General features: G+C 62.2%; 53 protein-coding genes and 4 pseudogenes (2 of these 57 running past the window's edge). 39 read left to right on the top strand and 18 right to left on the bottom strand.

The genetic code is table 11. From position 1 onward, the window contains the following. Together AB3X96_RS26150 and AB3X96_RS26145 are read right to left on the bottom strand one after the other, a co-directional pair. A protein-coding gene (locus tag AB3X96_RS26150) for an ABC transporter substrate-binding protein (RefSeq protein ID WP_368591988.1) crosses the window boundary here: on the bottom strand, positions 1 to 659 show its 5' portion. Its footprint begins 556 nt before the window's first position; only the first 659 of its 1,215 coding nucleotides appear in the window; its start codon is at positions 657 to 659; its stop codon lies off the left edge, out of view. A 365-nt stretch (positions 660 to 1,024) separates the two neighbouring features. Beyond that, positions 1,025 to 3,802 carry a glucosidase gene (locus tag AB3X96_RS26145; protein WP_368591987.1) on the bottom strand — a complete coding sequence of 926 codons (2,778 nt, stop codon included), beginning with the start codon at positions 3,800 to 3,802 and terminating at the stop codon, positions 1,025 to 1,027. 360 nt (positions 3,803 to 4,162) lie between these two features. Between AB3X96_RS26145 and AB3X96_RS26140 the strand changes: the two are divergent. Further along, positions 4,163 to 4,609 (top strand): annotated as a pseudogene (locus AB3X96_RS26140) (2Fe-2S iron-sulfur cluster-binding protein); the annotation flags it as partial. Beyond that, entirely contained in the window at positions 4,595 to 5,005 is a 411-nt protein-coding gene (locus AB3X96_RS26135; RefSeq protein WP_368592053.1) for a cytochrome P450, read from the top strand. The pseudogene AB3X96_RS26140 and the gene AB3X96_RS26135, both read left to right, overlap by 15 nt. On the opposite strand, the gene AB3X96_RS26130 is transcribed toward AB3X96_RS26135, so the two are convergent. Next, on the bottom strand, positions 4,888 to 5,820 hold the full coding sequence (locus AB3X96_RS26130) for a helix-turn-helix domain-containing protein (RefSeq protein ID WP_368591986.1): 933 nt from the start codon (positions 5,818 to 5,820) through the stop codon (positions 4,888 to 4,890). The genes AB3X96_RS26135 and AB3X96_RS26130 overlap by 118 nt on opposite strands. A gap of 122 nt (positions 5,821 to 5,942) precedes the next feature. Here AB3X96_RS26130 and AB3X96_RS26125 point away from each other — a divergent pair, with 122 nt between their 5' ends. From AB3X96_RS26125 to AB3X96_RS26100, 6 genes are all read left to right on the top strand, one after another. Continuing rightward, complete coding sequence (locus AB3X96_RS26125) at positions 5,943 to 6,788, top strand: SDR family NAD(P)-dependent oxidoreductase (protein WP_368591985.1); 846 nt, start codon at positions 5,943 to 5,945, stop codon at positions 6,786 to 6,788. Between the two features lie 34 nt (positions 6,789 to 6,822). Beyond that, positions 6,823 to 8,544, top strand: coding sequence for an FAD-dependent oxidoreductase (locus AB3X96_RS26120; RefSeq protein WP_368591984.1), 1,722 nt, complete (start codon positions 6,823 to 6,825; stop codon positions 8,542 to 8,544). After that, positions 8,541 to 8,888, top strand: a complete 348-nt coding sequence (locus tag AB3X96_RS26115) for an NIPSNAP family protein (protein ID WP_368591983.1) — start codon at positions 8,541 to 8,543, stop codon at positions 8,886 to 8,888. Before AB3X96_RS26120 ends, AB3X96_RS26115 begins: the two co-directional genes overlap by 4 nt. A gap of 424 nt (positions 8,889 to 9,312) precedes the next feature. Further along, complete coding sequence (gene pdhA, locus AB3X96_RS26110; protein WP_368591982.1) at positions 9,313 to 10,428, top strand: pyruvate dehydrogenase (acetyl-transferring) E1 component subunit alpha; 1,116 nt, start codon at positions 9,313 to 9,315, stop codon at positions 10,426 to 10,428. After that, positions 10,421 to 11,401 (top strand): alpha-ketoacid dehydrogenase subunit beta, encoded by a 981-nt coding sequence (locus AB3X96_RS26105; protein WP_368591981.1) that lies wholly within the window; start codon positions 10,421 to 10,423, stop codon positions 11,399 to 11,401. Before pdhA ends, AB3X96_RS26105 begins: the two co-directional genes overlap by 8 nt. Positions 11,402 to 11,405: 4 nt before the next feature. Then, complete coding sequence (locus tag AB3X96_RS26100; RefSeq protein WP_368591980.1) at positions 11,406 to 12,524, top strand: dihydrolipoamide acetyltransferase family protein; 1,119 nt, start codon at positions 11,406 to 11,408, stop codon at positions 12,522 to 12,524. Positions 12,525 to 12,809: 285 nt separating this feature from the next. Here AB3X96_RS26100 and AB3X96_RS26095 read toward each other — a convergent pair whose 3' ends face one another. Continuing rightward, the gene (locus tag AB3X96_RS26095) at positions 12,810 to 13,055 is read right to left on the bottom strand and encodes a hypothetical protein (protein ID WP_176111163.1); all 246 of its coding nucleotides are present in this window, start codon (positions 13,053 to 13,055) and stop codon (positions 12,810 to 12,812) included. 145 nt (positions 13,056 to 13,200) lie between these two features. Then, the gene (locus AB3X96_RS26090) at positions 13,201 to 14,169 is read right to left on the bottom strand and encodes a 2Fe-2S iron-sulfur cluster-binding protein (RefSeq protein WP_368591979.1); all 969 of its coding nucleotides are present in this window, start codon (positions 14,167 to 14,169) and stop codon (positions 13,201 to 13,203) included. 238 nt (positions 14,170 to 14,407) lie between these two features. On the opposite strand from AB3X96_RS26090, the gene AB3X96_RS26085 reads away from it, so the two are divergent. The 5 genes from AB3X96_RS26085 to nadC all read left to right on the top strand — a co-directional run bounded on the left by AB3X96_RS26085 (position 14,408) and on the right by nadC (position 19,656). Next, positions 14,408 to 15,754, top strand: coding sequence for an MFS transporter (locus tag AB3X96_RS26085; RefSeq protein ID WP_368591978.1), 1,347 nt, complete (start codon positions 14,408 to 14,410; stop codon positions 15,752 to 15,754). Positions 15,755 to 15,800: 46 nt separating this feature from the next. After that, positions 15,801 to 16,793: an ABC transporter substrate-binding protein gene (locus tag AB3X96_RS26080; RefSeq protein ID WP_368591977.1), complete on the top strand. Its 993-nt coding sequence runs from the start codon at positions 15,801 to 15,803 to the stop codon at positions 16,791 to 16,793. A 109-nt stretch (positions 16,794 to 16,902) separates the two neighbouring features. Continuing rightward, positions 16,903 to 17,973 (top strand): porin, encoded by a 1,071-nt coding sequence (locus AB3X96_RS26075; protein WP_368591976.1) that lies wholly within the window; start codon positions 16,903 to 16,905, stop codon positions 17,971 to 17,973. A gap of 89 nt (positions 17,974 to 18,062) precedes the next feature. Next, positions 18,063 to 18,665, top strand: coding sequence for a MarR family winged helix-turn-helix transcriptional regulator (locus AB3X96_RS26070; protein WP_368591975.1), 603 nt, complete (start codon positions 18,063 to 18,065; stop codon positions 18,663 to 18,665). A 145-nt stretch (positions 18,666 to 18,810) separates the two neighbouring features. Next, positions 18,811 to 19,656, top strand: coding sequence for a carboxylating nicotinate-nucleotide diphosphorylase (nadC, locus tag AB3X96_RS26065; protein WP_368591974.1), 846 nt, complete (start codon positions 18,811 to 18,813; stop codon positions 19,654 to 19,656). Positions 19,657 to 19,770: 114 nt separating this feature from the next. Here the strand turns inward: nadC and AB3X96_RS26060 are convergent, their stop codons facing one another. Continuing rightward, entirely contained in the window at positions 19,771 to 20,949 is a 1,179-nt protein-coding gene (locus AB3X96_RS26060) for a Gfo/Idh/MocA family protein (RefSeq protein WP_368591973.1), read from the bottom strand. 16 nt (positions 20,950 to 20,965) lie between these two features. Further along, on the bottom strand, positions 20,966 to 22,297 hold the full coding sequence (locus AB3X96_RS26055; RefSeq protein ID WP_176111155.1) for a Rieske 2Fe-2S domain-containing protein: 1,332 nt from the start codon (positions 22,295 to 22,297) through the stop codon (positions 20,966 to 20,968). 328 nt (positions 22,298 to 22,625) lie between these two features. Between AB3X96_RS26055 and AB3X96_RS26050 the strand changes: the two genes are divergently transcribed. After that, positions 22,626 to 23,102, top strand: a complete 477-nt coding sequence (locus tag AB3X96_RS26050) for a bacteriohemerythrin (RefSeq protein WP_368591972.1) — start codon at positions 22,626 to 22,628, stop codon at positions 23,100 to 23,102. Between the two features lie 224 nt (positions 23,103 to 23,326). On the opposite strand, the gene AB3X96_RS26045 is transcribed toward AB3X96_RS26050, so the two are convergent. Beyond that, complete coding sequence (locus AB3X96_RS26045) at positions 23,327 to 24,046, bottom strand: IclR family transcriptional regulator (RefSeq protein ID WP_368591971.1); 720 nt, start codon at positions 24,044 to 24,046, stop codon at positions 23,327 to 23,329. 235 nt (positions 24,047 to 24,281) lie between these two features. On the opposite strand from AB3X96_RS26045, the gene AB3X96_RS26040 reads away from it, so the two are divergent. From AB3X96_RS26040 to AB3X96_RS26000, 9 genes and pseudogenes are all read left to right on the top strand, one after another. After that, positions 24,282 to 25,565, top strand: a complete 1,284-nt coding sequence (locus AB3X96_RS26040; protein ID WP_368591970.1) for an ABC transporter substrate-binding protein — start codon at positions 24,282 to 24,284, stop codon at positions 25,563 to 25,565. A 61-nt stretch (positions 25,566 to 25,626) separates the two neighbouring features. Continuing rightward, the gene (locus AB3X96_RS26035; protein ID WP_368591969.1) at positions 25,627 to 26,508 is read left to right on the top strand and encodes a carbohydrate ABC transporter permease; all 882 of its coding nucleotides are present in this window, start codon (positions 25,627 to 25,629) and stop codon (positions 26,506 to 26,508) included. After that, complete coding sequence (locus tag AB3X96_RS26030) at positions 26,501 to 27,346, top strand: carbohydrate ABC transporter permease (RefSeq protein ID WP_368591968.1); 846 nt, start codon at positions 26,501 to 26,503, stop codon at positions 27,344 to 27,346. Before AB3X96_RS26035 ends, AB3X96_RS26030 begins: the two co-directional genes overlap by 8 nt. Positions 27,347 to 27,350: 4 nt before the next feature. Further along, complete coding sequence (locus tag AB3X96_RS26025; RefSeq protein ID WP_368591967.1) at positions 27,351 to 28,466, top strand: ABC transporter ATP-binding protein; 1,116 nt, start codon at positions 27,351 to 27,353, stop codon at positions 28,464 to 28,466. After that, positions 28,463 to 29,533, top strand: coding sequence for a Gfo/Idh/MocA family protein (locus tag AB3X96_RS26020; RefSeq protein WP_368591966.1), 1,071 nt, complete (start codon positions 28,463 to 28,465; stop codon positions 29,531 to 29,533). The genes AB3X96_RS26025 and AB3X96_RS26020 overlap by 4 nt, the downstream gene beginning before the upstream one ends. Before the next feature lie 17 nt (positions 29,534 to 29,550). Beyond that, the gene (locus AB3X96_RS26015; protein WP_368591965.1) at positions 29,551 to 31,443 is read left to right on the top strand and encodes a thiamine pyrophosphate-dependent enzyme; all 1,893 of its coding nucleotides are present in this window, start codon (positions 29,551 to 29,553) and stop codon (positions 31,441 to 31,443) included. 10 nt (positions 31,444 to 31,453) lie between these two features. Next, on the top strand, positions 31,454 to 31,603 hold the full coding sequence (locus AB3X96_RS26010) for a hypothetical protein (RefSeq protein WP_368591964.1): 150 nt from the start codon (positions 31,454 to 31,456) through the stop codon (positions 31,601 to 31,603). After that, positions 31,597 to 31,758: pseudogene (locus tag AB3X96_RS26005) on the top strand (aldehyde dehydrogenase family protein); the annotation flags it as partial. The gene AB3X96_RS26010 and the pseudogene AB3X96_RS26005, both read left to right, overlap by 7 nt. 108 nt (positions 31,759 to 31,866) lie before the next feature. Then, positions 31,867 to 33,588: an IlvD/Edd family dehydratase gene (locus AB3X96_RS26000; protein ID WP_368592052.1), complete on the top strand. Its 1,722-nt coding sequence runs from the start codon at positions 31,867 to 31,869 to the stop codon at positions 33,586 to 33,588. Here AB3X96_RS26000 and AB3X96_RS25995 read toward each other — a convergent pair. Further along, positions 33,581 to 33,961, bottom strand: coding sequence for a hypothetical protein (locus AB3X96_RS25995; protein ID WP_176122055.1), 381 nt, complete (start codon positions 33,959 to 33,961; stop codon positions 33,581 to 33,583). The two genes, AB3X96_RS26000 and AB3X96_RS25995, sit on opposite strands and share 8 nt — an antisense overlap. 302 nt (positions 33,962 to 34,263) lie before the next feature. Between AB3X96_RS25995 and trpS the strand changes: the two genes are divergently transcribed. Together trpS and AB3X96_RS25985 are read left to right on the top strand one after the other, a co-directional pair. Next, entirely contained in the window at positions 34,264 to 35,280 is a 1,017-nt protein-coding gene (trpS, locus tag AB3X96_RS25990; protein ID WP_176378171.1) for a tryptophan--tRNA ligase, read from the top strand. Between the two features lie 372 nt (positions 35,281 to 35,652). Continuing rightward, positions 35,653 to 36,069, top strand: coding sequence for a hypothetical protein (locus AB3X96_RS25985; RefSeq protein WP_368592058.1), 417 nt, complete (start codon positions 35,653 to 35,655; stop codon positions 36,067 to 36,069). A gap of 66 nt (positions 36,070 to 36,135) precedes the next feature. Here AB3X96_RS25985 and AB3X96_RS25980 read toward each other — a convergent pair whose 3' ends face one another. Both AB3X96_RS25980 and AB3X96_RS25975 read right to left on the bottom strand, forming a co-directional pair. Beyond that, entirely contained in the window at positions 36,136 to 36,447 is a 312-nt protein-coding gene (locus tag AB3X96_RS25980) for a high-potential iron-sulfur protein (RefSeq protein ID WP_368591963.1), read from the bottom strand. 229 nt (positions 36,448 to 36,676) lie between these two features. Further along, complete coding sequence (locus tag AB3X96_RS25975) at positions 36,677 to 37,027, bottom strand: BON domain-containing protein (RefSeq protein WP_368591962.1); 351 nt, start codon at positions 37,025 to 37,027, stop codon at positions 36,677 to 36,679. Between the two features lie 162 nt (positions 37,028 to 37,189). On the opposite strand from AB3X96_RS25975, the gene AB3X96_RS25970 reads away from it, so the two are divergent. The 3 genes from AB3X96_RS25970 to AB3X96_RS25960 are packed head-to-tail and all read left to right on the top strand — an operon-like array spanning position 37,190 to position 39,225. Next, complete coding sequence (locus AB3X96_RS25970; RefSeq protein ID WP_368591961.1) at positions 37,190 to 37,723, top strand: hypothetical protein; 534 nt, start codon at positions 37,190 to 37,192, stop codon at positions 37,721 to 37,723. Positions 37,724 to 37,768: 45 nt separating this feature from the next. Continuing rightward, the gene (locus AB3X96_RS25965; protein WP_013093592.1) at positions 37,769 to 38,038 is read left to right on the top strand and encodes a MoaD/ThiS family protein; all 270 of its coding nucleotides are present in this window, start codon (positions 37,769 to 37,771) and stop codon (positions 38,036 to 38,038) included. A 32-nt stretch (positions 38,039 to 38,070) separates the two neighbouring features. After that, a complete protein-coding gene (locus tag AB3X96_RS25960; RefSeq protein ID WP_176111141.1) occupies positions 38,071 to 39,225 on the top strand; it encodes an exo-alpha-sialidase in 1,155 nt (384 codons plus the stop codon). A gap of 56 nt (positions 39,226 to 39,281) precedes the next feature. Here the strand turns inward: AB3X96_RS25960 and AB3X96_RS25955 are convergent, their stop codons facing one another. After that, positions 39,282 to 40,388, bottom strand: a complete 1,107-nt coding sequence (locus AB3X96_RS25955) for a transglutaminase domain-containing protein (protein ID WP_368591960.1) — start codon at positions 40,386 to 40,388, stop codon at positions 39,282 to 39,284. Positions 40,389 to 40,748: 360 nt separating this feature from the next. Here AB3X96_RS25955 and AB3X96_RS25950 point away from each other — a divergent pair, with 360 nt between their 5' ends. The 5 genes from AB3X96_RS25950 to AB3X96_RS25930 all read left to right on the top strand — a co-directional run bounded on the left by AB3X96_RS25950 (position 40,749) and on the right by AB3X96_RS25930 (position 44,827). After that, entirely contained in the window at positions 40,749 to 41,546 is a 798-nt protein-coding gene (locus AB3X96_RS25950; protein ID WP_368591959.1) for a hypothetical protein, read from the top strand. Between the two features lie 465 nt (positions 41,547 to 42,011). After that, positions 42,012 to 42,698, top strand: coding sequence for a hypothetical protein (locus AB3X96_RS25945; protein WP_368591958.1), 687 nt, complete (start codon positions 42,012 to 42,014; stop codon positions 42,696 to 42,698). A 142-nt stretch (positions 42,699 to 42,840) separates the two neighbouring features. Then, on the top strand, positions 42,841 to 43,005 hold the full coding sequence (locus AB3X96_RS25940) for a hypothetical protein (protein ID WP_176111137.1): 165 nt from the start codon (positions 42,841 to 42,843) through the stop codon (positions 43,003 to 43,005). A 415-nt stretch (positions 43,006 to 43,420) separates the two neighbouring features. Continuing rightward, complete coding sequence (locus AB3X96_RS25935; protein ID WP_368592051.1) at positions 43,421 to 43,564, top strand: proline racemase family protein; 144 nt, start codon at positions 43,421 to 43,423, stop codon at positions 43,562 to 43,564. A gap of 114 nt (positions 43,565 to 43,678) precedes the next feature. Continuing rightward, on the top strand, positions 43,679 to 44,827 hold the full coding sequence (locus tag AB3X96_RS25930; protein ID WP_368591957.1) for a branched-chain amino acid ABC transporter substrate-binding protein: 1,149 nt from the start codon (positions 43,679 to 43,681) through the stop codon (positions 44,825 to 44,827). Between the two features lie 15 nt (positions 44,828 to 44,842). On the opposite strand, the gene fdxA is transcribed toward AB3X96_RS25930, so the two are convergent. Next, positions 44,843 to 45,181: a ferredoxin FdxA gene (gene fdxA, locus AB3X96_RS25925; RefSeq protein ID WP_368591956.1), complete on the bottom strand. Its 339-nt coding sequence runs from the start codon at positions 45,179 to 45,181 to the stop codon at positions 44,843 to 44,845. Positions 45,182 to 45,251: 70 nt separating this feature from the next. After that, positions 45,252 to 46,655 carry a KamA family radical SAM protein gene (locus AB3X96_RS25920; protein ID WP_368592050.1) on the bottom strand — a complete coding sequence of 468 codons (1,404 nt, stop codon included), beginning with the start codon at positions 46,653 to 46,655 and terminating at the stop codon, positions 45,252 to 45,254. 218 nt (positions 46,656 to 46,873) lie between these two features. On the opposite strand from AB3X96_RS25920, the gene AB3X96_RS25915 reads away from it, so the two are divergent. Continuing rightward, positions 46,874 to 47,785: a LysR substrate-binding domain-containing protein gene (locus tag AB3X96_RS25915; protein ID WP_368591955.1), complete on the top strand. Its 912-nt coding sequence runs from the start codon at positions 46,874 to 46,876 to the stop codon at positions 47,783 to 47,785. Positions 47,786 to 47,954: 169 nt separating this feature from the next. Here AB3X96_RS25915 and AB3X96_RS25910 read toward each other — a convergent pair whose 3' ends face one another. Then, entirely contained in the window at positions 47,955 to 48,881 is a 927-nt protein-coding gene (locus AB3X96_RS25910; RefSeq protein WP_368591954.1) for a LysR substrate-binding domain-containing protein, read from the bottom strand. A gap of 199 nt (positions 48,882 to 49,080) precedes the next feature. Between AB3X96_RS25910 and AB3X96_RS25905 the strand changes: the two genes are divergently transcribed. Then, the gene (locus AB3X96_RS25905) at positions 49,081 to 50,340 is read left to right on the top strand and encodes an SRPBCC family protein (protein ID WP_368591953.1); all 1,260 of its coding nucleotides are present in this window, start codon (positions 49,081 to 49,083) and stop codon (positions 50,338 to 50,340) included. Between the two features lie 7 nt (positions 50,341 to 50,347). Continuing rightward, a complete protein-coding gene (locus AB3X96_RS25900; RefSeq protein ID WP_368591952.1) occupies positions 50,348 to 51,496 on the top strand; it encodes a 2Fe-2S iron-sulfur cluster-binding protein in 1,149 nt (382 codons plus the stop codon). A 140-nt stretch (positions 51,497 to 51,636) separates the two neighbouring features. On the opposite strand, the gene AB3X96_RS25895 is transcribed toward AB3X96_RS25900, so the two are convergent. Then, positions 51,637 to 52,746, bottom strand: a complete 1,110-nt coding sequence (locus AB3X96_RS25895) for an S-(hydroxymethyl)glutathione dehydrogenase/class III alcohol dehydrogenase (protein WP_368591951.1) — start codon at positions 52,744 to 52,746, stop codon at positions 51,637 to 51,639. Positions 52,747 to 52,800: 54 nt separating this feature from the next. After that, positions 52,801 to 53,076, bottom strand: coding sequence for a formaldehyde-responsive transcriptional repressor FrmR (gene frmR / locus AB3X96_RS25890; protein ID WP_368591950.1), 276 nt, complete (start codon positions 53,074 to 53,076; stop codon positions 52,801 to 52,803). A 167-nt stretch (positions 53,077 to 53,243) separates the two neighbouring features. On the opposite strand from frmR, the pseudogene AB3X96_RS25885 reads away from it, so the two are divergent. From AB3X96_RS25885 to AB3X96_RS25875, 3 genes and pseudogenes are all read left to right on the top strand, one after another. Then, positions 53,244 to 53,789, top strand: a pseudogene (locus tag AB3X96_RS25885) (zinc-ribbon domain-containing protein); the annotation flags it as partial. Further along, positions 53,789 to 54,475: pseudogene (locus AB3X96_RS25880) on the top strand (patatin-like phospholipase family protein); the annotation flags it as partial. The pseudogenes AB3X96_RS25885 and AB3X96_RS25880, both read left to right, overlap by 1 nt. Before the next feature lie 61 nt (positions 54,476 to 54,536). Next, positions 54,537 to 55,157 carry a hypothetical protein gene (locus AB3X96_RS25875; protein ID WP_368591949.1) on the top strand — a complete coding sequence of 207 codons (621 nt, stop codon included), beginning with the start codon at positions 54,537 to 54,539 and terminating at the stop codon, positions 55,155 to 55,157. 32 nt (positions 55,158 to 55,189) lie between these two features. Here AB3X96_RS25875 and AB3X96_RS25870 read toward each other — a convergent pair whose 3' ends face one another. Beyond that, a protein-coding gene (locus AB3X96_RS25870) for an SDR family oxidoreductase (RefSeq protein WP_368591948.1) crosses the window boundary here: on the bottom strand, positions 55,190 to 55,719 show its 3' portion. 244 nt of this gene lie beyond the right edge of the window; the window shows 530 of its 774 coding nt (coding positions 245–774); its start codon lies beyond the right edge, outside the window; the stop codon is at positions 55,190 to 55,192.

Genomic DNA, 55,719 nt, shown 5'->3' with positions numbered 1-55,719 from the left:
TCCTTGGCCTTGAGCAACTGCGCGGTCATGTCGACGTCCTTGATATTGAATTTTTCTACGGCAACCGGCTTCACGCCTTTAGTGGCCAGCGCCTTTTCGAGGTCTTCGCGGCCGAGCTGACCGTAATTGGTCGAGTCCGCGAGAATCGCGACCTTCTTGAAGCCGCGTTTGGTGATCGCTTCTTCAACGATCATCGGCGCCTGAATGCGGTCGGCAGCGGCGTTGCGGAAGACGTAGTTATCTGGTTGATCGGTGAACTGCTTCGTCAGGACACTGCCAGTCGCGACGTTGTTGAACACCGGGATCTTCGCTTCCTGGAAGAAGCGTTGAGACGCGAGTGCCACGCCGGTATTGATGTAGCCCACCACCGCAGCCACTTTTTCCTTGTTGATCAGCTCTTGCGCGATCTGTACGCCGCGTTCATTTTTCGCTTCGTCGTCGCGCTCGACCAGCACGATCTGACGGCCAAGCACGCCACCGGCTTTATTGATTTCCGCGGTGGCGAGCCGCACGCCGTCGCGCATGCTCACGCCCATCGAAGACGAACCGCCGGTGAAAGGTCCGTCGACACCGATCTTGATCGGCTCGGCGGCGTAACTGACGTCAATGAGGGCACACAACGCGAGCGCGCTCACGACGCTCTTCAAGCGAATTCCCATACTGTCTCCGTAGCATGTCTTTTTTTGCACAGAGCCTGGAAGCGGCTTCCATGCACGCTGACCGGGCGTTCTCAGGGAGCCTGAGCGCCTGTCGTGACGCAGTATGAAATTGTTAATGTATGTGTAATATTCGGACTTACCCGCGTGGTGCAATTGCGCGGTTATTGGCAGCGCCAATCCGGTCCCGTCCCCAAGCCTGGCAAACCATCACCTCGCCCGCGCCGCAAGGCGCGCAATGATCCGCTCAGCCATTGCGCGATCGATGACTTCGAATGAGCACCGCTGTGGCGAACGATGCGATCAGGTACGCCTCGCTTGCGGTCAAGGCACGGCGCAACTGACTGTCACCCATCCAGCCCAGGGTCCTATCGCGCCATCGTGGGGAGTGCGTCTTCGTCGAGTGGCGCGCCTGCCCGCCCATCTTCGGCAGCGCCAGCGGCAGCGGTATCGGACGCCACATGGGCCAGCTTCATCAGACGCGGCTGCAGCAGCAGCGCGACGAGACCGCTCCAGCCCGTCTGATGCGAAGCGCCGACGCCACGCCCGCTGTCGCCGTGAAAGTACTCGTGGAACAGCACGAGATCGGACGAACGCGGGTCGGCCTGCAACTGCGGATAAGCCGCCATCACCGGTCGCATGCCGTGCTCGTCCTTCAGAAAGAGGGTGGTGACACGCCGTGCGAGACCGTCGGCGATCTCGCTGAGCGAGCACCGGTTGCCTGACCCCGTCGGATACTCGATGCGGAACTCGTCGCCGTAGTAGCGATGGAATTCATACAGCGATTCGATCAGCAGATAGTTGACGGGCATCCACACGGGTCCGCGCCAGTTCGAATTGCCGCCGAATACGCGCGAATCCGATTCGGCCGGCTGATACTCGATGCAGACATGCGCGCCGCCATGATCGAACTCGTACGGTGTATCGCGATGCACGCGTGACAGCGCACGCACGCCGTGATCGGACAGAAATTCTTCTTCGTCGAGCGCACGGCGCAACAGTGCCGTCATGCGGTATCCGCGCAGCAGCGACAGCAGCGTGGTGTTGCCCTTGCCGGGTTCGGTCCAGCGCGACACGAGCTTGGCCAGGTTCGGCCGGTGATCGAGAAACCACGCGAGCCGTTCTCGCAGGCCAGGCAGGTGGCCGTATATTCGCTCTTCGAGCACATGCACGGCGAACAGCGGAATCAGGCCGACGATCGAGCGAACGCGCATCGGCACACGCGTTCCATCCGGAAGATGCAGTACGTCATAGAAGAATTCGTCGCGGCCGTCCCACAGCCCTGTTCTGCAGCCCTCGCTGCAACCGACGGCTTCCGCGATATAGAGGAAGTGCTCGAAAAACTTCACCGCGATTTCGACGTACGCGTTGTTCGTCATCGCGAGCTCGAGTCCGATCTGCATCAGGTCGAGCGCATACGAGGCCATCCACGCGGTGCCATCGGCCTGGTCGATCCGGCCGCCGGTCGGCAGCGGCGAAGAGCGGTCGAAGATCCCGACGTTGTCGAGCCCGAGAAAGCCACCTTGGAAGATGTTGCGATCCTCCGCATCCTTGCGGTTGACCCACCACGAAAAGTTCAGCAGCAGCTTGTGGAACATCACTTCGAGAAACTGGTGGTCGCCGACGCCGGTGACTTCACGGTCGAGTTCGTACACGCGCCATGTCGCCCATGCATGAACCGGCGGGTTCGCGTCGCCGAACGCCCATTCGTACGCGGGCAATTGTCCGTTCGGATGCATGTACCGTTCTTTCACGAGCAGCAGCAACTGTTTCTTCGCGAAGTCCGGATCGATCATCGCGAACGCTGCGGCATGAAACGCGAGATCCCACGACGCGTACCACGGGTATTCCCACTTGTCCGGCATCGAGACGACGTCGCCGTTGCACATATGCCGCCAGTCGGCGTTGCGGCCGTGCCGACGTCCTTTCGGCGGTTTCGGCTGACCGGGGTCGCCGTCGTGCCAGCGCGTCACGTCGAACTGGTAGTACTGCTTCGTCCATAGCATGCCGGCTAGCGCCTGGCGTTGCACGAGCCGCGCATCGGTGTCGGCGATGTCGTGCTGGAGCGCCGCGTAGAACTCGTCGGCCTCCGCGATCCGGCTCGCGAACAGCGCTTCGAAGTCGAGCGGCGCGTCGTCGCGCGTGATGCCCGCTAGTGCCGCCGGACGCCAGCGCAGATACAGCACCGCGCGTTCGTGCGGCGCGAGCGACAGCGCCACATGCGCGGCGGCGCGGGTGCCCGCGTCGCGGCGTATCGCCTGCTCGTCGCCATCGACGAGGTAATCGTTGAAGCCATCCTTGAACGGGCCCGCGCCGGCGATGCCGAAAATGCGGCGCACATTGGTTTCGTTTTCGCAGAACAGCCATTCAATCGGCCGCGGCGCCGAGGCCGTGACGATCATCGTGCCCAGCGCGGGATTGTGCGCGATCACGCGCGCGCCTTCGGCGGACTCCGTCTCGAGCGTCAGCGAGGGCCTGCCGGGCTTGCCCGACCAGGCCCAGCGGTTGCGCGCCCAGAACAGCGGCAGCACATGAAGTGGCGCGTGCTGATCCGCGCGATTTTCGACGCTGATGCGCATCACGATGTCGTCGGGTGTGTGCTTCGCGTATTCGACCCAGACGTCGAAATAGCGATCGTTGTCGAACACGCCGGTATCGAGAATTTCGTATTCGGGCTGATCGGCGCCGCGCCGGCCGTTTTCGCCGATCAGGTCCTGATACGGATACGCATCGTGCGGGTACTTGTAGAGCATCTTCATGTACGAGTGCGTCGGCGTGCCATCGACATAAAAGTAAAGCTCCTTCACGTCTTCGCCGTGATTGCCCTGCGCATTGGTCAAGCCAAACAGCCGCTCCTTCAGGATGGGGTCGCGCCCGTTCCAGAGCGCGAGCGACACGCACCAGTCGAGTGGATCGTTGCCGAATCCGGCAATGCCGTCCTCGCCCCAGCGGTACATGCGGCTGCGCGCCTGATCGTGGGGGAAATACTCCCAGGCGGTTCCGTAGTCGCTGTAGTCCTCGCGAACCGTGCCCCACTGCCGGTCGCTCAGATAAGGCCCCCAGCGGCGCCAGCAGTCCAGGTCCGGGCCATGCAGACGGATTCCTTCCTTCGAACGGAGCAGATCGTTGGCGCGTAGCGATGACATGAGACCTCCCAAGCTGGGATCGACTGCCGAACACTTTCAGTGCGTGAGTTCCCGCCGGGTCCTGTGGCGCATGCGCTGCCTGGCGGTACTTGGATGATAGGCGCCGTTTAGCCTTATTGAGTTCGGCTCCGAACCAGGGAGGTGCGGGTTACTACCGCCATCCGGCATCCATCACGATGCACGTTTTGTCCTGGCAAACGTCGTCTCTGTCCATTGAGGGGAACGCGGCTCAGGCTCTAAATTGGCGCCATTGGGCCCACCTGGCGCTTGCGGGAGAAACAAGATTCCCTCGCGCGCCACTCGCCCGAACACAGCGCCAGCGAAGCGGACTGTTCGGGCGGCTCTAGAAGAGACACCGGCATGGCCCACCAGATAACCCTCCGTTTCGAGGACGGAGTGACCCGCTTCGTCGACTGCGAGGAGGGCGAGCGCGTCACCGATGCCGCCATCCGCGCCAGGATCAATATCCCGCTCGATTGCCGCGATGGTGTGGGTGGCACCTGCAAGGCGGTCTGCGAGTCCGGCGATTACGTTCTGGGCGACTGCGTGGAAGATGCGCTTAGCCCGGACGAGGTGAGCGCCCGCAAGGTTCTCACCTGCCAGATGAGCCCGCGCTCCGACTGCGTGATCCAGATCGCCACGAACTCCGATGTCTCGGGTACCGGCCCGTCCTCCCACAAGGGGCGGATCGTCGCCTGCCAACGAGCGTCGGACACCACGATCGCCTTTTCGGTCGAGCTCGAGGACCGTGCGGATCTCAGCCTTTTTCCCGGGCAGTACGTCAACGTCGAGGTGCCCGGCACCGAGGTGGCGCGCTATCGTGGCACCGTCCAGCGCGTGAGCCGCATCACCACCGAGGCGACCACCGTCGCGGGCGTCGATCTGCCGAAGGGCGCGGTGGTGCGATTGCTGCTGTCGGCTGCGAACCGCGACAGCCGCAAGTTTGCCAATGGCGAGACCTTCGATATCGACCGCGATTCCAGCGGCCATCTGGGTTTCGCCAACGGCATGCACAAATGCCTCGGTGCGCCGCTCGCCAAACTGGAGACGCGTCGGCCTGACGCGGTTCGGAGGGCGAGAGCGAGTCAGTTCGCTCTCGCCTTTTCAGGTGGCAAGGAACGATCGTGGGCCGCGGAGCGGTATTCGGTTGGCCGCAGTCCCGTCTGCTTGCGGAAGAAGCGTCCGAAATACGCCTCGTCCTGAAAGCCCAGTTCGCTGGCAATCTGCTTCACGCTGAGCGTCGAATAGCCGAGCAGCCGCTTGGCCTCATGGATCGAGCGTGCATCGATCGCCTCGATGGCCGACACCCCGAACGTAGCGCGGCAGATGCGGGAGAGCTGGCCGGTGGTCACGCCCATCTCGCCGGCATAGCTGGCGACCGGGCGCCGCTCACGGCAATGGCGGTCGAGCAGGGCGCGGAACCGTTCGATTCGCGCGGCCGTCGTGCGCTGCTCGGAACTGGCCGAAAGCCGGGCGCTCTCGCTGAGACGCCCGATCTTGACGAACAGCGTGATGGTGAGTGCGGCGCCCGCGGTGAACTGCCAGCGCTCGTGGCTCTCCGCCTCGTGCCCGATCGACTGAAACAGGGTGTCCAGAGATGTGCCGCGCTCCACGTCGGGATCGATCGACAGCACCGTCGGTGTGCGGATGAATTCCAGCAGCTCGGGCGCGGCCGTCATCGCCAGCGATTCCAGCGCGGACTGCGCGGCGGTGATCACGTGACCGTCGATGTCGCTGCGGAAGTGAAAGCCGTGGACCGAGCGCGCCGGCACGACGACGAGGCATGGCGCCTGGACGGCCCAGGTCTTGCCGTCGATGAAAGTCTCGCCGCCGCCGGCGGTGACGTACAGCACCTGGATCAGCGCATCGTGGACGTGCGGTTCGATGTCGAAGTCGAAACGCCCGGCACGCAGCGGAATGCGCTCGTAATGGACCATGTCGACCCAAGGCTGGTCGGGTTCCGCGCCATAGAGCGCGAAATGCAGCACAGTCCGGCGGCGCTGCTGGTCAGAGGCCATGATGCACGTTATGTCCTGCTCTATGTCGACTCTGTCCATTGTTCCACAGGCGCTCGGGGCGTTCAATGGCGATACGGATATCAGGAAGCGTAATCGCATAGATATTTCAGGAAGGTAATTACATGAGACAGGAACTTGAAAATCGCGCAGCGGCCTCGACCCCGTACGCGCTGAACTTGCACGGAAAGGTCTGCGTGGTCACGGGTGCGGGCAGTGGCATTGGTGCCGGCATCGCGCGCGCCTTCGCCGCTGTCGGCGCGCATGTGGCGCTCGTGGATCGGAATCTTGCCGGTGCTGAAGCTGTCGCCGCCGAGCTTCGGAAGGCCGGTGCGGTGGCGCAGGCGATCGGCTGCGACGTGTCGGACGAAGCCTCGGTTGTCGCGGCTGCTGACAAGGTTCGCGCGGAGCTCGGGCCGGTCAGCGCGCTCGTCAACAATGCAGGTCTGCTGCGCGCCGGAGCGCTCGAGACGGTCTCGGTCGAGGACTGGAACCAGGCCATCGCCGTCAACCTGACCGGCTATCTGCTGTGTGCCCGGGCTTTCGGGCGGGACATGCTGGCGGCGGGCAAGGGCAGTATCGTCCACGTTGCGTCGATTGCGTCGCTCAATCCGCAGACCAATAGCGGTTCTTATAGCCCGAGCAAAGCGGGCGTGCTGCTGCTGTCGCGGCAGTTGGCGGCGGAGTGGGGCCCACGCGGCGTGCGCAGCAACTGTGTGCTGCCCGGCATGATCCGCACCGCGCTGTCCGCGAAGTTCTACGAGGAGCCCGGCTTCGAGGCTCGCCGCGCCGCCGCCACCGCGAGCCGCCGCATCGGCGAGCCGGAAGACCTGGCCGGCCCGGCGCTGTTCCTCGCCTCCGATATGGCTGCCTACGTCAATGGCGCGGAGGTGCTCGTCGACGGCGGGCTCGATTGCATGCTGATGGACATGGTTCCGCGCCCCGGCTTCAACGCTACCGCGGCCGCGTGAGCGTCATCACACCACAACGACAAGGAGATTGGATATGACCAAGGAGATCACCTGCGATCTGGTCGTGGTCGGATCGGGTGCCGCGGGCCTCGCCACTGCGATCACTGCACGCAAGCGCGGCCTCGATGTCATCGTGCTCGAGAAGGAGCCCGTGTTCGGTGGTACGACCGCGCTGTCGGGCGGGGTCTTATGGATTCCGCTCAGCAAATACGGCCGGCAGCAGAACCCGGCCGACACCGTCGAGCGCGTGCGCGAATACATGATGAGCGAGACGGGCAATAACTACGATGCCGCCGCGGTCGAGTGCTTTGTCGAGAACGGGCCGAAAATGGTCGAGTTCTTCGAGCGCGAGACCGAAATGAAGTTCGTGCCCACGCTCTATCCGGACTACCACCCGGATGCGCCCGGCGGCGTCGACATCGGCCGCTCGATTCTCGCCGCGCCCTACGACATTCGCGGGCTGGGCAAGGACATGCGCCGCCTCAAGCAGCCGCTCGAGACGATCACTTTCATGGGGATGATGTTCAATTCCTCGAACGCGGACCTCAAGCACTTCTTCCGCGCGACCAAGTCCATCGTTTCGTTCCTCTATGTGGCCCGCCGTCTGGCTACGCACATCAAGGAACTGGCGCTCTACCGGCGGGGGATCAACGTCACGAGCGGCAACGCGCTCGCCGCGAGGCTCGCGAAGTCGGCGCTGGCGATCGACATTCCGATCCTCACTTCGACGCCCGTGAAGGAACTGCTGAACGAGAGCGGCAAGGTGACCGGTGTGCGCGCGAGCGCCGCGGACGGTGAGCTTCGAATCACTGCCCGGCACGGCGTCGTGCTGGCTTGTGGCGGCTTCCCGCACGATCTGAAGCGCATCGCGCAGGTCTATCCGCATGTGAAGCGTGGCGGTGAGCATCTGTCGCCCACGCCCGTCGGCAATACCGGCGACGGGCTGACCCTGGCGGAGAAGGTGGGTGGTGCCGTGAAGCTCGGCTTCGCCGATGCGGCGGCCTGGATGCCTGTCTCGAAGGTGCCCTTCGGCAAGGGCCGCACTGGCGTGTTTCCGCATCTGCTCGACCGGTATAAGCCCGGCGTGATCGGCGTGCTGCGCAGCGGTCAGCGCTTCACCAATGAATCGAACTCCTACCACGACGTTGGCGCCGCGTTGATGCGCGCCTGCGAGGGTGAACGGGAGACGGCGATGTGGCTGATCTGCGATAAGGTGGCGCTGGGCAAGTATGGACTGGGCTATGCCAAGCCCGCACCGATGCCGGTGGGGCCGGTGCTGCGCAAAGGCTACCTGATCAAGGGCGACACGATCGGCGAGCTGGCGCGCAATTGCGGCATCGCGCCCGATGCTCTCGAAATGACGGTCCATGCCTACAATCGCGATGCCGAGCGCGGAGAAGACCCGGCGTTCCATCGCGGTCGCACCTCGTTCAACCGTTATCTCGCCGATCCGGACCACAAGCCCAATCCTTGCGTTGCGCCTATCGCGACCGGCCCCTTCTATGCGGTGAAGGTGGTGATGGGCGATCTGGGCACCTTCGACGGCCTCAAGACGAGCGTCACTGGCGAAGTGCTGCGGGCCGACGGCAGCGAGATCGAGGGCCTTTACGCGGTCGGCAATGACCGGCGCAGCGTGATGGGCGGCAACTATCCGGGCGCCGGTATCACGCACGGGCCGAATATGACGTTCGGCTTCGTCACCGGTAACGCGATCGCCACCAAAGCCATGACTTCCAAACAGGAGGTGTGCGCATGAATACACGCTCCATGTATCTGGCAAAGCCCCTGTTGGATTTCCGGGTCTACACGATCGCGCTACGCAAGATGCCCGAGTTTCTCGACGTGTTCGACAGGCTCGCGATGCCAATCCTGCTCGAGACGCTTGGACATCCGCTCGGCTTTTGGACGAGCATGGTCGGGCCGCAGAACCAGTTCACCCACCTGTGGGGGTATGACGATCTGGCCGACTACGAACGACGGTGCCTGGCACGCGATACGCACCCGGACTTCCCCGCCTATCTGAGGGCATCGGGCCATCTGATCACGGCGCAGGAGACACGGCTCATTCGCGCCACCGCGCTGGATAGCGTCGCAAAGTAAGCCGAAGCTGTCCTCCGAAGCGGGCTCTATCGCGGAGCCCGCGTGCTTCTCTCACAGAAGAGGCGGCTCAGGTCTGGTTGCCCCACAGATCGTCGATCGCGCGGATCGCCAGCAAGTATCCGTTCGCACTGCGCGACGCAACGAATGAACTGGCCCAGTTGAGCAATATGGCGGGATTTCCGGGTCGGCCGCCGCTCGGCAAGGGATGAAGAATTTGCGGGCACATCCCTCCGCGCATGCTTCTCCACCTGCATTGATGCGTACTACGCAGCAGAAAATTTCGCACCTTATCCCCGCTTTCCCTGTCAAACGATAAGCCGCCCGAACCGCCGTTCAGGGCGCCGGCACTTCCGCGCCTACAGGCACGGGTTGTGCACGTGATCTCCTGCACGCGTTCGACATCGGAAGAATAGGGAGGGCGGTCATGACCACGACTGCCAGTTTTCACATCGGGTATACGCGATATCTCGGACCCGAAAGCGAGCCCGTGCAGCCATTGCCGGCCTTTGCGCGGGAACCCGAGGCGCTGATTTCCCTCTATCGCGCGATGGTGCTGACCCGCGCATTCGATACCAAAGCGGTCGCGCTGCAGCGCACTGGCAAGCTCGGCACGTTTGCATCGTCGGTGGGGCAGGAGGCGATCGGGGTGGGCGTCGCGAGCGCGATGCAGGCCGATGACGTGCTGTTCCCTTCATATCGCGATCATGCGGCGCAATTGCTGCGCGGCGTCACGATGACGGAAAGCCTCTTGTATTGGGGCGGTGACGAACGCGGCAGCGACTTCAGCGTGCCGCGGCTCGACTTTCCAAATTGCGTTCCTATCGGCACCCAGGTGTGTCATGCCGCCGGCGCGGCCTACGCGTTCAAGCTGCGCGGCGAGCCGCGCGTCGCCGTGACGATCTGCGGCGATGGCAGCACATCGAAGGGCGACTTCTACGAAGCGATGAACATGGCGGGCGTCTGGCAGGCCCCGCTCGTGCTCGTCATCAACAACAACCAGTGGGCCATCTCGGTGCCGCGCAGCACGCAGAGCGCGGCGCAGACGCTCGCGCAGAAGGCAATCGCGGCGGGCATCGACGGCTTGCAGGTCGACGGCAACGACGTGATCGCCGTGCATCAGGTGATGCATGCGGCACTCGCGAAAGCGCGCCGAGGCGACGGCCCGACGCTGATCGAAGCGCTCAGCTATCGACTCGGCGATCACACGACGGCGGACGATGCAACGCGCTATCGCGACTCGGATGAGATTCAGAAGCAATGGGAACAAGAGCCGCTGCTGCGTTTGCGCAAGTATCTGATGCGGATGAACTTCTGGGACAAAGCGCAGGACGAGCAACTCGGCCGGGCGTGTCACGCGCAGGTCGAGGCAGCCGTCGAGGCGTATCTGGCTGTGCCGCCCCCCGATACTTCCGCGATGTTCGACCACCTGTACGAGACGCTGCCGCATGCCATGCGTGAGCAACTGGAAAGCGCGCAGCGATTCGCGCCGATCGCGGGCAATGGTCGGCATGGTCAGAACGGAGGCACCGGCCATGGCTGATCTGAACATGATCGATGCGCTCAATCTGGCGCTCGCGTACGAACTCGAGCACGATCCCGCCGTCGTGCTGCTCGGCGAGGACATCGGCGTGAACGGCGGCGTGTTTCGCGCGACGGTCGGCCTGCAGGCACGCTTCGGCACGCAACGCGTGCTCGACACGCCGCTCGCCGAGGCAGCGATCGCGGGCACCGCGATCGGCATGGCGGCGATGGGACTGAAGCCCGTTGCCGAGATCCAGTTCAGCGGGTTTCTGTATCCGGCGATCGATCACGTGCTCAATCATGCGTCCCGTCTGCGGCATCGGACCCGCGGACGCCTCACCTGTCCGCTCGTGATCCGCACGCCGTGCGGCGCAGGCATCCATGCACCCGAACATCACTCCGAAAACCCCGAAGCGCTGTTCGCGCACATTCCCGGCTTGCGCGTTGTCACGCCGTCGTCGCCGGCGCGCGCGTACGGGCTGTTGCTGGCCGCGATTCGCGATCCCGATCCGGTGATCTTCTTCGAGCCGACGCGCCTGTATCGGCTGTTCCGGCAGACAGTGGAAGACAACGGCGAAGGGCTGCCGCTCGACACCTGCTTTACGCTGCGCGACGGCTCGGATGTGACGCTGGTGTGCTGGGGCGGTGCCGTGCAGGACGCACAGGGCGCCGCCGATCTGCTCGCGCAGGAAGGCGTGATGGCCGAAGTGATCGACGTCGCGACGCTCAAGCCGATCGACATGAACACGATCCTGGCCTCGGTCGCGAAGACGGGTCGCTGCGTGATCGTGCACGAGGGTTCGCGCACGGGCGGCATCGGCGCGGAGATCGCCGCCAATATCGCCGAGCGCGGACTTTATTCGCTGCTCGCGCCTGTGCAGCGCGTGACCGGCTACGACGTCGTGGTGCCGCTGTACCGGCTCGAGAATCAATACATGCCTGGTGCCTCGCGCATCGTCGCCGCGGTGCGGCAAGCTATGGAGGCGTCATAAAGCCATGAAAATCTTCAAACTGCCGGACCTCGGCGAAGGCTTGCAGGAAGCGGAAATCGTCGAATGGCATGTGAGCGACGGCGATGAAGTGCGGGCGGATCAACCGTTGCTGTCGGTCGAAACGGCGAAGGCGATCGTCGAGATTCCGTCGCCGCAATCCGGCCGCATCACGAAGCTGTTCGGACGGACGGGCGATATCGTGCATCTGGGCGCGCCGCTCGTCGCGTTCGAGGGCGAGGCCGATGATGCAGACGCGGGCACTGTCGTCGGCCATATGGAAGTTGGCCAGCATGTCGTGCAGGACGCGCCTGCGTCGCCTGGCACGGGCGGTGGCGTCAGCGCGGGCGGCGGTGTGATCAAGGCGATTCCGGCGGCGCGCGCGCTGGCGCGCAAGCTGGATGTCGATCTCTCGATGGTGACGCCGTCCGGCCCGGAAGGCGTCATCACGGCGGCTGACGTGCAGCGTGTCGCGAAGATACTTGGCGAAGTCGGTCCGGCCGAAGTGCTGCGCGGCGTGCGGCGTGCGATGGCGCACAACATGGCGCGAGCGCAGAGCGAAGTGGCCGCCGCGACCGTGATCGACGATGCCGACATTCACGCGTGGCCGCCGCACACCGACGTGACGATCCGCCTGATCCGCGCGCTGGTCGCGGGCTGCCGGGTCGAGCCGGCCCTGAACGCATGGTTCGACGGACATACGGGGCGACGCCACGTACTTGAGAAGATCGATCTCGGCATTGCCGTCGATCTGCCCGATGGGCTTTTCGTGCCGGTGCTGCGCGACGTCGCGCATCGCGATGCGGCGGATCTGCGCGGCGGTCTCGACCGGATGCGCGCCGATATCCGCGCGCGCAAGATTCCACCGGAAGAACTGCGCGGCAACACGATCACGCTGTCGAACTTCGGGATGATTTCGGGGAAGTACGCGTCGCCCATCGTCGTGCCGCCCACCGTCGCGATCCTCGGCGCGGGGCGCATCCATGAACAGGTCGTCGCGGCAGACGGCGCGCCTGCCGTGCACCGGATCTTGCCGCTCAGCCTGACGTTCGATCATCGCGTCGTGACAGGCGGCGAGGCGGCGCGCTTCCTGGCGGCGACGATCGCGGATCTGCAGAACGCGTGATGACGGTCAGCGTGTGCTAGGCCTGATTCGCCAGCATCGCATCGATAAGAGCGCGAGCGTCGCGGTCGATGCACGTGAGGGCAACGCTCTCCGACTCGTATGTAACGGGATCGGCGAAGTCGCCGGTGACGTGTTGTTTTCGAGTCCTTCTGCGTAGCGACCACGTGACGCGATAGGTCAGCGCGATTCCATCGGACAAACGCGCCGTGCGTGGCTCCATGTGCGCTTCGATAACGAATCCGCGATAGCGCCCGACGATGTGACGTTTCATCGATTGATGAACGATCAGGCAGCCAGGCGGCCTATCCCCATTTCCGGACGGCGCAGGCCCGGCGGGAACACGTGCCATGTGCCGTCGGCATGGCGAAAGAAGAAGAGTGAAAACGTCCCGGACGGCCGATCGATCTGGATGCACACGCGGCATGTGCCGCCCGAGCGGCAGCGGTCGAGCAGACGCACGCACGCCCCGCGGCCCCGCGTCGGGCCAACGAGTTTTTCGACCTCGGAACGCAGTGACCTGTTGCCCGCCATGATTTTCCCTTCGATATCCGATGAGTCGATGCTATGGAGATCGGCGCGTGCGTCCAATCGGCGCGGGCGGAATGTCGTCTCAGGAAGCCCTGATTTCGGCCGTCAGGATTTCCTGAATCAGGACCAGCACGCGGAACGGCAATATTCAAAGATCCAGAACCAGCTCCGCGGATTTCGCTCGCGACACGCATACCATGATCTGCGTATCTTTCTCGTCGTCGCGCAGCACCAGGTCCCGATGATCTGCCTCCCCTGAGCACAGCGCTGTCTTGCACGAGCCGCAGGTGCCGCTTTCGCACGAACTCGGCACGCGCACGTTCGCGTCGCGCAGCACCTCGAGGATCGAGCGATTGGCGGGAATGTCGAACGAAGTGCCGCTGCGCGAAAGCCGCACGGTGAACGGCGTGGTTTCGCGCGCATTCGCATTGCTTGCGCCGAAGCTCTCGAAGTGCACCGTGCCCGACGGCCAATGGCCGGTCATGTCCCGCACGGTGTCCATCAGCGCCTGCGGGCCGCAGCAGTACACGTGTTGCGCCGGCTTCGACCGCTCGAATACGGGCCAGAAGTCGAATGCTTTCGACGGGTCCCCGTGATCGTGATGAATCTTCACGTCGGAACGCCATTCGTCGCTGGTCAGTTCATCGAAGAACGCCGTGCCTTCCGGATCGCGCGCGAGGTAGTACAGCTTGAACGAGCGCAGGCCTTCCGCCCGCAACTGCCGCGCCATCGACAACATAGGCGTGATACCGATGCCACCCGCGACGAGAACGAATGACTTGGCGCGCTCATCGAGGGGAAACTCGTTGCGGGGCAAGGAGACGTCCACGGCGTCACCCTCGGCCGTATCGTCGATGAAGCTCATCGAACCGCCGCGTCCGTTGCTGTCACGCTTGACCGCGATGACGTAACGATCGCGCTCCTGCGAGTCATTGCAGAGCGAATAACTGCGTCGCGAACCGTTGGGCACCACGACGGTCAAGTTCGCCCCCGCCTCGAACGCCGGCAGCGGCGCGCCTTGCGGGTCGGTCAGTTCAAAGCGCCAGATGTCACGGGCGATCTTCTCCTTGCCGGCAATCTTCAGTCGAAGAAAACCGTCTTCGAGTGGGGGCGTCATGTCTGTCTCCTTCTGACCAGTCCAGTCTTGCGTTGCATCAACATGGACCGCATCTTATTGCTAGATCTCTAATGATGCAAGTCAAGAAGCACGATTTTTCGCGGTGTTACTCTCGGTATAAACCCGTGCTTGTCAGCGACATAAAGCCGCCGTAACCTGAATATTAGAGCTCTAATCAAACGGTCAGGGGAACGCAGTTCCCGCCGGTATCCAGAAAGAAATTCGGAGAGATTCAGTCATGGCACATTCAACGTTGCACTCAGGGGACCTATCCCTGTCTGCCATAGCCGATTCGGCGGCGGAGGAGGCGACATACCGCAAGATCACGCTGCGGCTAATGAGCTTTCTTTTCCTGTGCTGGGTCCTCAACTATCTCGATCGCGTCAACGTCAGCTTCGCGCAGCTACAACTGAAGCACGATCTCGGTTTGAGCGACGCGGCGTACGGGCTCGGCGTGAGTCTGTTCTTTATCGGCTACATCCTGCTCGAAGTGCCGAGCACGCTGCTGCTGCGGCGCATTGGCGCCCGCAAGACCGTTACCCGGATCATGTTGCTGTGGGGCGGCATCTCCACTGCCATGGCTTTCATGACCGCTCCCTGGCAGTTCTATCTTGCGCGCACGCTCCTCGGCGCGGCCGAAGCGGGCTTTTGGCCCGGCATCATCCTCTATCTGTCTTACTGGTATCCGGCGAAGCGCCGCGCTCGTATCACATCGCGGTTCCTGCTGGCGATCGCGGTTGCGGGGATTATCGGCGGCCCGCTTTCCGGGTTCATCCTGCAAAACTTCATGGACGTCTGGGGCTTTCGCAACTGGCAGTGGCTGTTCTTCCTTGAAGGCCTGCCGGCCGTGATTGCCGGTGTCGTTGCCTACTTCTACCTGATCGACCGACCGCAGGATGCGAGGTGGCTGACCGAGGATCAAAAACGAATCGTCATCGGCGCGCTCGACGAGGAAGGTCGCAGCAAGCCGCATAACTCGCCGAGCACGCTCCTCGCGGCGCTGCGCGACCCGCGCGTGTACGTGATTGCTGCGGGCTGGGCCACGGTGCCCATCTGCGGAACCATCCTCAACTACTGGACGCCCACGATCATCAAGCAGTCAGGCGTTTCGAACCTGTTGCACATCGGCTTCCTGTCGGCGCTGCCTTATATCGTCGGCGCGGTCGCCATGCTGCTGATCGCACGCAGCTCCGACCTGCGGCTCGAGCGCCGCTGGCACTTCGTGCTGTCGACGACAGCGGGCGCCACGGGCGCGGTGCTCCTGACGGTTCTGACGAACAACTCGGTTGCCGCCATCGCGTGCCTGAGCCTCGTTTCGGTGAGCTATTTCGCGGCCGCAGCCATTATCTGGACCATTCCGCCGAACTACCTGAAGGGCGCGGCGGCCGCCGGCGGTATCGGCGTGATCAGCAGTCTTGGCCAGGTGGGCGCTTTCTTCGCACCAATAGTCCTCGGCTGGGTGAAGAGCGCGACCGGCAGCTTCTCGGCCGGCATCCTGCTGGTCGCGGCGCTCGTTTTCATCGGCGGCATCGCCGTCTTCTTCGGCGTGCCGCGCGAGCGGCAGGCACAGCAATCCGGCGCGTGACGATGCACGCGACGACCAGCATTTTGACAGTCAGACAGGAGCAGGAATGAGCAAGCTTCAACTTTCCATCGCGGTGGGCAACTATGACCGGATGCGGCCGCTGATCGACGGCGACGTGCAGATCGACGGTGTCGACCCCGTGTTCATGCTGCAGGACCCGGAGGAAATCTTCTTTCGTGCGTTCCGGCACGCGGATTACGACATTTGCGAGCTGTCGCTCAGCAGCTATTCGGTGAAGACGGCCGCGGGCACGTCGCCCTACATCGCGGTGCCGGTTTTTCCGTCGCGCGCATTCCGCCACAGCTCGGTCTACGTGCGTTCAGACCGTGGGATCGACCGGCCCGAGGACCTGAAGGGCAAACGCATCGGCGTGCCGGAATATCAGCTGACCGCCAACGTATGGGTGCGGCTCTTTCTCGAAGAAGAATACGGCGTGAAAGCATCGGATATCCGCTGGGTGCGCGGCGGCTACGAGGATCCGACGCGCGTTGAGAAGATTGCGCTGAAGCTTCCCGAAGGCGTCGTGCTGGAAAACGCGCCAGAAGGACAGACGATCTCGAATCTGCTGGCCAATGGCGAGATTGACGGCGTGATCGGACCGCGCGCGCCGTCGTGCTTCGACCGTGGGCATCCGAGGGTCAAATACCTTTTCGATGATCCGCAAGAGAGCGCCGCCCGATGGTACGAGCGCAGGAAGCTTTTCCCGATCATGCACACCCTGGGCATTCGCAAGACGCTCGCGGATCAGCACCCGTGGCTTCCCGGTGCGATCGCGAAGGCCTTCGAGCAATCGAAGGAAGTCGCGCTGTCCCGTTTGAGCGACACCTCGGCGACCAAGGTGACGCTGCCGTTCATCGAGGACCAGTTGCGCAATGCGCGGCGTCTGATGGGGCACGACTTCTGGTCGTATGGATTCGCCAACAATGAACACGTGATCGACCGCTTTCTCGCGCAGCACCACGCCGAGGGATTGTCGAGCCGACGCCTCGAGCCTGCCGAACTGTTCCACCCGGCCAGCCTGGAGCGATTCAAGATCTGATCCCTCACGGCGGTTGTTCGCGCCGTCGCGCATCCGGCAGGTGCTGTGTGCGCGATGGATGCGCGGAAGGGAACAACGCATCCAGAATAATCAGTCGTCCAGAATAGAGATGAAAATGAAGAGACACACATTCCCGCTCGCCTGCGGCGGGTTGCTGACGCTCGCCTGCACGGCGGCCCACGCGCAGAGTTCGGTTACGCTGTACGGCATCGTCGATGCGGGCGTCGAGTACGTCAACCGGGTGACCCAAGGAAAACAGACGGGCTCGGTGATCCGCGAGCAGTCGGGCAATCTCGCCGGATCGCGCTGGGGGCTCAAGGGCTCGGAGGATCTCGGCGGCGGCTACAAGGCCGTGTTTACGCTGGAGGGCGGCTTCAACGTGAACACCGGCGCACTGGGTCAGAGCGGACGGCTATTCGGCCGCAAGGCATTCGTTGGCGTCTCGACGCCGTACGGCACGCTCACGCTCGGACGTCATCAGAACCTGCTTTACGAGTTGATGTACAAGTACGACGCGCTGACGTTCAACCCCAGCTACTCCGCGCAAAGCATGGACAGCCAGTTCGTGAACCGCGCGGATAACTCGGCGCGCTATGGCGTGCATCTCGGCGGCGTTACGTTCGCGGCACTGTATAGCACCGGGTTCGACGCGACGATTCCGAACGGTGGGAATGTGCCCGGCGCAACGAAAGTGGGCCGCGAAATGAGCGCGGCGGTGCTGTATGACCGCGGGCCGTTCAGCATCGGCCTGACGTACGACCAGTTGCAGGGCACCTCGATCGCGACGCAGAGCAACGCGCAGCAGCGCGCGCTGCTCGGCCTCTCGTACGACTTCGGGCCGGTTACGACGCTGGCTGGCCTGCGCTGGCTGAACACGCGCAATACGGATGCGCCGCCGAGTTCGCTGCTCTACTGGGGCGGCGTGACCTGGAGGGTGAATGCACCGCTTTCCATTTCCGCCAGCGTCTATCACACGCAGTTTCGCAATCCGCACGGCGGCCCGACGATGGGGGCATTGCTCGTCGACTACTCGCTGTCCAAGCGCACCGACGTGTATGCGGAAGGGGCGTATGTCTCCAATCGGTCGTTTTCCAATGTCGGTATTCGCGGCACGGGCGTGGATATTGCGCCAGGCATGGACCAGGCGGGCGTGACCGTGGGCATTCGCCACACCTTCTGAGCGGTCCGGGCGCTGCGCTCCAGTGCCTCTCGCGCGGGCTAAAGCGCTATGATTATCAGCGGTGTGGTCACAATAACAGCGAGGAAGGCATGGCAGCAGCACGTACTTCGGGCAAAGGCAAGGGCAAGGGCGGGGTCGCGAGCGAGGACCCCATTCTGCGGCACTGGCGTGAGGCGGTACCGGACGATCGTCTCGCTCACCTGGTGAAGGATGCGGGCCGCGCGATGATTCGCGGTCTGCAAATGCGCCTGGCGCAGCATCAAGTCTCGTTCGGCCACTGGGCGTATCTGCGTGTGCTATGGGTCACCGACGGGCTGACGCAGAAGGAGCTCAGCGACGAGACCGGCACCACCACCCCCACCACGTTCAGTGCGGTGTCCGCAATGGAAAAGCTCGGCTATGTCGAGCGCCGCTATGAGCCCGGCAACCGCAAGAACACGCACGTCTATCTGACGCCGCGCGGCCGGAGCCTGAAACACAAACTCGTTCCGCTCGCGGAAGAAGTCAACGAAATTAGCGTCCGGGGCCTGAAAGCCACCGAGATCAACGTCGCCCGCAAGGTTCTGCTGACGATCATCGAGAACATGGCACGCGACGAATCGGAGTCGGACGACCCGGCGCTGCGTATTCCGTCGACTCGGGAAGTGGGGAATCTGATCGCGGCGCGCGGGGAAGAAGTCGATCAGGATTGACGCGCGGCTCGGCGTTTCGGGTCATTCCCGAGTGGCAAATTCATTATAGATCTAATAATATTGGCGGGCGTGCCAAGTCCACGACAGGCACGACGGCAGGCCACGGCATGCTGCTGCTCCCTCGCTCAAAACATACGGATCTGGAATGGATGGAATGACCCGCGCGGCGATGACGCGCAACGTCCGCGATGCGCTCGCGGAAGATGTCGGCGAGGCCGACTGGACGTCGCTACTGATCGACCCCGACGCTTCAGCCGAAGGGGTCTTGACGGTGCGTGAACCTGCGCTGTTGTGCGGCAGACCGTGGTTCGATGAAACACTGCAGCAGGTCGACCCGCGCATCACGATTGATTGGTTGGTCGGCGAGGGCGAACGGATGCACGAAGGGCAGACCGTCTGCCGGATCGCTGGTCCGGCGCGCGGCATGCTCACCGCCGAGCGCACCGCGCTCAACTTCATTCAGTTGCTTTCTGGCGTGGCCACCGAGACAAGCGTGATGACGCGGATCGTCGAAGGCACGTCTGCGCGGATTCTCGACACGCGAAAAACGCTTCCAGGATTGCGCCTCGCGCAAAAATACGCAGTTCGTGTTGGCGGCGGCGAAAACCATCGTCGGGGGCTGTACGACGGAATCCTGATCAAGGAAAACCACATCGCGGCGGGTGGCGGCATTGCGTCGACCCTTCGCGCTACCGAAGCATTGGGTGCAGGTGTGCCCGTGCAGGTCGAGGTGGAGACGCTCGATGAATTAACGGAAGCGTTGGCTGGTGGCGCCGCGGCGATTCTGCTCGACAATTTCTCGATCGAATCGATGCGCGAGGCTGTGCGTGTCACCGCGGGGCGCGCCGAGCTGGAAGTCTCTGGCGGTGTGACCGAGCGGACGCTGCGAACGATTGCGGAAACCGGCGTGGACCGTATTTCGTTGGGCAAGCTGACGAAGAACATCAGGGCGATCGATTTTTCACTGCGCTTCGCGGCGTTCGCCGGATAAGCGGAGGTCGGGGCGCATGTGTGCGCTCCGTAGAAGGAAGCGCCGATAAAAAAATCCCTCGTTTGAACCGTGCATGGCGCAGTTCAAAACGAGGGTTTTTGCGCTTACCTCGAACTATCCAAGCGTCACATCTGCGCCCGTTTCGCTCGACTTCAGAATCGCGATACAGATTTCCAGCGTGCCCTTCGCCCATTCGCCATCGTGAAGGGGCGAGCGTGCGTCCACGACCGCGCCATACAACTCGTCGATGACTTCGGCCCGCGGCACGGCGGGCGCAGGCAGCGGCAGCGTTTGGCGCTTCTCGTCGCCGTAGACGACGATCGAATCGGGCAGCGGGCGCAGGTCGGCGCGTTCGCACGAGACGATGATCGGGCCGAAATGCTGATGAAAGCGCGGCGGCTCGTGCGCGTCGGCCGTTGGCGGCTTGTATGCGGAACCGCCGTAGGTGCCGGCCGCTTTGAGCCTGGCCTCGTCGCCCGAGGACGCGAGCGTCTCCAGACGGCGGCGGGCGCTGCCGTACGTGTCGGAGCTCGTACGATCGCCCATTTCGCCGATCCAGCCGCTCCACTCTTCGGTGTTGAAGTGGCCATAGCCGTTGTACGAGAGCGAGGCATAAGCACCGTTCTCGAACCAGATCAGCGCCGAATAAGCGCCTTCGGTCGGGCGGGACGGATCCCACCGTCCCACGCTCGCGCTCAGCCGCGTCGCGCGCGAGCCGGCGAGCATTCGCACGATATCGACCTGATGAGCCGCCTGGCTGAAGACGGCGCCGCCACCTTCAGCCGTGGCCAGCTCCTCGGGCCGGCGCGGGCGATACAGATAGTCGGTGTAGTTGACGGCCTGGATCATTTTCACTGCGCCGAAATCGCCACGACTGATCAGTTCGCGCGTACGCAGGTACGGCGTGTCGAAACTATGGCAATGGCCGACGATCAGATGCACGTTCGCTTCGCGGCATGCAGCGATCATGCGATCGCAGTCCGCAGCGGCGAGCGCCATCGGCTTTTCGACCAGCACGTGCTTGCCTTTTGCCGCGGCAATTTCAGTGTGCTGCGCGTGGAACTGGTGCGGACTCGCAACGTAGATGATCTCGACGTTGGGGTCAGCCGCCAACTCCGCCACGTCCGCATAAGTGGGCGCCGCGAAGTCGGCGGCGAACTGCCGCCGCGCTTCGTCACGCGGATCGCACGCAGCGACGAGCTGGACTCTGGGGTCGCGCAGGAAGGTCGGCAGCATCAGCGAGAATGCCCGTCCCAGTCCTGCGACCCCGATGCGCAAACGGCGCTGCTCCATGGCCGTGTGCCTCCCGTTATTGCTTGACCTGATAGTCCGTTGCGAGCGCGGACGGCTGGTCGGCGGGTTCCGGATTCTTCTTGCTGACGTAACGCGCGGCATACGTGCGCCAGTCGATTTCCTTCGGCACGACAGCCTGGTACGAACACACTTCGCGGGGAATCGCTTTTGCCCCGGTGCCAATTGCGTCGCCATCTTTCTCGAATTCGGCGAGCGCATCGATCATGCGGCGACGGAATTCGACGATGGCGAGATCGCTCGCGCCGAGGCGCTCGTCCGAGCGGTTCGCAATCGGGCCCATCGTGACCCACATCGCAATGTCCTGGTTCGGGAAGCCTGAAATGCCGGTGAAATTGCCAGCCTTCATCGCCTGGCGGTCCTGCCAGAAGCGGTTGTCGTGATTGCGCAGCGGGCGATAGTACTGGTCGAGGTCAACACCGACCTGCTGACGCAGGAACTTGCGCCACGTTTCGGTTTCCGGCGTCGTCTCCGGATCGCCCCAGGCGATGAAGTAGAACGCCGTGTTCGTGTCGTCCATCGGCACGTTGATGTTCGCAACGTTGTACAGGTTGTTCGGCGGAATCAGCACCGTTCCCGGCGCCACGAACACCGTGGAGCGCACGTAGTCGTGCGTGTTGGCGTTGAAGATCGGGCGGCGCAGCGCGGCGTAACGGAAGCCGTAGTCGGTGCGCTCGACCTGCAGGCGCGGGGCCTTGTCGGTGGACGGGCGCAACCAGTTCTTCGCGGTCGCTTCGGCGCCGCCCACGCGCGCCGGCACGAAGTCCGACGAATGCAGGCTGGAGCTGTGCGCGGAGTCGATCGCGCCTTCGAGGATTTGCGCCCAATTGCACGGCAGCAGCGCCTTGGCGATGCTCACGCGGGTGTCGGAAGTCGGCGCCCAGGCCGGCGGCACGAATTCGGGGATCGCGTCTTGCGGGCCCATATATGCCCATACCATGCCTCCCCATTCCTGCACCGGGTAGGCCTTGTGCTTGACCTTGTCGGTCATGCAGCTCGCTGCCGGCTCGGACACCATTTCAAGCACGTTGCCCGAGACGTCGAACTTCCAGCCGTGATACAGGCAGCGCAGGCCGGAGTCTTCATTGCGGCCGTAGACGAGCGATGCGCGACGGTGCGGGCAGTACTCGTCCAGCACGCCAACGCTGCCTTCCGAGTCCCGGAATACAACGAGATCCTCGCCAAATACGCGCGCTTTGACCGGCGCGCCGTCCGGCTCGCTGACTTCTTCGATGAGGCAAACCGGCGTCCAGTGCCGGCGCATCAGTTGGCCCATCGGGGCATCGCCTTCGACGCGGCACAGCAATTCATTTTCTTGGTGGGTCAGCATGTAATGTCTCCCGGCGAAAGCTCGCCTTCATCAACAGGTGTTGCTCAACTATATTAGATATCTAGTGAAAATGGCAAGAGCCTTTCGAGACATCCGGGAAAGTACGTATGGTCGAAAGCGACCCTGGCTCAGGAATATTCGATCTCTAATATGAAGTGGCGAGATTCATCGCCGATGGATCGGATTTGCGAGGCGCTGGTGTTCGACCCGGCTAGTCTCGAAAGACGAAAGGATTCAAGCCACGCTGATGGTGGAACGCCGGGAAATTCGCGGCGTTCTATGTTGGACGGCTATGATAGAGCCCTTGATAAAGCCGGATCGAACGGACATGACAGACTCTGTATTGAAAGATGTCGAAGCCCCTGTGCGGGAAAGTGACAATAGTCTTGTGTGGTCAGACGCACGGCTACTCGGCTTCACGCCGATGGATGACGTGCATAAGGAATTCTACGAAGTCGCGCTAAAGCTCGTGACCTGCACCGATGCGAGCGCCCTTGCGGCGATCGAGGAATTCGAAAAGCACGCCGTCAGCCATTTCGAGCAGGAAGACGAATGGATGCGCACGACCAACTTTCCCCCGCGCGATTGCCACATCGAAGAACACGAAGCCGTGCTGAAGTCAGTCCGGGACGTTAAAGCAGCGGTCGAAGCAGGGCAGGCTGGTTGCGCGCTGGTGCATGACATCGGCATGCATCTGTACAACTGGTTTCCCGGACACGCCGACTACCTGGATTCGGCGCTTGCCGCCTGGATGACCAAACAGACGATGGGTGGAAAGCCTGTTGTGTTAAGACGGACGATTTGAAGTTTGCCGTTTCAACCGTCGAAATACACTGGGCGCCATAAGTTGTAGCCAGCAGACTGCTGGCTCAACCCATGTCGCGTAGCTCCCGCCGCAAAATCTCGCGAGCGGTTGATTTCCGTAGCGTCCTTTGCGCGCTCAGAGTTTTACCGCGCTGCGGCTCTCGTCAACGCACCGTCGCTTGCGGGCCTCGCTGCTGGAGTCTCCGCGGACGATATCAGCCCCGTTCAACCACCCGACTCGCGCAGCACGATGTCGCCCAATTCGGCGAGGCGGGCGGCGTCGACGCGCACGCTCGGGCAGGAGATGCCCATGGCGGCGATCATCTCGTCGTGCGCGTCGTAGATGGGGCGAGCCACGCAGCGGATGCCATCGGTGAATTCCTCGTCGTCGATGGCATAGCCGCGCTGACGCGTCAGTTCCAACTCCTGCGCGAGAGCCGGTTCCGAGGTCAGGGTGCGCAACGTGTAGGTGACCAATTCCCCCGGCGCTTCGGCATGGCCGAAAGCGAGGAACGCTTTGCCGAGCGCCGTGCAGTGCAGCGGCGACAGGGCGCCGATCGGATGATCGACCTTGAGCGGCAAGGTCGAGTCGACCTTGTCGATATACCAGACGCGCGCGCCGACCAGCACCGCCAGATGCGTGCACTCCCCGGTGGACGCAGCGAGCCTTTCCAGCGCCGGGCGCCATGCTTCCTTGATCGCCACGACTTCCTCGAGCGTGCGTTGTACCGGCTTGACCTGCTGACTGCCGTTGGAGGCCAGATAGCGCCGGTTGGAATCCTGCGCCGCATAGCCGGCGGCAACCAGCGTCTTCAGAAGATGGGCGGCCATGGATTTGTCCATTTCGAGTTCGCTCGCGAGTTCCGTTAGCCGGACGGGGCCGCGATGAGTCCGCAGATACGTCAGTGCTTCGAGGCCACGAGTCAGGGACTGGAGCAGTCGCATGAATATCCCTCCACGCCAATAAAAGTTTTTCTCTGTAAAACACCAAAAGTTTTACATAGGAAAACTGTAGCCGAAAAATCACCCAATGTAGGGAATTACACGGATTTTTTTACGCTAGATGTGAAGTAATGTTGTGCGTATGCAAATTGAGCGCTGGTGAATGAGGTCGGTCTGACGGGCGAGTTCAGTTTTTAATCCAAGTTGTTTTGCATGCGTCAACTTTACGGAGGCAGGCATGTTGGGGAGACACGGAGTAAAGCGTCGCGCGCTTGTGCTGGCTGCACTACTGGCGTCAGCCGCGGGATTCACGAACCCGGCCTTCGCGGATTCGGGCGAAGTGTCGATCAGCGACTATTTCACGGGCGACATGGGGGAGAAGGCGTTCAACGAACAGCTCGCCAAATTCACCACGGCGACCGGGATCGCAATCAAGCAAAGCCCGGTGGGACACGAAGATTTCAAGTCGGTGATACTGGTGCGCGCGGCCGGGCATAGTCTGCCCGACGTATTCAGTTTCTGGGCGGGCGCCAAGACGCAATTCATCGCCGATTCGAAGAGCTTGCATCCGATCGACGGCATGTGGAAGTCCGCGGGGCTGGATTCCGTGATCTCCAGGCCGATTGCGGCGGCGGCGACGAGCTACAGCGGGCATCGCTATCTTGTGCCGGTCGACTATCACTTCGTCGGCGTTTTCTATAACCCGAAGGTGATGGCCAAGGCGGGCATCACGACGATGCCGACGACGTGGGACGGCTTCCTCGCCATGTGCAAGCAACTCAAGTCGCAAGGCATCACGCCGATTGCGATGGGTTCGAAGAATCGTTGGCCCGCGCAGTTCTGGTTCGACTACATGCTGTTGCGTACCGCGGGGCCGGACTATCGCGCGAAGCTGATGACGGGGCATGCCCGCTACGACGATCCGCAGGTGAGCTCGGTGATGGACCAATGGAAGTCCATGTTCGATGCAGGCTATTTCAACAACAACGCCAACGCGATCGACTGGACCGACGCCGCCGACAAGGTCGCGAAGGGCGATGCCGCGATGACGCTGATGGGCACGTGGATCACGGGCTACTGGAACAACAACCATCTGGTGGCGGGCAAGGACTACGACGTTGCGGTATTCCCGCAGATGCAGGCGGGCGTGCCGAACGTCGCGCTCGGTCCGGTGGACGGCCTCGTGATCTCCGCCAACGCGAAGAACGTGGCGGGTAGCGAAAAACTGCTCGACTACATGGTCAGCAACACCGACGTGCAGTCGGCATGGACGTCGTCCCAAGGTGCGCTGTCGGCCAACGTGAAGGTCGATCAGTCCCACTACAGCCCTGTGATGCAAAAGGCCGCCGCGGCGGTCGAGAAGTCCAACGGCTTCGCCTTCAACTATGACCTCGCCACGCCCCCGCCGGTGTCCGAAGTCGGTCTGTCGATGTTTGCCAAGTTCATCGACCAGCCTGGCGATATCAAGAGCCTGCTGACTCAGACCCAGACGGATGCGCAGGCCGCGTTCAAGAAGCAGTAACACCTCCACGAAGGCGGGTCGCCGTGCGGCGGCCCGTCTTGTTTTCCGGTAGAGACGCGAGATGAGGAAGCACGATCGGCTATGGCGCGTGGTATTTCTGGCGTTGCCGCTGGGCGTTTTCGGAATCCTGGTGGTGGGACCCCTGCTGTCGTCGTTCTATTACAGCTTTACCGACTGGAATGGCTTTTCGTCCGACTATGATTTTGTCGGACTCTCTAATTTCACGAGGATTCGCAACGACCATCTGTTTTCGCATGCGGCGCTCAATACCGCGCTCTGGATCGTTGCCGCTATCGCGTTGCCGACGCTGCTGGGCTTGGGTCTCGCGCTGCTGCTCGATTCGAAGGTGCCCGGTTCCCGCGTGTTCAAGAGCATCTTCTATCTGCCGATCTGCCTGTCGGCCGTGATCGTCGGCCAGATCTGGATATGGATCTATCAGCCCGACTGGGGGCTGCTCAACCTGTTTCTGTCGCACGCGGCGGGAACCCCTCACGACTTTGCGTGGCTCGCTAAACCCAATACGGCGCTGTGGTCCGTGATCGTGGCGTGGTCGTGGCAACAGACCGGGCTGTCGATGGTGATCTATCTCGCCGGGCTCACCGCGATTCCCGAAGACCTGCAGGAGGTCTGCCATATCGAAGGCGCGAGCCGCTGGCAGCGCATCCGCCTCGTGATCCTGCCGTTGCTGACGCCTTCCACCGTGGTCGCGGTGGCGCTGTCGGTGATCAACTCACTGAAGGGTTTCGACATTCTCTACATCATGACCGGCGGTGGACCGTTCAACAGTTCCGATACGCTGGCCATGCACATGTACAACGAGAGCTTCAAGAAATACCACATGGGCTATGGCAGTGCGATTTCCGTGGTGCTGTTCCTGATCGCCGTCTCCGTGATCGGCCTGTATTTCCGTCAGTTGCGCAAGGTGGACCGCATCTATGGATGAGCGTCCGTATGCCCGCTTCAATCCGGCGAGAGCGGCCACTTTCACGATTCTCGTGGTGCTGGCGGTGCTGTTCCTGTTGCCCACTGTCGGCGTGTTGCTGTCGTCGGTGAAGGAGCAGCGCGACATTGCGCTGGGCGATCTTTGGAGCTTGCCGGTCAGGCTGTACCTCGGCAATTTCATCGAAGTGCTGTCGAAGCCCACCGTACACCAGTATTTCGTGAACACGCTGATCGTCACCGTGCCCGCCACGATCGTGTCGACCGCGCTCGGCGTGCTCGCCGGCTACGTATTCGCCAAGCTGCCTTTTCGCGGCTCGAATGGCCTGTTCCTGGTGCTGGTGTCCGGCATGTTCTTTCCGCCGCAGGTGATTCTGATTCCGCTGTTCCGGCTTTTCAATTTTCTCGGCCTGATCAACACACTGTGGCCGGTGTTCCTCGTGCATACGGCGCTGGGCATTCCGATCTGCTCGCTGCTGATGCGCAACTTCTTCGCGACCGTGCCGAGCACGCTGCGTGAAGCGGCGATCATGGAAGGCGCATCCGAGCCGCGGGTGCTGCTGTCGGTGGTGTTGCCGCTCAGTTTGCCGGCGCTCGCGGTGCTGGCGACGCTGCAGTTCACGTGGATCTGGAATGACTTTCTGTGGCCGCTGGTGTTCACGCAATCCGACGAGAAACGCACCATCATGCTCGGCATCGTGAACCTGAATGGCCAGTATTCCGTCGCCTGGGGCGTGCAGGGCGCGTTGTCGATTCTGGCGAGCTTGCCGACGCTGCTGGTGTTTCTGTTCTTCCAGCGTTACTTCATCAAGGGCATGACCATGGGCGCGGTAAAAGGGTGATCGAATGGCGCAATTGAGTCTGCAAGGCATACGCAAATCGTTCGCTGGCCATGAGGTCATCCATGGCGTCGATCTGGACATCGCCGACGGCGAGTTCGTGGTGTTCGTCGGCCCGTCCGGCTGCGGCAAATCGACGATGCTGAGAATGATCGCCGGCCTCGAAGATGTGTCGGGCGGGACGATCCATATTGATGGCCGGGACGTGACGCAGGTGCATCCGTCGAAGCGCGAAATAGCGATGGTGTTCCAGTCCTACGCGTTGTTTCCGCACATGACGGTGGCTGAAAACATCGGCTTCGGACTGCGCCTCGCGGGTGTCGACAAGCGCGAGATCAGGCGGCAGGTGGGCGAGGTCGGCAAGACGCTGCAGCTCGACCGTCTGCTGGAACGCACGCCGAGAGAATTGTCGGGCGGGCAGCGGCAGCGCGTGGCGATCGGGCGCGCCATCATTCGTCATCCGAAGATCTTTCTGTTCGACGAACCGCTTTCGAATCTCGATGCCGCGTTGCGCGTGCAGATGCGCCTCGAGATCGCGCGACTGCATGCGGAGTTGCGCGCCACGATGGTGTACGTCACGCACGACCAGGTCGAGGCGATGACGCTGGCGGACCGGATCGTCGTGTTCAACGGCGGCAAGATCGAACAGGTCGGCACGCCGATGGAGCTCTATGAACGGCCCGCGAATCTGTTCGTCGCGCGCTTTATCGGCGCGCCTGCGATGAACGTGCTGCCGGCGTCGGCGTGGCCGCATCTGACGAGTCCGGATCATGCCGGAGCTCGCTGCGCGCCGGACGGTGTGGACTGTATCGGTATCCGGCCCGAGCACGTCACGCTTTGCGCGCGCGGACAGGCGAGTGTTGGCGGGCGCATCGAACTCGTCGAGCAGCTTGGCGCGGAGACACTGTATTACCTCGGCATCGGCAATGGCCTGCCCACGCTCACGGTACGCTCGCCGCTCGCGCACGCGGTGCGCCGCGGAGACGAAGTCGGACTGAAAGTGGACAGCTCGAGGCTGCATCGCTTCGGCCCGGACGGGATCGCGATCGGGAATCACGCCGCTCGAAGCGATGAACGCACACCATCGCCAACAGATACTATTCAAATAGAGGAAGAAAAATGACGGGATCTCGTTTTCGCGTGGGGATCATCGGTGCGGGTCGCATCTCCGATCTGCACGCCATCGAATACCTGCAAAATCCGTTGGCACGCATCGTCGGCGTCTGCGACAGGGACGTGGCGCAGGCGCGCAGCAAGCTCGCGGCCTGGGGCATTCCCGACGTCGCGGTCGAGGAGGACGTGGATCGCTTCCTCGCGCGTGAGGACATCGATCTGGTCGAAATCCTGTTGCCGCATCATCTGCACCTGCCGGTGGCGCTTAAGGCGATGGCTGCAGGCAAGATCGTGTCGCTGCAAAAACCGATGTGCGTCGATCTCGCCGAGGCGGACCAACTCGTGGCGGCCGCCGAGGCCTATGACCGGCCTTTCAAGGTCTTCGAGAACTTCATCTTCTATCCGCCGGTGCTGAAGGCGCGCGAGCTGATCGATCAGGGCGCGATCGGCACGCCGCTGTCGATCCGCATCAAGTCGAACCCGGCGCGCAGCGCGACGGCGTGGGAAGTGCCGCCGTCCGCATCGGCATGGCGCAGCGAAAAGTCTCACGCGGGCGGCGGGCCGCTCGTATTCGACGACGGGCATCACAAGTTCGCGCTCGCCTGGCATTTCATGGGCGATCCGGAAGAGGTGCATGCGTTTATCGGCGATACCGAAGGTCCGGGCGGCATGCGTTTCGATGCACAGTCGATCATCTCATTCCGGTTTCCCGGCAATCGTGTCGGCAATCTGGAGATCGTCTATTCGCCGGACATGGAACTCATCACGCGACACTATGCGCAGGACGATCGCGTCGAGATCACCGGCACGTCGGGTGTGCTCTTCATCAACGGCGGCCATGGACGGCTCGGGGCGACACCGCCCGTGACCCTGTACCGGGACGGCCAGATCACGACCTACGACGTGCCGAGCGGATGGGAGCAGAGCTTCGTGCTGTCGACCCGGCATTTTCTGAATGCGCTGCGCACGGGCGGGGCGCCGGTGCTGACGGCGAGGGAGGCCCGCCAGGTGCTGCGTTTCGCGTCGGCGGCCGAGCAGTCGGCTCGTGAAGGCAAGGCGATTCGCCTGGCATTTTGACCCGCGAGGGCACAACCATGTCTGATCTCGTTACTCCGTCGAAGCAGCTTCCGGTCACGACAGAAAGCCGCGCCGCCTGGTTGCGCGAGGCGGGCGGGCTGAGCGCGGCGTTCGCGGACGGCCTGCTGTCCGATGTCGTCGAACTGCCTTTGGCCGAAGCGCTCGTGCTGGGTTTGATGAAGCAGGGCGTGACCAAGTATCTGGCGATCTTCGGACACGGCAATACCGCGATCGCCGAGATTCTGCGTATTTACGAGGCGCACGGTCTGGTGAAATGCTGGCAGTTCCGCAACGAAGTGGAAATGGCGCACGCGGCCACCGCGCTTTCGTGGGTCTACGGCGAAGTTCCCGCAGTGCTCACGTCGATCGGGCCCGGCGCGTTGCAGGCGCTCGCCGGCTCGCTGGCCGCGGCGTCGAACGGGGTCGGTGTCTACCATCTGTATGGCGATGAGACGACGCACGGCGAGGGCTACAACATGCAGCAGATTCCTCGGCCGGGGCAGGGACTGTTTGGCTCCCTGACGGAACGGATGGGGGCGTCCTATACGCTGCATACGCCCGCTGCGTTGCGCGATGCGTTGCGCAACGGCAGTGCGGCCGTGTTTCATCCGTGGCGGCCGGCGCCGTTCTATCTCAATCTGCCGCTGAACACGCAACTGGCGCGGGTATCGCTGAGGCTCGATGCGCTTGCGGCCCGACCCGTGTGGCCGCGTTTGCCGATACCGGACGAGGCTTCCCTGGCCGTGGCTGCGAAGCTGATCGGGGGCGCGGAGCGGGTGGCCATCAAGGTCGGTGCCGGCGCGCGTCATGCGGCGGTGGCGGTACGGCGGCTGGCCGAAGCCAGCGGTGCGGTCGCGGTGCTGAGCCCCGGAACGGTTGGTGTGCTGCCCGACGCGCATCCGCATAACCTGCATGTGGCGGGCTCGAAAGGGTCGATCAGCGGCAACTGGGCCATGCAGGAGGCCGAGCTGCTGATCGTGATCGGCAGCCGCGCGGTGTGCCAGTCGGACTGCTCGGGCATCGGCTGGCCCAAGGTCCGTCATGTGGTCAATATCAATACCGATCCGACCGACGTGCAGCACTACAACGAAAGCACCGCGTTGCTGGGAGATGCTGCGGCCATTTGCGAGCGGCTGGCGCTGGCGCTGGCCGGTCCGTTGACCCCGGCGAAATCGGCATGGCTCGACGAGGCCGCGCTCAAGAAAGCCGAGTGGCTGGGCTTGCGCGACGCACGCGCCGGCGGCCCGCGGTGTTTCGATGCGGTCTGGCGGCGCGAGGTGCTGACGCAACCGCAGGCCATCGCCATCGCCGAGCGTTTTTGCCGCGAGATCGGTGCGCTGAAGTTTTTCGATGCCGGCGACGTGCAGGCTAACGGCTTCCAGGTGATCCGCGACGACTTGCCCGGCGAAACGTATACCGAGTCCGGCGCGTCGTATATGGGTTTCGCCGTTTCCGCGCTGCTGTCTCAGGCGATCGCGCGGCAAGGATGCTATGGCGTCGCGTTCACCGGCGACGGCTCGTTCATGATGAATCCGCAGATCCTGATCGACGGTATCGAGCATGGCGTGCACGGCACCATCCTGCTGCTCGACAACCGCCGCATGGCGGCGATCAGCAGCTTGCAGGAAGCGCAGTTCGATACCGATTACCGCACCAACGATTCGGTCGCCGTCGATTATGTGGCGATGGCGGGAGCGGTGGCGGGCGTACTGGCGTTGTCGGCGGGCGATACGGAACGAGGTCTGCGCGATGCGCTCGCGAAGGCGCACGCTCACCCTGGCCTGAGTCTGATTCACGTGCCGGTCTATTACGGTGCGGACCCCGCAGGCGGGATGGGTGCGTATGGCCAGTGGAACGTCGGCCCGTGGTCCGACGGCGTGCAGGACGCTTATACGAAGACGCGAATCTGAAGGGGCGAGCATGTACGAATCTTGTGGCCTGCTGATCGATGGCGCGTGGCGCTGTGCGTCCGACGGTGAATCCATCGTGGTCAGAAGTCCGGCGACCGGCGAGCCGGTTGGCAGCATGCCCGCCGCGACCGAAGCGGACGAAGCCGCTGCGCTCATGTGAAGAAGGTTACGATGGAGCTGGGCGGACATGCGCCGGTGATCGTCCATGCCGACGCGGACCCCGTGGAAAGCGCGAAAAGGCTCGCAACGACGAGGTTCCGCAATTGTGGTCAGGTCTGCATCTCGCCGTCGCGGTTCTATGTGCACCGGTCGATCCTGATGCCGTTTGCGTGGCGAGCGCACTGTCGCTGATCGAGGATGCCCGCGCCCGTGGTGCGCGAGTATTGGATACATTCGTCATCGCCTGATCGTAAGGAATGGGACATGAATCAAAAACCGCGTGGCCTGGACAATGGCCTGACGAACTACGGTGATCACGACTTCGCGCGCTATCTGCGCCGGTCGTTTGCCAAATCGATGGGCTACACCGGCGAATCGCTCGACAAGCCGATCGTCGGCATCTGCACCTCGGAGAGTGGTTTCAACAACTGCCATCGTCACTTCCCCGAAATGGTCAAGGCGGTCGAGCGCGGTGTGCTCGCGGCGGGCGCGTTGCCGGTGGTATTTCCGGTGATTTCGCTTGGCGAGGTATTCCTTTCGCCGACTTCGCTGGTCTATCGCAACCTGATGGCGATGGCCGTCGAGGAAATGATCCGCGCCCAGCCGATGGATGCGGTGGTGATGCTCGGCGGATGCGACAAGACCGTGCCGGCGATGTTGATGGGCGCGATCTCCGCAGGGCGGCCCGCCGCCATGGTGGTGGCCGGTCCGATGATGACCGGTCGACATCGCGGCGAGCGGCTTGGCGCTTGCACGGACTGCCGCCGCTTCTGGGCGAATTTCCGCGCGGGGAAAGTCCCGGAGCAGGAGATCAGGCAGGTGGAGGGGCGTCTGGCCGTCACCGCGGGAACGTGTGCGGTCATGGGTACGGCGTCGACGATGGCGCTGATCGCGGAAACGCTGGGCATGATGCTGCCCGGGTCGGCGGCGATCCCGGCCGTGCACGCGGATCGTCTGCGCAATTGCGAGGAAACCGGAGCGCTGGTTGCGCGCATGGCCCTCGATGGCGGACCGAAACCGGCCGAGATCGTGACGCCCGCATCGGTGCGCAACGCGTTGCGCGTATTGTTGGCGGTCTCTGGTTCGACCAACGCCGTGATTCATCTGGCGGCGATCGCCGGTCGTATCGGACTGAAAATCGATTACGACGAGTTCAACCGGCTGTCAGATGAAACGCCGGTACTCGTGGATCTCAAGCCGGTAGGCAACGGCTACATGGAGGATTTCCATGCGGCCGGCGGGCTGGAGGGCGTTCTGCGCGGACTGATGCCCCAACTCGATCTGACTTGTCGCGACATCGCCGGGCAGAGCCTCGATGAGCGGTTGAACAAGCCGCTTGCCGATCCGATCGATACGGCAGTGATCCGCTCGACGGAGAAACCGGTCAGTGCCGAGGGCGGGCTGATCGTTCTGAACGGCAGCCTGGCGCCTGACGGTGCTGTTCTGAAGCGCGCCGCCGCTACCCCCGAACTGCTCGAACACGAAGGGCGCGCGGTGGTATTTACTTCGCTCGAAGATCTGGCCGCGCGCATCGACGACCCCGATCTGGACGTTCGCGCGGACGACATTCTCGTGTTGCAGAACGCCGGGCCGCGCAGTGCTTCAGGCATGCCCGAGGCCGGCTATCTGCCGATTCCGCAGAAACTTGCGCGGGCGGGGGTGAAGGACATGGTGCGCATTTCCGATGCGCGCATGTCGGGTACCGCATACGGGACCATCGTGCTTCACGTGACGCCGGAGGCCGCGCTCGGCGGCCCGCTGGCGCTGGTGCGCAACGGCGACCGGATCCGGCTGTCGGCGCGGGACAAGCGGATCGATCTGCTGGTTGACGAGGCCGAACTGGCGCGTCGTGCCACTGAGCTTCGTCCGGCGGAAGGGATGTATGCGCGCGGTTACCAGCGGCTTTATCACGATCACGTGCTATCCGCCGCGGCAGGGTGCGATTTTGATTTCCTCACCGCCTTTCCTTCCGACGAGTTCAAGTAAGCTCATCCGCCCCAGCGGTGTCGTCGAAAATGCGCTCGTCGAATTCGATCGGGAAGGGGGCGTTCCGGCTCAGCGTTCCGGCGTCGGATGCGTTCCGGTACTCGGCAAGACGGGCCGAAACGATGTTTCGAATGTGATTCCCGACTATCGCGGTTTGCTTGGGCCCCAGTGTTTCGAGGCGACCCAGCAGGTCGCCGGGGAAGCGAAGCGAAATGTAGGGAGTATCGGGCCCGGCTGGGTTGCGCACCAGCAGCACGTTCAACCGACCGTCCGCCGCAGCCTCTTCGCTGTAGATAGCGTCATCGTGGAAGGAGCGCGATACCGCCTGGGCGACGCGCTCCAGAACACTGCGAGTGATCTGATAGATGGGCATATTCGTCTCCTGATCGGACGCCCGACAATCGTATCACTTTCCCTTTTTCGCGCCCGCACGTAGCGCGTCACCCTGGTACGCGTCGCCGACCTCAGGCAAATTTGTTTGAGGCTGCGTTATACTCAATTCCATGGATACGAAACCGACCTCGCTGAAACTGCACCGTTGGTGGCACGCCTGAATCCGGCGGCCCGTTTCCACACACATACGCATATTCGCAAACGTGATGCCGCCAGTCCTGGCGGCATTTTCGTTTCAGCACGCTCATGGCTGGTGGCATCCAAATCAGGAACCTCCTGTCCATGACACACACTAACCGCCCCACGATCTTGACCGGTGACCGCACCACCGGCCCGCTTCACCTCGGCCACTATATCGGCTCGCTGCGTGCGCGCGTCCAACTTCAGCATGAGGCACAGCAGTTCCTGCTTCTCGCTGACACGCAGGCGTTAACCGACAACGTCGGCCGGCATCAGAAGGTTACCCAGAACGTCATCGAAGTAGCGCTCGACTATCTTGCGGTGGGCATCGACCCAGCGAAGTCGACCATCTTCATCCAGTCCCAGGTGCCAGAACTGGCCGAGCTGTTTCAGTATCTGCTGAACGTCGTGACGGTCGCGCGCCTCGAGCGAAACCCGACCATCAAGGAGGAGATTCGCCTGCGCGGTTTCGAACGCGACATCCCGGCGGGCTTCCTGACGTATCCGATCAGTCAGGCGGCTGATATCACCGCGTTCAAGGCAACCCACGTACCCGTGGGCGATGACCAGCTACCGATGATCGAGCAGACCAACGAATTGGTGCGGCGCTTTAACAACACCGTCGACCGACCTGTGCTGGTCGAATGCGAGGCGGTGCTGTCACAGGTCACGCGATTACCCGGCATCGATGGCAAAGCGAAGATGAGCAAGTCCCTCGGGAACGCCATCGCACTAGGCGCTACGCCGGACGAAATCACCAGGGCGGTCAACAACATGTACACCGACCAGAACCACTTGCGAGTCAGCGATCCTGGTCAGGTGGAAGGCAATGTCGTGTTCGCGTTTCTCGATGCGTTCGAGCCGGACGTGCAGAAAGTCGACGAACTGAAATCCCACTATCGGCGGGGTGGACTCGGCGATAGCGTGATCAAGCGCGTGCTGAACGAGCGGCTCCAGTCGCTCATTGAACCGATTCGCACACGACGTCGCGAGCTGGAGCAAGACCCGGCCGAGGTGCTTGCGATCCTGCGTCGCGGTACGATGCGCGCACGGGAGGTGGCTGGAGAAACTTTGTCGGAGGTCAAAAGCGCGCTGGGCTTGACCTACTTTCAGAGCTGAACAGAGGAGATCGGCTGTGTCGCGCCCGCCCGCTATTCCCCCACGTTCCATCACGTCAGTGAGGTAGGCGACGTCGTCAGTCTCCGACAGCGGCGTTGCCAGATGTTCACCAAAAAGCTCCAGCGCCTCTTTCGTATAGGGCTGTTGCCAGTGCCAGTCCAACGCAGCCTGATCTTTCCAGCGCTCGAACTTCGCGATCCGTCTGACGAAGGCGAGAACGATGTCGTCCTCCGCTCGCTTCGGTGAGCATCAGGTAGGCGTCGTCGTGCGTCACGTGCCTGTTTATTTTCGACGGCGGCAAGAATCAGCAATCGCGGTGGCGGATTTCGCAATTGCCGCGTCGAGGCACAACCGGCAGCATGGAGTCACATCATGCATCGCTCTCCCTTGCCGGGGTCGCTTCAATGCTGCATCGCGACAACGGTTCGCCATTTTTATTGGCGGTTTTTGGCCCTGGGTCGATTCAAATCCTCGAAGAATCGGTTGCTGCCGCAGAAGGCGATGATGAACCGCATGATCTGGCCAGGTATTCGCAACGAAATCGAAATCTCGAAGCTGGACTGTGCGGTCGTCTTATCCGACGACACATCGAGGGCGCAACAAATCACGGAATCGTCGCGCCGCAGGAGCCTTAAGAGCATTTTCCGACCTCTGGAGATCGTGATGCAAACGCTGTCACACTGGATCGTTGTTCTTACCAATGCGTACATGGAATACACGACGTGCAATTGGAATGCCACGCACGTCTACCGGCGCACGGTTGGATACGACCAGGTGATATGGTGCTGAACGGGAGGCGGCTTGTTGTTCCTTGCGGTGCGTGACGGTTCTCGTTCAACACTCGCGGGTTGTAAATTACGCCTTTTTCACGTAGGCGTTACACCATCCTTTTGCTTCGACCAGCTTGCCCCCATACGTCGGGCACGGCCCATTCGTGGAACCGGGTTTGCCCTGATACAGTTGGCAATTGGCGCAAGTCTGCCCCGTCTGGTACCGAGGAAATTTTGCCTTGTCGACCTTCGACGCGTCCATCTTGTATCCGAGCGCCTGTGCGGTCGGATCGTTTTCGGCGAGCACGGGCGCGTCCGCGTTTGACTTCGTCGAGAGAACGGTCGTCGAGGCAACGGATGCGGCAAGTATCATGAAATGACGGCGAGAGAGCGACACGATCGAAACTCCTTTCGAGGCACAATCAGACGGCCGCAAAGTGACGGTGAACCGGTCAATCGCGAACCGCCTCGTCATAACACATGAGCAATCGGCATACCTTTCGATTGTCGAACACCGGTTTCGCAGCCCGGTTGCTGCTCGACATATCACATTGCGACATATTGAAAGCGAGGACGTGCGCGGTCCCGCATGACTCTCGTGTCATCTGTCTACCGGCGAACGCATGTCATTGCTGCTTGACGTGCAGATCGTTGTTCACGGATTGCACCCCCGGTACGCTGTGGGTCACCGCAAGTGCCTCCAGAATCTGAGCCTCTGAATCCACGTCTCCCGACAACTGCACGACGCCTCGATACGTTGCCACGCTGAGCGGCAACGATCGTAGCGTGGGGTCCGCGGCAAGCGCCTGCTTCACCCGGCCGGCGAGCGTGGCGTCGTCAGTGGCGACTGCCGTCGGCGCGGTCGCGGACGGTCTCGCTGTGGTTGTCGATTTGCAGCCGTTGGTGAACATGAACGCGAGCAACGCGAACATAGCGACGATCAGTAACCGGCCTTGGATGTAGGGCGCCTTTCGCATTGAAGTCGATTTCCTGAAGAAGCTCTGAATGAAACATTCGTACATTCAATTCATCTAAACGAAGCGGTCCGGCTTTCTCGAGTATACGGCGTCGGGCGGGGCTTGGACGATTCGACCACGCATCCTCAAAGGTGGCGGTTATTCGACGTCGAGGAGCGGTAAATGCCGGCGTTGAAACCACGCCAGTCCTGGCTACACGCTTTCCCGCCCACCGCCTTCGCGATCGTCATGGCGACAGGCATCGTCTCCGTCGCTGCGCATCTGCTTGACGACGACCTCGTTGGCTGGCTCCTTCTCGGCATCAATGCGGTGACGTGGCCTGTCTTGCTCGCCATCACGTTATGCCGTCTGTTGCGCTATCCGCGCGGTGCATGCCGATGTTGTCGATCACAGCCGCGGGCCGCGCTTTCTGACCGCTGGTCGCGGCGGCGGCCGTGCTCGGCAGCCAACTATCGGTGTATCACGTCCTGCCGCGCGTCGTGCCATGGTTCCTCGGTCTCGCGGCCGCGATGTGGCTCGTCATCACCTATACGTTTGTCGATGCCGTTACTCGTTTCGATAGCGACCGTCGTCACGGGGTCTCAAGCTGGCGGAGAGCGAGGCTCCGCCTTGGCCGAGACGATGCGGCATGCGGCGCGCAGCGCGGCGCTGAACGGTCATTGCGCGCAACTCAACCGAAAGCGCGGAATCGCCTAGACTACATAACCTACGGACGCTGTCGTCCCGCGACTCTATCCGGCCATGGCGCATATCTTTTTCGCAGCTTCGATTCAGCGACATATCGCAACGCCCGAGCGCGAGATCGACGCGCGCACACTCGGCGAAGCGCTCGAAGCCGTGTTCGTCGCGCAACCTCGACTGCGCGGCTACATCCTTGACGATCAGGGCTCGCTGCGGCCGCATCTCGCGGTGTTCGTCGACGGCCGGCGGGTCCACGACCGGGAACATCTGTCCGACGCGCTCGGCGAGCAAAGCCGGGTTTACGTGGTTCAGGCGCTGTCGGGCGGGTGAGAGGCCTATCAGTACTCGAGGAGTCACTCGATATGAGCGATCGATTGCTTGTCGCGACCCGCAAGGGCCTGTTCGATGTCAGAGCCGATGGTGAGGGCGGCTGGCACTTCGGCGATCTGCATTTCGCCGGCGAGCCAGTGAGTATGGTGCTGCGCGATCCGCGCGACAGCTCGCTGTATGCGGCGCTCAATCTCGGCCACTTCGGCGTGAAGCTGCATCGCCGGCGCGCGGGCATCGCGGATTGGGAGGAGTGCGCGGTTCCGGTCTACCCGCCGCAGCCTGCCGACGAGACGCCTGCCGGAAACGGCGCGCACGCGAGCGCAGGCGCCGACAGCGATGACGAAGCCCCGCCCAGCCGGCCAGCCACTCCCTGGACGCTTCAGCAGATATGGTCGCTTGAAACAGGCGGCCCCGACGAGCCAGGCGTCTTGTGGGCCGGCACGATTCCAGGCGGGCTTTTCCGTTCCGGCGATGGCGGCGACACGTGGGTGCTCAACCGCGCGCTGTGGGATCGCCCGGAGCGCCGTGAATGGTTCGGAGGCGGCTACGACGCGGCGGGAATCCATTCCGTGATGGTCGATCCGCGCGACAGCCGGCACGTGACGATCGGTGTATCGTGCGGCGGCGTCTGGCAAACCGACGACGGCGGCGCGAGCTGGCGCGTGAGTGCCGAGGGCATGGAAGCCGACTACATGCCGCCGGAGCGGCGCGGCGACGCCAACGTGCAAGACCCGCACCGCGTCGTGCAATGCCCGGCAAACCCGGATGCGCTGTGGACTCAGCATCACTGCGCCATCTTCCGCTCGCTCGACGGTGCGGCTCACTGGCAGCGGATCGAAGCGCAGCCATCGAGCTTCGGCTTCGCGGTTGCCGTCCATCCGCGCGACCCGGACACCGCGTGGTTCGTGCCTGCCGTGAAAGACCAGTGCCGCATTCCGGTGGACGGCCAATTCGTTGTCACGCGCACACGCGACGGCGGCCGCACGTTCGAACGTTTCTCCAACGGGTTGCCGCGAAAACCGGCGTATGACCTCGTGTATCGGCACGGGCTCGCGGTGGATGACTCTGGCATGCGCCTCGCGATGGGGTCGACCACCGGCTCGCTCTGGACGTCCGACGACGGCGGTGAAAACTGGCAATTGATTTCAGCGCATTTGCCGCCTGTTTATTGTGTTCGGTTTGGCTGAGGGTTCTGCGTCAGAAGACTTTCGAGGCGGCGGCGCGCGCGCCATGCCCACATTAGTCAGCGTGCCGCCACGCGTATCAACCTTGCCGCCGGACCCGGCTCCCGCGGCGCGTCTGCCTGGTCAACGGCGACGCGCCACTTCGGAAACGTGCCGGAGCCGTCGACTGTCCACGACTCGCCCATTTCGTCGACATACATCGCGTTCGCGCTTCGCCTGGCCGCCGACGCGCGCCGCAGCGCGCCCGGCGCAGCGCGTTCGAATGACCGGCTGCCCAGTTCGTTGAACACTGTCGCAAGCGGCCGCCGCGCTTGCCCAGACCGGCTGAGCGGTGTGGCAAGCGGTCCGGCGGGCGCGCGCAGCACCGCGTCGGCGGGCTCGCGGCCGGCGAGGATTGCGCCGAGCAGCGCGGACGGACCGCTCGAAGCCGATGTCTCGCTGGACGCATCGGCGGCGCGCTTCGCGTTCGGTGAATCGAGTGCGAGCGGTTCGCTCGCGCCATCGATCTGCACGACGAGGATCACGTGCCAGTCGTCCGGCGTGTTGTTGTAGCGCGGCGCGAGCGATACGAGACGCAGCCGTTCGATGTCGAAACCCGCGTCGCGCAGCAGCAGGTATTTGGCGACGGCGAAGTCCTTGCACACGCCGCTTTCGGCAAAGAACCGTGCCGGCGCGTAGTAGCTGCCGTCGGTTCCGTCGCGGTAGCGGACCTCGTTGACGAGAGCGTCAGCGAGCAGCACGGCTGACGCGTCGCCGGCCTTCGCGCGCTCTGCCCGCACCTGCGCAACGAGGCGGGTCCAGCCGGCGGGTTCGCGCATCAGGTGGCCGCGCAGCGCCTCGCGCAGGCGCTGTACGCGGCCGATAGCATCCGACGATGGTTCGAGCTGCCTGTCGGCAAGCGGCAGCAGGAACATCAGGTCGCCGACTTGCGCGAGTTCCGGGCGGATCTTGCGGTTGGCTTCCCACCACGTCCCGGTGCGCAGGCGCTCGATGCCAGCTTTCAGCTCGCGAGGCGTCGTCGAATCGCTGGGACCCGCATCGAGCGTGCCGGACGCATAGCGTTGCGATGCGTCCGGCAGGTTCGCGGCGCCGGCGACGATGGGCAACAGCGCCGCGGCTGCGAGCGAGCACTGGAGAAAGCAGAGGAGCAGTCGAGCGAGCGGCATAGGTAGACTCCAGGAAGCCACACCGGACGCCGATGCGCGACAGTGTTTCGAAGTCCCTCCGATGGCGTCTTACGCCATCCAGCGCAGGGCAACGCGGGCTGAACCCAACACTGCACGCGACGTGCCAATTCGTCATATTTCTCTACTTCGTTGATTTACAAAGAGATTGGCTTTGTGGTTCGAGTGCCGCGAACGCTCCGTGGCGCCCAACGCCCAACAGACACGCGATAGCTGTTCGCGCTATCCGCACACTTCGAGTGGATGGAAGCCGGAGGCCGTGTCTCCGTTACCATCGCTGTTGGGGATCCTCGACGAAACAGGCGACCACGCGGAACTATCCGAAGGCATTGGGAGGCTTGAATGGCTGCTGAGCACGACACGTTGCATCCACTCCGCCCGCTCCTGAAGAACTGGATTTGGGAGCATGGACGAATCGGAACTCGCTATTTGGACTTTAGCGATGGCCAAATCAAGTTTGATGAAGGCAAGAAATCGCGCTTTGCGGCCGAAAAATACGTCTACGTGCCGCTCGATAAGGACGCTGACGGCGACACATCCGCGGATGGCCCTCCGATCCAGGAAGCGGGACTTGCCCGGTTCTTGCGGGCAGCGCAATTGGGCAAGCCAGATGAGGCCGGCTCGGTAGCGGAGATCCACCGCGCGGTTCAGGACTGCGTGGAACTCGGGGTGTTCAGCGCATATCAGTCGGACGCCCGGGAGGCTTTCGCGCGCTATGCGAACGAGCCGATGTTCGAGGATGAAATCCGCGCGGCAGTCGTTGCTGATATCCGGCGCGGTTACGCGGGCCTGCGCAAGCAACTGGCGCTGTACGATTTCAGCGTGCTTTACGGCTTGGCCACGCCGCTGCTTATCAGCGAGATGCCCTTCATCGACTGGCGCGTGCGAGGGAGTCCAGCGGTACCGTTCGTATCGCTTCCTCTTGGACCTTATTGCCTGCTGGTAGGCGCCCCGTCCGGCAGGAGTAGCCGAGTGGGCCCGGTGGTCTGGAAGGCCGCGACCTCGATGGGGCCGCTGAAGGACCACAACCGGAAAATCGAGGAGCACGCACGCTTGTGGCTGGTCGCGACCACGGACGACCAACTCGTCGCGATACAACACCGCTTCGCTGCGGTTAGAGGCCCCAAGCCAGAGACGTGAAGCGCTGACTGAACTGCGCGGTTGCTTCAGGGCAGTTGTGAATCGAGCGCTGCCGTAGCCGGAGGCTCATTGCTCCGATGAAACGAGACGATGTCCATCATGGACTCACCAAGGTGCTGTTCAAACGTACAGTAGCGCGCACTTCACGTATCGGCCTAGACTTAACATATGGATATGGACAAGAACGCGGAGCGAGCTATGGTCACCAGGACTGTCCGACGGACACTTTCCACTCTGACTTCGGCGATTACCCATGCGCCCACTAGCAAGCGTCGGATCGAACATACCGTGAAATCGGCTCAACAAAGAGCGGACGAGGCCTGGAGGCGCACGACTCACGGACCGCAAAACTCCCTGGTACGTAAAGATCCGAAAGGGTGATTTTCGCAAGGCAGACGCAAGGCCGAGCCCGTCGGATTGGACGCATATGCTGCTTCTCCCAGAACCGGATGCGGAGGCACCACTATGTCGAGCAAAAGCGATAGGGACGCCAGATCCACCCAATTGAATCCCGGCAATCCAGCCTCCGCGAGTTCTCGAGCGGGCAACTTCCGCGATGATGATGACGATGGGGAACCCGTCTCTTACGTCGATCGATATTTTTATACTCCGCCTCGCGCGACCCCGTTTCAGGTGATAGGGCAGTACGGAGTTGGGGTGGTTTCACAGGAAGGCGAAGCAAGGTTTGTCACCTTTCGTCTGGAAGCCACCGCGAGCGCGACACTTCTTTATTCCCACTCAAGCCTGCAGTCCCGCATGGAGGACTATTTCGAGCGTTTCGCGATCCATGTGCATGGGTTGTTCCACATGCACTTCAAGGCTCCGCCGGTGTTGTATGTGCAGTTTGACGGGACATCCGGCCGGCTGCCGTGGCACGTTCCGCTCAATCTGGAACGACCAGAGACAATGCGGACGTTTCTGATGTCGCACAAGCCGTTCATGAACTGCGCACCCGCTCCGGATGCAGTGATCGAACTGTTATGTGACCGCCTCAGCGAACCAGGCGAGGATTGGGGTACTTTTCAAGTGCCGCATCGAGACGCTTCGGATCTGACATTCATCTACGCGACGCGCTGCAACGCTGAGATTCAGAAATATTCGCGCCCGGGCGCGACAGCGATCGAGGCGACAAGAACGAGAACGATTATTTGAATTGACGCGTCGATCATTGCGTTTCCTGGGAAAAGCCAAACCCGGTCAGAACCCGGACGCAAGCTGGTCCGAGTCGCGACTTTTGACCTGGCAGCCGGAGTACACTGGATTTGCGGCGTCGTTACCGCACAAGGAGATCGAGATGAAATTCGCCGAAATGTTCAGGTTCGCAAGGCGCGGCGCCAAGGCCGGTCAAGCAGCCGACGGAGAACATCAGCATGATCACGGCAAGTCGGCGCAAAAGGAAGCGAGAAAGCAGTGGGACGTAGTCGGTCGCAATCGTCATAAGCACGCGAAGTGGCAATAGGACACGACGACTGCGTCAGGAAGCCAAAGAACAAGGGGTGGTAGTCGTACCTCGGTTCGCATCGTTTCGTCGCTCGATCTGCCCGCTGTCACGCGCACACGGACAGCGGTTGCCCGCGCCCATGTGCGCCGGCATCAGGTTGCCGGTGCGGTCAGCGACGTGTTGTACGTGGTGCCCGCGATCACCGCCTTGTTCAGCTTAATGCCGCTCACATTGCTCACGAACACCGGACCCGGCGATCAGCGACGGGCTCCAGCGTACCGCGTCGCCGGACGGGCTGTAATCGCAGACCGAATGTGATCAATCCGCCCTGGCCGGTCGAAGGATTCGGTGCAAGGCCGGTCGTGCCCGACCCGGTAATCTTGTACTGCGGGCCCTGCGAACTTAGCGAGCCGCCGCCGTACTTCCCAGCCAGATTCACGCCGTTGGCCAGCGTCACGCCGTTGATCCAGACGTGCCGACAGTGTCGGGACATTCGTGGACCTATGGATTCAGTACATACGTGCTGGACCCCAGCGATCCTTTCACGAATGGTTTTACTGCTGGTGATATCTGGTGATGAATCCTGTCGCAAAGCAAAAGTGGCCGCGTTCCGGCTTCGAGACGACCGTGATGGGTTTCGGCGCGGCTGCACCCGCTGGAAGCTGGAGTTCGCACGTCCAGGAGTAAACAGATGCTCGACACCTCCAAAAAATGCTTCGCGGCTGGACTGGCTGCCGTCGCCTTATTGCTCGCAAGCGGCCAGGCATTCGCACAGGAGGTCGTGAAGATCGGCGTGTCGGCCCCGCTGACCGGCGCCGGAGCCGCCAACGGTAAGGACATCGAGAATGGTGTTCGGCTCGCCGTCGAAGAAGCCAATGCCCAGCGCACGAAGTTGGGCGGGCAGGAGGTGCGCTTCGGGCTGGACTCCGTCGATGATCAGGGCGACCCACGCATTGGCGTACAAGTCGCTCAGAAGCTCGTCGATGATGGCGTGGTCGCCGTGGTGGGCTACTACAACTCCGGAGTAGCGTTGCCCTCGTCGCCGATATTCGCCAAGGCCGGCATTCCGTTGATAGACCCCGCCGCCACGAACCCGGCCATAACCCGACAAGGGCTGAAGAACGTCTTTCGTATTATCGCCACCGACGCACAGAACTCGGGCAATGCAGGGGAGTACGCGGTAGCGGTCACCAAGGCGCAGCGCATTGCAGTGATGGACGATCGCACGGCATTTGGCCAGGGAGCCGCGGAAGAATTCAAGAAGGCCGTCATCGCGGCCGGCGGCCATATCGTCGCGTCGGAATACACCAACGACAAGGCCGTCGAATTCAACGCACAGCTCACGAATATCAAGGCGGCGAACGCGGACCTGCTGTACTTTGCCGGCCTCGATAACCAGGCGGCCCTTCTTACCAGGAGGATGAAACAACTCGGTATGCGGACGCAGTTCGTAGGGAGCGGTGGCATCGCCGACAGCATCTTCATCGGCGTTGCCGGCAGTGCTGCCGAAGGCGCAATGGCCTGGGAGTACGGACGGCCAGTCGTGTCCCTTCCTCAAGGCAAAGCGTTCGCGGATAAATTCAAAAAACGATTCGGCGCGGATACGTTGACTTACGCGCCATTCGCCTACGACTGCGCGTGGGTCGCTATCACCGCCATGAAACAGGCGAATTCCTCAAAACCCGAGGTATTTATGCCTGCATTGCGAACTATTCAGTACAACGGCATCACGGGAAAGATCGAATTCGATTCGTACGGAGATCTGAAACACCCGACGTCGACGCTCTATCAGGTGAAAGGCGGCAAGTGGTTGCCCGTGACGACCATCGGTGCCAAGTGAGTTGCCGGGCGACGGTTAGCAAGCAACGGACTCTTTCTGAAGATATCGAAGCTTCGACCGAACATCTTTCCATTCCTCGGCGTCGGGAAGCGGCGCCTGTCGGGCGGCGATCGTCGGCCACTGTTTGGCAAGCTCGGCGTTCAGTTCAACGAACGCGAGTTGGTCTTCGGCAATGTCCTCGGACGGCACAATCGCGTCGACGGGGCACTCCGGCGCGCAAACTCCGCAGTCGATGCACTCATCCGGATCGATCACGAGAAAGTTCGGACCTTGGCGGAAGCAGTCGGTGGGGCAGACCTCTACGCAGTCGGTATACCGACACCGGATGCAGCTTTCGGTTACCACGTAAGTCATTTCGAATCCCTATCAATATGAGTCGATAAGACGCCGGCCCGCCGGGAGCGGACCGGTTGTTGGTGATGGATTACGCTTCGGCCGTTACCGCGGGGATCTCGACTGTCGACTCAGGAACATGCCGGCCAGCGTGCCGCGACATGATATGTACGGTTTTATGCCGCGTGTCTTCATCGGTTTCGAAGAAGAATTTCTTTTCACCGAAAGCCGGAACGAGATCGTGGAGCCACGTCGCGGTGGGATCGAACCTGGCATAGAAGGGGCGACGCACCCAGTCCGGGTTGCGTGCCTGGAGAAACTGCAGGGCAAACACCTTTTCGCCGGCAATCGTGACGATGCCGTCGATGACCACCTTGCCGGGAAACGCGCTCATCGACGGGCCGCGAACCGTACGCGCAAGTCCCGACACCTGCTGATAAGCAGACTGGAATATCTCGTATGCTTTTGCGAGCGGCAGTTCAAAGTAATGACTGGGCCCGGTATCGCGTTCGACGAACATGTAGTACGGAATGGCGCCCAGACGCACACCCGTCGTCCATAGTTCCACCCACCCGTTGGGGTCCTCGTTGATGTGCCGGATCAGCGGCGCCTGCATGCGCAGGGTCGCGCCTGTCGAGACGATCCGTTTGACCGCGCGCTGTGCGATCTCGGTTCGCAGTTCGGCCGGATGATTGTAGTGGCCCATGATCGCGAGATTTTTGCCGGACGCCACGACCTTTTCGAATAGACGCAGCAAGTCGTCGGAGTCTTTATCGCTCACATAGCGTTGTGGCCAGTAAGCGACCGATTTGGTGCCGATGCGGATATTCTGGATATGCGAAAGCTCGGGTGCCAGCAGAGGTTCGATATACCCGGCAAGCGAACGCGTGTTCATGATGAGCGGGTCGCCACCGGTGATCAGCACGTCGGTCACCTCGGGATGCAGCGTGAGGTACGCAACGAGCTCGCTCGATTCGCGAGCGTCGAACTTGAGGTCGTCCATGCCCACGAACTGCGGCCAGCGGAAACAGAATGTGCAGTACGCGTGGCATGTCTGCCCGGCGCTCGGGAAGAACAATACCGTTTCCTTGTACTTGTGCTGAAGTCCGCTCACGGGCTGCCCGTTCATGAACGGCACGTTGTGTGTCATCTGTCCGGCCGGGTGCGGATTCATCGCCAGCCGGATACCGCGAACTGTTTCCTCGATGGCGGCCTCGTCCTTTTTCACGAGCACCAGGTCTCGCAGCTTCGAATAGTCGGCGGGAGAGAGCATGTCCTGATGCGGGAACGTCAGGCGATAGATGGGATCGTCGGGCACCTTGCCCCAGTCGATCAGTTCGTCCATCACATACTGATTGGTACGAAACGGCATGACACGCGATACGACCTGCACAGCCTCTCGCAGCGATTCAGGAAGGTGTTGCCACTGTGGCGCCTGGCTGATCGTCTGCCGGGTATATGGTTTGAACTTTACAGGGGGCGAGTCGAAAGTCATGGCCTGATCCTTCGTGAGGTTTGGAAAGATGCTGACGAACACCGCCACTGTTGCCAGGCGATGATGAATCGAAGCGAAAGGAATTTCTGCAACGTGAAGCCAACCGAACGGACGGGTGCGTTGTCCATCGCTCGGCAAGTTGGAATTAATTGTGGCGTCGTCGGCCACCGGCCCGCAAACGATATAAACTCGCAACGTTGTGCGTTTGAGGAAGGAACGTGAGGCGAAGAATTCCCAGTATCGAAGCATTGATTGCGTTTGAGGCCGCAGCACGGCATCTGAGCTTTACGCGCAGCGCCGACGAACTGGCCCTGACGCAAAGCGCGGTCGGCAGGCAGGTCGGGAGTCTGGAGGAGTATCTGGGCGTACCGCTTTTCAATCGCGTCAAGAAGCGACTCAGCCTGACAGAGATCGGCCAGATCTATGCAAGGCAGGTTCGCGAGAACCTTGGAAGGCTGGAGCGGGACACGCTGGCCGCAATGGCGCATCGCGACGCGGGCGGCGTCCTCGAAATCGCGGTCATACCGACATTCGCTACGCGCTGGCTGATACCGCGTCTTCCCCGGTTCTATGCGGAACACGAGCGGGTGACGGTCAACCTGACGACACGTGCGGAACCCTTTTTATTTACCGACACGCCGTTCGATGCAGCGATCCATTTCGGCGATCCTGTCTGGCCGGGCTCTTGCGCAAAGTACCTTTTCGGCGAAGAGATGACGCCCGTTTGCAGCCCGCAGTTGCTAAAAGGGCGGACCGATTTGCAGCCGCCTGAAGTCGCGAATTACACGTTGCTGCATCAGTCCGCACGGCCGGACGCGTGGAGGAACTGGCTCGCGCAGGCGGGCATTCACGACGCCGACTGCATGCGTGGGCAGCGCTACGAGCTGTTTTCAATGCTCGTGGAAGCCTCGCGCGCGGGCCTTGGTATCGCGCTCGTACCTCGATTCTTCGTGTCGCACGAATTGGAACTGGGTGAATTGATCGTGCCGTGCAATTTGTCCTTGCGCAGCGACAAGGGGTATTACCTCGTATATCCGGAGTGCAAACAGAATATGCCGCTTGTGCAAGCGTTCGAGCGATGGATGCTCTCAGAAGCAGGCCGATACGTCGAACTCGGCGGATGCCGCTAACCGTCACAGCGCGAGGAGCGGAGTCGTTCCGGAGCGCATCGCGTGCATGCTGTTGCGGGTGTTGTGCAGGCGCCGATGCCCGGATCGAATCAGTCTCCGTTACGTCAACGGCTTCACGATAGGTGATATCTGGGCCTGAGCGACAACCGACGATGCCCTGCGCGAGAAGTCAGCGGGGCGCCGGATCTCCCCGCAGCCATTCGATTAGCTGCGTAATGACCGGTGTGATGGTCCGACCATGCGGAACCACGACGAAATAGGCGTCGCTCGGCCGGAACGTCGCCACGTCCATCCGGACCAGTTCTCCTGAGAGCAACAGGTCATCGACCAGGCGGCTCCACCCCAACGCAATTCCCTGTCCATATCTCACGGCTTGAATCGCATCGGAGTAGAGACTGCACCGCAGCACCTTGTTGAGTCGCCCGGGCCGGTACCCGACCGCGCGAAACCATTCGTTCCAGCCCATCCAACCTTCAGTCGTAGCGTCGGACTCGACGAGCGCCAGCTTCGCCAGGTCATCGAGTGAGCGTGGCGTGCCGTATTCCCGAAGGAACTCCGGGGAACATACGGGGAAGACCTCCACGTCGAACAGCAACGTCGAGGTTCCGTCCGGCCAGTTGCCGTCCCCGTAGCGCACAGCGACATCGACTTCGACATGGCGCAGGTCCGCGGTGAACATGTCGGTCGACAGCCGCAGTTGCAATGGGGGGACGAGCTTCTTTAGCTTCGCGAGCCGCGGCAGGAGCCGGAATTGCGAAAAGGCGGCCGTCGACACCAGCACCAGTTCCCGCAATTCGGTTCCCGTCACCAGCCGATCGAACACGCCGGCGATTTTCTGCATCGACTCGGCGACGACCATGTACAACGCTTCGCCCTCACTCGTCAGATCAATCGAACGGTGCAGCCGGTGAAAGAGTTGAACGCCGAGCGTCTCTTCGAGGAATCTAACCTGTCGACTCACCGCGGACTGCGTGACGCCCAATTCACTCGCGGCATAGGTGAAACTCCCAAGCCGAGCCACGGCTTCGAATTCGACAAGGGCGGTCAGTGAGGGAACGATCCGACGATAGCCTTTGGTTGCTTTGGTGGTTTTCATCTTGCTCAGGCGGAACCCTGGTTTGAGAGCAGATCCATGATGCCCGGTTCAGGAGTCCGGTCCCACGTGCATTCTCGCATGATTTAAAGGAATGTGAACCGGCTTATAAAGGACATTGACGGTGCGTTTCGACGATCCAATACTCAACGCCATATCAGTGCCGCGAGCGCTGCGAAACATTCTCACCACGAGGTCCACCATGTCTGAAGTTCAGCTTCAATCGCATCGCGAACTAATCGAAAGCCGCAAGAAGGGACACGGCATGCCCGGCGAGTTGTTCGGGCGTCGTGACGTCTTCGAGACGGACGTCGAGGTGTTCTTTAACAAGCTCTGGATTCTCGTTGGCGTCACAGCCGATGTACCGGAACCGGGCGATGTCCACACGGTCGACATCGGCCGGGCATCGATCGTCATCGTGCGGGACGACGACGAGAACGTGCGCGCCTATCACAACGTTTGCCGCCATCGCGGCTCGCGGATCATGAAGAAGACCGGCAAGGCCAGCGTGGGGATGCTCGTGTGCCCATACCATCAGTGGACCTATGATCTCGACGGCAGCCTCAAGCATTCGACGCATATGGGCAAGGACTTCGACGCAAGCTGCCACAGCCTGATTCCCGTCCATGTGAAGACGGTGGGCGCGCATATCTTCGTTTGTCTCGCCGACGATCCGCCCGCTGACTTCGAGAAGCTCGAGACCGTGATGGCCCCGCGCTTCGCGCCGTACGATCTGACGCGAACGAAGATCGCCCATGAGATGGAGATCGTCGAAAACGGCAACTGGAAGCTCGTGATGGAAAACAACCGCGAGTGCTACCACTGCGCCGGCACCCATCCGGAACTGACAAACTCGTTTCTGGCGGAGGACTTCGGTTTTTGTCCGGATGGCCAGAGCGAAGAATCGCTGCGAAGCTACGAGGACTACCTGAAACGCAACGCGGCTTGCCGGGAGAACTGGGAAAAGGACGGCTATGTCTGCGCCACGTTCGAATCGCTCGACGAGAGTGTGGATACCAACTTCCGGACCCAGCGCCTCGTCATCTCGGGGGCCAACGAATCGCAGACGCTGGACACGAAAGTCGCATGCACGAAACTGCTCGGCGGAGTCAGCCGGCGCGACCTTGGTGACGTCCACATGTGGGGTCATCATTCGTGGACTCATGTGATGAGCGACCATGCGGTGATCGCCTATCTTTTGCCGCTCGCGCCGGACAAGACGCTCGTGCGCACGGTCTGGCTCGTCCACGCAGACGCTGTTGAAGGTGTGGACTATGACCTGAAGCGGCTAACCGAGGTCTGGATCGCGACGACGAACCAGGACGCGGAACTCGTTGCGAACACGCACGCAGGCACGCAGGATCCGGCTTATATCCCGGGGCCTTTTTCGAGCTATACAGAGGCAGCGCTGGATCAGTTTTCGCGGTGGTACGACGCGAAGCTGAGAGCGCACGGAGTTTGAGGTCGCCATGAACGTTGCCGTGGATTCATGTTTCATCGAGCCGGGTCGGGAAATGCCTGATCGTTTTTGCAGTGCGAGCACGTGGGAACTCGCGGACACCCAGTGGCCGAGTCACGAGCAGCGCACGCTCACGTGCACGCGGGTGTCCGCTGAAACGCAAGATGTCCGGACATTCGTGTTTAGTGCCCGGGACGGCCGGCTCTTCAGCTTTGAGCCGGGGCAGTTCATCATGGTATCGGCCGAGATCGCCGGCAAGGAGGTCAACCGTTGCTACACGATCTCTTCGCCGCCGACACGCCCCCATACGCTTTCCATTACGGTCAAACGCACGCCGGGCGGCGTCATGTCGAACTGGCTGCACGAGAACATGAGGGAGGGTGTCGAGCTGAAAGCCTTCGGGCCCTCGGGCGTATTCACACCTTCTTCGGGCCCCGCTGCAAAGCTTCTGTATCTTTCGGCGGGATCGGGCGTGACACCACTGATGTCAATGACGCGGGCGGCACTCGACCTCGGCCTGAATCGCGACATCGTGTTTATTCATAGCGCCCGGACGCCGGAAGACATCATCTTTCGCAACGAGCTTGCGTGCTTCTGCGCGCTCTCGGACAAGCTCCGGGTCGTGCACGTATGCGAGGCGCCCGGGAATGAGCCTGATTCGTCGGGTCCCGTGGGGCGTCTTGGTCTTGAACTGTTGAGCCAGCATGTGCCGGACTACCGCGATCGTGAAGTGTTCATCTGTGGCCCGGGCGGCTATATGGACGCTTGCAGACAGATGCTCGAGGAAGGTGGGCACGATCCTTCCCGATATCATCAGGAAAGCTTCAACTTCGCGGAGACTATGGAGTGCGCTGAAGGGCCGGGCGCGGAGCCCAGCGCAGAAGCGAGCGGGCAGATAGGCTATACGGTGCAACTGGCGCGCTCGGGTCGCACGTTCACGATGGACGGATCGCAGACGGTGCTCGTCGCCGCGCGCAACGCCGGTGTGCCGTTGCCATCGTCATGCAGCCAGGGCATATGCGGGACCTGCAAGACGAAAGTACTCGATGGCTCGGTGGACATGAGGCACAACGGAGGCATCCGCCCGCGTGAAATCGACAAGGGCATGCGCTTGATGTGCTGCAGCCGACCGACTTCGGATCTGATTCTCGATCTGTAGCTTTTCCCATTCCGGACGGACCCAGGGCGCGGATTGCGCGGCCAGCCGCCGCTACGAGCGGCGGCGCCCGCGAAGTTCGCGCGCCTTCCCGATGCCCCGGTTAGCCTGCCGAGACCAGGGCCTCTCTCCGTCCTTCGGTGTCAGTAATGAACCACGGTCCGGATCGATTTGCCCTCGTGCATCAAATCGAAAGCTTCATTGATGCCAGACAGCGGCCTCGTATGGGTGACGAACGGCGCGAGCTGGATCTTGCCCTTCATCGCGTCTTCCACCATGCCGGGCAGTTCCGAGCGGCCCTTCACGCCGCCAAAGGCGGTGCCGAGCCAGCGGCGGCCGGTCACGAGCTGGAACGGACGGGTGGAGATTTCCTGACCCGCACCGGCCACGCCAATGACGACCGACTGGCCCCAGCCACGGTGCGCGCATTCCAGCGCCGCACGCATCACGTTGACGTTGCCGATGCATTCGAAGCTGTGGTCCACGCCCCAGCCCGTCATTTCGACGATGACTTGCTGGATCGGCTTTTCGTAATCCTTGGGGTTGATGCAGTCGGTCGCCCCGAAGGCGCGTGCCAGGTCGAACTTGCCCGGGTTGGTGTCAATGGCGATGATGCGGCCAGCCTTGGCGAGCTTGGCGCCCTGGATCACGGCGAGGCCAATGCCGCCCAGCCCGAATACGGCGACGGTATCGCCTTCCTGCACCTTCGCGGTGTTCTTCACCGCGCCCAGCCCCGTGGTCACGCCGCAGCCGAGTAGGCACACCTGCTCGGGATTGGCCTGCGGGTTGATTCTGGCGAGCGACACCTCGGCCACCACGGTGTACTCGCTGAACGTGGAGCAGCCCATGTAGTGATAGAGGGGCTGGCCGTTGTAGCTGAAGCGGGTCGTGCCGTCGGGCATCACGCCCTTGCCCTGCGTGGCGCGCACGGAAACGCACAGATTGGTCTTGCCGCTCTTGCAGAACAGACACTCGCCACATTCCGCGGTGTAGAGCGGGATAACGTGATCGCCGGGTTTGACGCTCGTCACGCCTTCACCCACTTCCACGACGATGCCGGCGCCCTCGTGACCGAGCACGACTGGGAAGAGGCCTTCGGGATCGTCCCCCGAGAGGGTGAAGGCGTCGGTGTGGCACACACCAGTATGCGTAATCTTGATCAGCACCTCGCCCTTGCGAGGCGGTTCGACGTCGATCTCGACGATCTCGAGGGGCTTACCTGGCGCAAACGCAACTGCAGCACGCGATTTCATAGTGGTCCTGTTAAGAAAGGGGCGCCAATTGCGGGGTGGAATTCCCGCATTGAACTAGCGTAGATAGGTTCGAACGAGGGTCACGACATCGTCGATCGACCCCGATGAGGCATCCGCGGATCCCGCAAGGTGCGAGAACTCCTCGCGCAGATGGCTTTCGAGCACACCGGCCATCACACCGTTGATCGCCCCGCGGATGGCCGCCAGTTGCTGGAGCACCGGAGCGCAATCGGCGCCGTCCTCCAGCGCGCGCTCGAGCGCGTCCAGCTGGCCGCGAACCCTGCGCACGCGTGTCAGCACACGTTTCTTTTCTTCGGCGGAATGAGGCATGACAGCAACGATGTGTTGATACTAGGGGGCAGTATAGGACAATACTTAGGGGGAGTATACGTGTCCCAGGGATTCGGCGGCCGAAACACCAGGTGAATAGCCGGACTGCTCCCATGGTGCATCCGGCGCATAATGAATTCCTATTGGTCGTGCCGCGACGAGGTTGTATGCGCTGCACAAACTGCGGATTCGATAATCTCAGCAGGGCCAGGTTCTGCGAAGCCCGCGGGACCATGCTGACGTGCGTGTGTCCCCGTTGCGGGCGTGAGTCCGCCGCAACCGCCCGATTCTGTAGCGAGTGCGGGGCGCCGCTCAGCGAAGCGCCGGAGCAGGCGAGGTCCGTCCAGCAACCACCGCCCGCACCGGTCAACTACACGCCCCATCATCTTGCCGAGCGTATCCGTGCCGAGCACGTCGCGATGGAAGCAAGAGGCGAAACTGCTGGCGAACGCAAAACCGTCACGGCGCTATTCGCCGACATGGCGGGTTCCACGGCTCTGATCCATGATCTCGACCCGGAAGAAGCCCACCACCTGATCGAGCCCGTCGTCGCGCTGATGATGGAAGCCGTCCACTACGACGAGGGCTACGTCGCCAAATCGCTGGGCGACGGCATCCTCGCGCTGTTTGGCGCGCCAATCGCCCACGAAGACCATCCGCAACGGGCGCTTTTCGCGGCGTTGCGGATGCAGCAGGCGATGCGCCGGCATGGCTGCGCGTGTTTTCTCCCTATCAGTTCAATCCGCACAATCTGAATCCGTTGCGCGAAGTGCTCGAACGCCAGGTCGACTTTGCGGCACTGCGCCAACGGTGTCCGATACTGCTATATCTGTGCGCGACCAACGTGGAGACGGGCAAGATACGCATCTTCACGGGTGAGGACATCTGCGCGGACGCGGTGCTCGCCTCCGCCTGCGTGCCGACGCTGTTCCATGCGGTCACGATCGCAGGCCAGCACTACTGGGATGGCGGCTATATGGGCAACCCCGCCATTTATCCGCTGATCTATCACTGCAAGACGCGCGACGTGGTGATCGTCCACATCAATACGCTCGTACGCGCCGGCGTGCCAGTCACGGCCGCCGGAATTCTGAATCGGATCAGCGAGATCAGCTTCAATTCATCGCTGATGCGCGAGATGCGTGCAATTGCATTTGTCACCGATCTGATCCAGCAAGGTAAACTCGATCGGGACGAGATGAAGGAAATGCTGATTCATTCGATCCGCTCCGACGCCGCGATGTGCGCGCTCAGCCTGTCCAGCAAGTACAACGCGGATTGGAGCTTTCTCTGCGAACTGCGCGACAACGGCCGGAACGAGGCCGATGTGTGGCTCGCGCGGCACTACGCGGATATCGGTCGACGCTCCAGCATCGACATTCGCGCGGAGTTTCTCTGAGCAGCCTGCTGAAGAAAGCGGCGGACAGTCGTAGTGAGCCGACGTGCGCAAAGGAGCAGAGATGAGCCACTTGCAGGAACGCTTCGTCGAGTTATGGACGCGCTGCGGCGGCGCACGCGCCGAGGCTGTCTATGCCGATCTCGCGCAACGTTACAGCGAACCCTGTCGTCACTATCACACGCTGCGTCACGTTCGCCGCTGTCTGCGCTATTTCGATGCGGCACGCAGCGCGATCCCGCATCCTGATCTCGTGGAACTTGCGCTGTGGTGCCACGACATCATCTATGTTCCAGGCGCAAGCGACAACGAGCGGCGCAGCGCGGACTGGCTTCGACGCTCGGCCGGCGATCGCATCGCGATGTGTGAGCGAATCTGCGCAATGATCCTCGCCACCCGACATACCGGCGCGCCGGAAGAGCTCGATGAGCGCTTTACATGCGACATCGACCTCGCTGTCCTGGGCGCCGCGAGATCCCGGTTTCTCGCGGAAGGAGTGCGCGTGCGCAGAGAGCGCTCGGACCTTGACGACCTCGCATATGACTTGCAGGAGCGAAAGTTCCTGGGCAGCCTGCTTGCACGACCTCGCATCTATTTCACGGACTATTTCCACGCGAGATGCGAGATGCGTGCTCGCGGGAATCTCACGTGGCGGCTCGCGTCGGAGACGCCGGGATCGCGGTAGATCGAGGCGGTGCTTAGTCCCGGGATCAATGTTTAGAGCCGGGCGCCGCCGGTCGCGTCGATCACCTGTCCCGTAGTCCAGCGTGCGTCATTCGAGGCCAGGAAGGTGATCACGTCAGCCACGTCGTCAGGTCGACCCACTCGCGAGAATACCGACATGGCCTCCGCGCCGGCGCGCGCCTCCGGTACGGTAAGCCACTCCGCATTCATGTCGGTGTCCGTCACACCCGGCATGACCGTATTGACCGTGATGCCGCGACGCCCGAACTCGGGAGCAAGCGCCAGCGTCAGGGTCTCAACGGCACCCTTCGATGCGGCGTACGCGGGATGCGTTGGCGCGGCCACACGCGTAAAGCCGGTCGAAACGTTGATAATTCGTCCATTGTCGCGGAGATGATCGGCAACGGCCTGGATCAGAAAGAACGGTGCCTTGAAGTTGACCGTCAGGACCTCGTCGAAGGTCGCCTCACTGGTCTCGGACAAGGGAATCCCGGGTGCAATGCCGGCGTTGTTGACTAGAATGTCAAGCCGAGGTTCGCCCGTAGCGGCGATCGCGGCTGCCT

Origin of the sequence: Paraburkholderia sp. BR13439, from assembly GCF_040948805.1 — a bacterium.
Lineage (GTDB): Bacteria > Pseudomonadota > Gammaproteobacteria > Burkholderiales > Burkholderiaceae > Paraburkholderia > Paraburkholderia youngii.
This window is presented reverse-complemented; position numbering and strand designations above follow the sequence as displayed.

What these genes read in the sequence shown, in the direction of transcription:
- AB3X96_RS26035 (WP_368591969.1), top strand. Translation starts at nt 25,627, where the DNA reads ATGAGGAAGCACGATCGGCTATGGCGCGTGGTATTTCTGGCGTTGCCG.
- AB3X96_RS26145 (WP_368591987.1), bottom strand. Translation starts at nt 3,802, where the DNA reads ATGTCATCGCTACGCGCCAACGATCTGCTCCGTTCGAAGGAAGGAATC.
- AB3X96_RS26100 (WP_368591980.1), top strand. Translation starts at nt 11,406, where the DNA reads ATGAAAATCTTCAAACTGCCGGACCTCGGCGAAGGCTTGCAGGAAGCG.
- AB3X96_RS26070 (WP_368591975.1), top strand. Translation starts at nt 18,063, where the DNA reads ATGGCAGCAGCACGTACTTCGGGCAAAGGCAAGGGCAAGGGCGGGGTC.
- AB3X96_RS26060 (WP_368591973.1), bottom strand. Translation starts at nt 20,949, where the DNA reads ATGGAGCAGCGCCGTTTGCGCATCGGGGTCGCAGGACTGGGACGGGCA.
- AB3X96_RS25950 (WP_368591959.1), top strand. Translation starts at nt 40,749, where the DNA reads ATGGCTGCTGAGCACGACACGTTGCATCCACTCCGCCCGCTCCTGAAG.
- nadC (WP_368591974.1), top strand. Translation starts at nt 18,811, where the DNA reads ATGGATGGAATGACCCGCGCGGCGATGACGCGCAACGTCCGCGATGCG.
- AB3X96_RS26125 (WP_368591985.1), top strand. Translation starts at nt 5,943, where the DNA reads ATGAGACAGGAACTTGAAAATCGCGCAGCGGCCTCGACCCCGTACGCG.
- AB3X96_RS25910 (WP_368591954.1), bottom strand. Translation starts at nt 48,881, where the DNA reads ATGAAAACCACCAAAGCAACCAAAGGCTATCGTCGGATCGTTCCCTCA.
- AB3X96_RS25975 (WP_368591962.1), bottom strand. Translation starts at nt 37,027, where the DNA reads ATGCGAAAGGCGCCCTACATCCAAGGCCGGTTACTGATCGTCGCTATG.
- AB3X96_RS26020 (WP_368591966.1), top strand. Translation starts at nt 28,463, where the DNA reads ATGACGGGATCTCGTTTTCGCGTGGGGATCATCGGTGCGGGTCGCATC.
- AB3X96_RS26080 (WP_368591977.1), top strand. Translation starts at nt 15,801, where the DNA reads ATGAGCAAGCTTCAACTTTCCATCGCGGTGGGCAACTATGACCGGATG.
- pdhA (WP_368591982.1), top strand. Translation starts at nt 9,313, where the DNA reads ATGACCACGACTGCCAGTTTTCACATCGGGTATACGCGATATCTCGGA.
- AB3X96_RS25995 (WP_176122055.1), bottom strand. Translation starts at nt 33,961, where the DNA reads ATGCCCATCTATCAGATCACTCGCAGTGTTCTGGAGCGCGTCGCCCAG.
- AB3X96_RS26095 (WP_176111163.1), bottom strand. Translation starts at nt 13,055, where the DNA reads ATGGCGGGCAACAGGTCACTGCGTTCCGAGGTCGAAAAACTCGTTGGC.
- AB3X96_RS25985 (WP_368592058.1), top strand. Translation starts at nt 35,653, where the DNA reads ATGCATCGCTCTCCCTTGCCGGGGTCGCTTCAATGCTGCATCGCGACA.
- AB3X96_RS26085 (WP_368591978.1), top strand. Translation starts at nt 14,408, where the DNA reads ATGGCACATTCAACGTTGCACTCAGGGGACCTATCCCTGTCTGCCATA.
- AB3X96_RS26040 (WP_368591970.1), top strand. Translation starts at nt 24,282, where the DNA reads ATGTTGGGGAGACACGGAGTAAAGCGTCGCGCGCTTGTGCTGGCTGCA.
- frmR (WP_368591950.1), bottom strand. Translation starts at nt 53,076, where the DNA reads ATGCCTCATTCCGCCGAAGAAAAGAAACGTGTGCTGACACGCGTGCGC.
- AB3X96_RS26010 (WP_368591964.1), top strand. Translation starts at nt 31,454, where the DNA reads ATGTACGAATCTTGTGGCCTGCTGATCGATGGCGCGTGGCGCTGTGCG.
- trpS (WP_176378171.1), top strand. Translation starts at nt 34,264, where the DNA reads ATGACACACACTAACCGCCCCACGATCTTGACCGGTGACCGCACCACC.
- AB3X96_RS25920 (WP_368592050.1), bottom strand. Translation starts at nt 46,655, where the DNA reads ATGACTTTCGACTCGCCCCCTGTAAAGTTCAAACCATATACCCGGCAG.
- AB3X96_RS25875 (WP_368591949.1), top strand. Translation starts at nt 54,537, where the DNA reads ATGAGCCACTTGCAGGAACGCTTCGTCGAGTTATGGACGCGCTGCGGC.
- AB3X96_RS26105 (WP_368591981.1), top strand. Translation starts at nt 10,421, where the DNA reads ATGGCTGATCTGAACATGATCGATGCGCTCAATCTGGCGCTCGCGTAC.
- AB3X96_RS25970 (WP_368591961.1), top strand. Translation starts at nt 37,190, where the DNA reads ATGCCGGCGTTGAAACCACGCCAGTCCTGGCTACACGCTTTCCCGCCC.
- AB3X96_RS25900 (WP_368591952.1), top strand. Translation starts at nt 50,348, where the DNA reads ATGAACGTTGCCGTGGATTCATGTTTCATCGAGCCGGGTCGGGAAATG.
- fdxA (WP_368591956.1), bottom strand. Translation starts at nt 45,181, where the DNA reads ATGACTTACGTGGTAACCGAAAGCTGCATCCGGTGTCGGTATACCGAC.
- AB3X96_RS26015 (WP_368591965.1), top strand. Translation starts at nt 29,551, where the DNA reads ATGTCTGATCTCGTTACTCCGTCGAAGCAGCTTCCGGTCACGACAGAA.
- AB3X96_RS25895 (WP_368591951.1), bottom strand. Translation starts at nt 52,746, where the DNA reads ATGAAATCGCGTGCTGCAGTTGCGTTTGCGCCAGGTAAGCCCCTCGAG.
- AB3X96_RS26045 (WP_368591971.1), bottom strand. Translation starts at nt 24,046, where the DNA reads ATGCGACTGCTCCAGTCCCTGACTCGTGGCCTCGAAGCACTGACGTAT.
- AB3X96_RS26075 (WP_368591976.1), top strand. Translation starts at nt 16,903, where the DNA reads ATGAAAATGAAGAGACACACATTCCCGCTCGCCTGCGGCGGGTTGCTG.
- AB3X96_RS25945 (WP_368591958.1), top strand. Translation starts at nt 42,012, where the DNA reads ATGTCGAGCAAAAGCGATAGGGACGCCAGATCCACCCAATTGAATCCC.
- AB3X96_RS26030 (WP_368591968.1), top strand. Translation starts at nt 26,501, where the DNA reads ATGGATGAGCGTCCGTATGCCCGCTTCAATCCGGCGAGAGCGGCCACT.
- AB3X96_RS26130 (WP_368591986.1), bottom strand. Translation starts at nt 5,820, where the DNA reads ATGGCCTCTGACCAGCAGCGCCGCCGGACTGTGCTGCATTTCGCGCTC.
- AB3X96_RS25955 (WP_368591960.1), bottom strand. Translation starts at nt 40,388, where the DNA reads ATGCCGCTCGCTCGACTGCTCCTCTGCTTTCTCCAGTGCTCGCTCGCA.
- AB3X96_RS25930 (WP_368591957.1), top strand. Translation starts at nt 43,679, where the DNA reads ATGCTCGACACCTCCAAAAAATGCTTCGCGGCTGGACTGGCTGCCGTC.
- AB3X96_RS26090 (WP_368591979.1), bottom strand. Translation starts at nt 14,169, where the DNA reads ATGACGCCCCCACTCGAAGACGGTTTTCTTCGACTGAAGATTGCCGGC.
- AB3X96_RS25965 (WP_013093592.1), top strand. Translation starts at nt 37,769, where the DNA reads ATGGCGCATATCTTTTTCGCAGCTTCGATTCAGCGACATATCGCAACG.
- AB3X96_RS25905 (WP_368591953.1), top strand. Translation starts at nt 49,081, where the DNA reads ATGTCTGAAGTTCAGCTTCAATCGCATCGCGAACTAATCGAAAGCCGC.
- AB3X96_RS26050 (WP_368591972.1), top strand. Translation starts at nt 22,626, where the DNA reads ATGACAGACTCTGTATTGAAAGATGTCGAAGCCCCTGTGCGGGAAAGT.
- AB3X96_RS26055 (WP_176111155.1), bottom strand. Translation starts at nt 22,297, where the DNA reads ATGCTGACCCACCAAGAAAATGAATTGCTGTGCCGCGTCGAAGGCGAT.
- AB3X96_RS26120 (WP_368591984.1), top strand. Translation starts at nt 6,823, where the DNA reads ATGACCAAGGAGATCACCTGCGATCTGGTCGTGGTCGGATCGGGTGCC.
- AB3X96_RS26000 (WP_368592052.1), top strand. Translation starts at nt 31,867, where the DNA reads ATGAATCAAAAACCGCGTGGCCTGGACAATGGCCTGACGAACTACGGT.
- AB3X96_RS26115 (WP_368591983.1), top strand. Translation starts at nt 8,541, where the DNA reads ATGAATACACGCTCCATGTATCTGGCAAAGCCCCTGTTGGATTTCCGG.
- AB3X96_RS25960 (WP_176111141.1), top strand. Translation starts at nt 38,071, where the DNA reads ATGAGCGATCGATTGCTTGTCGCGACCCGCAAGGGCCTGTTCGATGTC.
- AB3X96_RS26025 (WP_368591967.1), top strand. Translation starts at nt 27,351, where the DNA reads ATGGCGCAATTGAGTCTGCAAGGCATACGCAAATCGTTCGCTGGCCAT.
- AB3X96_RS25940 (WP_176111137.1), top strand. Translation starts at nt 42,841, where the DNA reads ATGAAATTCGCCGAAATGTTCAGGTTCGCAAGGCGCGGCGCCAAGGCC.